The sequence below is a fragment of the Ochrobactrum sp. RH2CCR150 genome, assembly GCA_014138095.1.
GTDB lineage: Bacteria > Pseudomonadota > Alphaproteobacteria > Rhizobiales > Rhizobiaceae > Brucella > Brucella gambitense.
The window spans coordinates 453396-511066 of record JACGXE010000003.1; the positions used below are offsets into that span (position 1 = coordinate 453396).

Sequence of the window (57671 nt, forward strand, 5' to 3'; positions counted from 1 at the left end):
GTCACGGCAATATCGAGACGGCGGTTTCCGCTATCCGACGCGGTGCTTACGACTTTATCGAAAAGCCCTTCAAGGCAGATCGATTGATCCTCGTTGCCGAGCGCGCGTTGGAAACCTCCAAGCTGAAACGCGAAGTTTCCAATCTGCGCAAGCGTTCCGGCGAAAGTATGGAGCTGATCGGCGCATCGCTGGCCATGAGCCAGTTGAAACAGACCATTGAGCGCGTCGCGCCTACCAACAGCCGTATCATGATCACTGGCCCTTCGGGTGCTGGTAAGGAACTAGCGGCCCGTGCCATTCACGCGCAATCGACCCGCGCCAACGGACCTTTTGTCACCGTGAACGCTGCGACGATCACGCCGGAGCGCATGGAGATCGAGCTTTTCGGCACGGAAATGGATGGTGGCGAGCGCAAGGTCGGGGCTCTGGAAGAAGCGCATGGCGGCATTCTCTATCTCGACGAAGTCGCCGATATGCCGCGCGAAACGCAAAATAAGATTCTGCGCGTACTGGTTGATCAACAGTTTGAGCGCGTCGGCGGCACCAAGCGCGTCAAGGTTGATGTGCGCATCATTTCGTCAACGGCACAGAATCTGGAAGGGATGATTGCCGAAGGCACATTCCGTGAAGACCTGTTCCATCGCCTGTCGGTTGTGCCGGTGCAGGTTCCGCCGCTCGCAGCGCGTCGCGAAGACATTCCGTCGCTTGTCGAATATTTCATGACCCAGATCGCCGGGCAGGCAGGCATCAAACCACGCAAGATCGGTGCCGATGCCATGGCCGTGCTTCAGGCCCATAGCTGGCCGGGCAATATTCGTCAGCTTCGCAACAATGTGGAACGCCTGATGATTCTGGCCCGCGGTGACGATGCCGATGCACCGGTGACGGCTGATCTTCTGCCTGCCGAAATCGGGGACACGCTGCCGCGTGCGCCAACGGAATCAGACCAGCACATCATGGCTCTGCCGCTGCGTGAAGCGCGCGAGCGTTTCGAAAAGGAATATCTGATCGCTCAGATCAACCGTTTTGGTGGCAATATTTCGCGCACTGCGGAATTTGTCGGCATGGAACGCTCCGCTCTTCATCGTAAATTGAAATCACTCGGCGTATAAGCACCTGGTGATTTTACAAGCGGAGCAGCCATGCGGGTGATCGTATGCGGAGCGGGGCAGGTCGGCTATGGCATAGCCGAGCGACTGGCCGCCGAGGAAAACGACGTTTCCGTCATCGATACGTCGGCGCGTCACATCGAAATCGTGCGTGACACGCTGGATGTGCGCGGATTCGTCGGTCATGGCTCGCAGCCGGACGTATTGGCTGCCGCTGGCGCAGACGAAGCGGACATGATTATCGCCGTTACGCTGTCTGACGAAGTGAACATGGTCGCCTGTCAGGTCGCGCATTCGGTGTTCAACGTGCCAACGAAGATTGCGCGCATCCGCGCCCAGTCTTATCTACAGGCCGAATATCAGGACCTGTTTCTCCGCGAAAACCTGCCGATCGATGTGATCATTTCGCCCGAGCTGGAAGTGGGCGAGGTGGTGCTGCGCCGTATCGCCTTGCAGGGCGCGACGGATGTTTTGCGCTTCGCAGATGATCGCGTCATCGGTCTTGCCATCGAATGTCTTGAAGAATGCCCGGTCATCAACACACCGCTGAAGCAATTGACCGATCTGTTTCCCGATCTGGCGGCAACGGTGGTGGGCGTGGTGCGCAATGAAAACCTGTTCATTCCGCGCTCGTCCGATGAGCTGAATGCAGGCGACCTCGCTTATGTGGTCACCACCCGCGAGCAGGTGCGCCGCACGTTGTCACTGTTCGGACATGAAAAGCCGGAAGCGCGCCGCATCGTTATCGCGGGCGGTGGCAATATTGGGCTTTATGTCGCCAAGGCTATCGAAGACCGGAAATGGCAGACCCGTGTGAAGATGATCGAAAGCGATCATGAGCGCGCTTTCGCAATTGCCGATCAGTTGAAGCGGACCATGGTACTGCATGGTAGCGCGCTGGATCAGGCTTTGCTGCAAGAGGCCGATATTCAGGATGCCGATCTGATGGTGGCGCTCACCAATCAGGATCAGGTGAATATTCTATCCAGCATCATGGCGAAACGCCTTGGCTGCAAAAGCAATATGGCCTTGCTCAACACGGTCGCCTATCAGGATTTCACCCACATGGTGGGGATCGACGCCTATATCAATCCGAAGGCGGTAACCGTTTCCAAAATTCTCCAGCATGTGCGTCGCGGCCGCATCCGTGCAGTCTACAGCGTCTATCGCGACATGGCGGAAATCATTGAAGCTGAAGCGCTGGAAACATCGTCGCTCGTCGGCGCGCCGTTGCGTGATCTCGATCTGCCGGTCGGCTTGCGAATCGGCGCAATCTACCGGGACGGGCAGGTGATCCGCCCCAATGGCGATGTTCGCATCAAGCCGAAGGACCGGGTGGTGATTTTCGCCACGGCAGAAGCCGTCAAACATGTGGAACAGATGTTCCGCGTCAGCCTCGAATTCTTTTAATCGTAGAAATCTGATATAGTTAATTAAGTATGAGTGATATAAACCTCCAAGTTTTATTTCTTGGGGGCTTTTTATGGACATTTGTACCTTTTGGTACGGACCTCGCTTACGTGAAGTCGATCAGATTTGTCTGGCGTCGATGGTCATGACGGGTCAGCGCGTGAAACTTTTTGCATACGCGCCAATTGAAAATGTACCCGCTGGCGTGGAATTGCATGACGCCAACACGATCTTGCCTGAACTCGCTTTCAAACGGCTTGATCCTGGCTATCCGGCCTTTCGTTCGTCACGCACCATTGTCCAGTTTAGCGATATTTTCCGTATCATGTTGATGAAGCACCGGCAGGGCGTGTGGCTCGACACCGATGTGTTTCTCGCGAAACAGTTCCATCCCGATCCGGCGAAGCCCTATCTTGCGCGCGAAAACAAATATCGGGTGGGCGTATCAGCGCTTTATTTCCCGCATGATCATCCGATCATTGGCGAGTTCGAAGCCTATATGTCCGCGACCTATCCTCTGCCGCGATGGCTGGGATTGCGACGCGGTCGATTACGGCCACTCTATTACCGGACGATTGGCAAGGAAGTCACACCTGCCTCCATCGGGATCACGGTATTCGGCAATGACGGTATTTCGCGGCTCGCCCGCAAATACGGGATTTTCAAGAACGCGGCACCGCGTGAGAATTTCTACTATTGGGTCGGCAAGGATGCGACCCGTATCTACGATCCAGCCTACGGTCTGGAGCCACTCAACCATCCGGACTTTATAGGCTTCCATGTCCATAAAAAACACAAGGCTGTTGTTTCATTACAACCCGGCAGTTTTTACATGTGGATGAGGGATCAGGTGAAACCATTGCCCGAAAGTAATGATAATATTGAGCTTTCCAAGGCAAGCTGATCACGCTGCGCTAACGTTGCTACCAATATTTGACACGTGTTCAACAAAATTGTCGGTTGCGCAAAGATTCCCATCCTGTTAACCGAAAGCTGAGGGCGAAGCAGTTGTCTTTCCACAGCAATTGCAGTTCCGTACTGGGGTCTGGCGTTCCGGTGCTTGATTTATGCAAATGCGCATGCTCGTCTACAGCACTTCCCGCAAAAGTGTGAAACGGTTTTGCGTTAGGAAATGCGACAAGGAATAACGGCATTTCCAGCAAAAGTCTGAAACGGTTTTGCTGGTCCAGAAATGCATGAAAACAAATAGATAGAGCGGGTTCACCGCTTTCACGTATCGCGAACAGGCTGCTGATCGATTAAAGGAATAAAAACAATGGCTGAACGATCGCAAAATCTTCAAGACCTTTTTCTGAACTCCGTACGCAAACAGAAGATCTCCCTGACGATTTTTCTGATCAATGGCGTAAAACTGACCGGTATTGTGACGTCTTTCGACAATTTCTGCGTGCTGCTGCGCCGCGATGGTCATTCGCAGCTTGTTTATAAGCACGCAATTTCGACGATCATGCCGAGCCAGCCGGTTCAGATGTTCGAAGGTGAGGAAGCCTGACGCTTTCCGAATTCCATTCGGGTGTAGCGGCTTCGTCCATCGATGTCGCGTCGCCCTGATGTATTGTTAGGCGATTATTCCGGGTTCCAGCCATGGGACTCGGATACAATTGCTTTAACGCCCGGGGCGTCTTCTATTTGAAACACGCATAGCGGCGACCTATTTGTGCTTGATGATGGAGCGCAATGTCTCTGCTCTCCCCGGAGAATATTTATTTGTCCAAATTCAAGGATAAAAACGCGTCGTCTTTCGACGCGCATAAAGACGATGCAAACAAGGGCTACGGCCTTTCCGAACAAGAACCGACCAGAGCTGCCGTTGTCGTTCCCATTTTGCCGGAGCGCTATAATGCCAACGGTTCAGGCGAAGAAGGTGCACGCACGCAGTTTCAGCGCTCCAGTGAAGCGCGCTTGGAAGAAGCTGTCGGTCTGGCGCGCGCTATCGATCTTGAAATCATTCATGCCGAGGTCGCGGTCATTGCCAATCCGCGACCCGCAACTTTGCTTGGCGCGGGCAAGGTCGAAGCCATTGCCGATACGGTCAAGGAAAACGACATCGGGCTGGTTATTGTCGATCATGCTCTGACGCCGGTACAACAGCGTAATCTCGAAAAGGAATGGAACGTCAAGGTCATCGACCGCACGGGCCTGATTCTTGAGATTTTCGGCGAGCGCGCACGTACCAAGGAAGGTGCGTTGCAGGTCGAACTGGCGCATCTGAATTATCAGAAGGGCCGTCTGGTTCGCAGCTGGACCCACCTGGAGCGTCAGCGCGGTGGTGGCGGCTTCCTTGGCGGTCCGGGTGAAACCCAGATCGAAGCCGACCGTCGGCTGTTGCAGGACAAGATTCTGAAGATCAAGCGTGAACTTGAAACAGTTGTTCGCACACGCACGCTGCATCGCCAGAAGCGGCGCAAGGTGCCGCATCCGATTGTTGCGCTTGTCGGCTATACCAATGCCGGTAAATCGACGCTGTTCAACCGCATGACCGGTGCCGAAGTACTGGCCGAAGATATGCTCTTCGCCACGCTTGATCCGACACTGCGCCGCATTCGTCTGCCTCATGGCGAGACGGTGATCCTGTCCGATACGGTGGGCTTCATTTCCAATCTGCCGCACCATCTGGTGGCAGCCTTCCGCGCCACGCTGGAAGAAGTGGTGGAGGCCGATCTCATTTTGCACGTGCGCGATATTTCCGACCCGGATAATGCCGCGCAGGCAGAAGATGTCGAGAATATCCTTGCTGGTCTCGGTATCGAGCCGCAGGATCGCAAGCGCGTCGTGGAAATCTGGAACAAGATTGACAATCTCGACGAGAGCGGCCGCGAGGCGGCATTGCGTCTGGCCGCTGCCGGTGGTGATGAAGGCCGCCCGATACCCCTGTCAGCCATCACAGGCGAGGGCGTTGATCGCTTGCTTAGTCTGATCGAAACACGGATAGCGGGCGTGCTTGGCGCTATCGATATCGTTCTTTCGCCTTTCGAACTGCACATACTGAACTGGATCTACGAGCACGGCAGTGAAGTGCAGCGCGAAGACCGGGAAGACGGTTCGGTTCGGGTCAAGGCGCGTCTCACGGAAGTGGCGCGCCGGACGCTCGACGACAAGCGCGGCATCAAGCCGGAGAAGCCGGAAAACGACTGGGATTAGTCATGATTCCGTGAGGGACCGAGCACCACTTGCGGAACAGGGGCGCAACGCCCTATGTATGGTAGTCCGACGATTCAAATCCACTCAATTCGCATCATTACATCCAGAGGCCCATAATGAGAGATCCGATTGAAACCGTCATGAACCTCGTGCCGATGGTGGTCGAGCAGACCAACCGTGGCGAGCGGGCCTATGATATTTTCTCGCGCCTTCTGAAAGAGCGCATCATCTTCGTCAACGGACCGGTCGAAGACGGCATGTCGATGCTGGTTTGCGCGCAGCTTCTGTTCCTTGAAGCCGAGAATCCGAAAAAAGAGATCAACATGTACATCAACTCGCCGGGTGGCGTGGTGACGTCCGGCATGGCGATCTACGACACGATGCAGTTCATCCGTCCGCCGGTATCCACGCTCTGCATGGGGCAGGCCGCATCGATGGGCTCACTGCTTCTGACGGCAGGTGCAACCGGCCAGCGTTATGCGCTGCCAAATGCCCGCATCATGGTTCACCAGCCTTCGGGCGGCTTCCAGGGTCAGGCGTCCGATATCGAACGTCATGCGCAGGACATCATCAAGATGAAGCGCCGTCTGAACGAAGTTTATGTGAAGCACACGGGCCGCGACTACGAAACCATCGAACGCACGCTCGACCGCGATCATTTCATGACCGCCCAGGAAGCGCTCGAATTCGGTCTCATCGACAAGGTCGTTGAAGCACGCGATGTGAGCGCCGACGAATCGAAGTGAGCCTGAATCCGGCTCGCTTCCAATTTTTGGCCCCTTTTGCCACAAAAGGGGCTCAATTCTTGGACCAACGTGAAGGTTAACGCGCCGCGTTAAGCATCTGTTGGGCATCAAGGCGCTAAAGTTGGTCAGATCAGGCCGAATCTTTGCCGGGAACTTATTTTTTGTTTGTTCGAAGGTTCAGGTTCTGCAAAAGTCACTGAAAGACTCCTTCGGTCGGGGAGTCTGCGGTGAACGGAAACCTAGAGACTACAGGGACAGTGCGTATCAACTGTCATTGTGACCGGTAGAAGGAGTGTTTTTCCTTCTTTACTGGGTCCGAACCGGAAGAAACGATCGGAATGAACAGCCCAAGGTTCGTTTCGGTTTATTGAAAGGAAACTGCAATGAGCAAAGTCAGCAACAGCGGCGGCGATTCCAAGAATACGCTTTATTGCTCGTTCTGCGGCAAAAGCCAGCATGAAGTGCGCAAGCTGATTGCAGGCCCGACCGTTTTCATCTGCGACGAATGCGTCGAACTCTGCATGGATATTATCCGCGAGGAAAACAAATCCTCGATGGTGAAGTCCCGCGAGGGCGTGCCTACGCCGCAGGAAATCATGGCCGTTCTTGACGACTACGTCATCGGCCAGAAGGATGCCAAGCGCGTTCTGTCGGTCGCGGTGCACAATCACTACAAGCGTCTCGCGCATCAGTCGAAGAGCAACGATATCGAACTGGCGAAGTCGAATATTCTTCTCGTCGGTCCGACCGGCTGCGGCAAGACCTATCTTGCCCAGACGCTCGCTCGCATCATCGATGTGCCATTCACCATGGCCGACGCGACGACACTCACGGAAGCCGGTTATGTCGGTGAAGACGTTGAAAACATCATCCTGAAACTGCTTCAGGCTGCTGATTACAACGTCGAGCGCGCGCAGCGCGGCATCGTCTATATCGACGAAGTGGACAAGATCAGCCGCAAGTCCGACAACCCGTCCATCACGCGCGATGTATCGGGTGAAGGCGTGCAGCAGGCGCTTCTCAAGATCATGGAAGGTACTGTCGCATCGGTTCCTCCGCAGGGTGGTCGCAAGCATCCGCAGCAGGAGTTCCTGCAGGTGGATACGACGAACATCCTGTTCATCTGTGGCGGTGCTTTTGCCGGTCTCGACAAGATCATCTCCGCACGTGGCGAGAAGACCTCCATCGGCTTCGGCGCAACGGTCCGCTCCGTTGACGAGCGTCGTATCGGTGCGGTGTTCCGCGAGCTGGAACCGGAAGATCTGCTGAAATTCGGTCTCATTCCGGAATTCGTTGGTCGTCTGCCAGTTATCGCAACGCTCGAAGACCTCGACGTTGATGCACTGGTTCAGATCCTGACCGAGCCGAAGAACGCGCTCGTGAAGCAGTATCAGCGCCTGTTCGATATGGAAAATGTCGAGCTGGTGTTCCACGACGACGCTCTGCGCGCCATTGCCAACAAGGCAGTTGAACGCAAGACGGGTGCTCGTGGTCTGCGCTCGATCATGGAAAAGATCCTGCTCGACACGATGTTCGAATTGCCGACACTGGAAGGTGTTCGCGAAGTCGTGATCTCCGGTGATGTTGTGGATGGCAGTGCCCGTCCTCTGTACATCTATGCGGAACGCCAGGACGAGAAGGGCAACGTTTCGGCTTAAGAGATTGAAAATATCCTCAAAAGGCCGCGAAAGCGGCCTTTTTTGTTGCCAGTCTGACAATTCGCCTTAGTGTTATAGGCTTATTGCTCTTGTATCGGGGCATATCTAAAGCGGCATATTGTGCAAATTGCCGGGACGGCGCAGGATAGTTAACGATTCTATGAAAGCCGCCCCGATACTGGCTATTGAATTGCTGGGCTTGGCTCTCCAAGTATGAACCGAAGCACGCTGTGCGACCTGCCTCATGATGAAAGGGGGCGTCGGCGTGGCAGTCGGGTCGAAAGGCCTGAGAAAGGACTTGAGTTATGACGGGTATTGAAGACAAGACCCCGATGGGTGGAGCAGAAGCGGGCGGTGCAGACGGGCTTTATGCCGTTCTTCCGTTGCGCGATATTGTGGTCTTCCCGCACATGATCGTTCCGCTTTTTGTCGGACGCGAAAAGTCTATTCGCGCTCTGGAAGAAGTGATGGGCGTCGACAAGCAGATATTGCTTGCGACCCAGAAGAACGCCGCCGATGACGATCCGGCGCCAGACGCGATTTACGAAATTGGCACGATTGCCAATGTGCTTCAGCTTTTGAAGCTGCCGGACGGCACCGTAAAGGTACTGGTCGAGGGCACAGCGCGCGCCAAGATTTCCAAGTTTACGGATCGCGAAGACTATCACGAAGCTTATGCTGCGGCTTTGCCGGAGCCCGAAGAAGATGCCGTCGAGATTGAGGCACTAGCCCGTTCGGTGGTTTCCGACTTCGAAAACTACGTCAAGCTGAACAAGAAGATTTCGCCGGAAGTGGTTGGCGCTGCCAGCCAGATCGACGATTATTCCAAGCTTGCCGATACGGTTGCTTCGCATCTCGCGATCAAGATTCCTGAAAAGCAGGAAATGCTGTCCATTCTCTCGGTGCGTGAGCGTCTTGAGAAGGCTCTTTCCTTCATGGAAGCCGAAATTTCGGTTCTGCAGGTTGAGAAGCGCATCCGCTCGCGCGTCAAGCGCCAGATGGAGAAGACGCAGCGCGAATATTATCTCAATGAGCAGATGAAGGCGATTCAGAAGGAGCTTGGTGACGGCGAGGATGGTCGCGATGAAGCGGCTGAATTGGAAGAACGCATCAACAAGACAAAGCTTTCCAAGGAAGCGCGTGAAAAGGCCCAGGCTGAGCTGAAGAAGCTCCGCACCATGAGCCCGATGTCTGCCGAAGCGACAGTTGTGCGCAACTATCTCGACTGGTTGCTTTCCATTCCGTGGGGCAAGAAGTCGAAGGTCAAGCAGGACCTGAATTTTGCGGAAGAAGTGCTCAACAATGATCACTTCGGTCTCGATAAGGTCAAGGAACGCATTGTCGAATATCTCGCGGTGCAAGCTCGTTCGACCAAGATCAAGGGCCCGATCATCTGCCTCGTTGGACCTCCCGGCGTCGGCAAGACCTCGCTTGCTCGCTCCATCGCCAAGGCAACTGGTCGTGAATATGTGCGTATGTCGCTTGGCGGCGTGCGCGACGAAGCTGAAATCCGCGGTCACCGCCGCACCTATATCGGCTCGATGCCCGGCAAGGTCATCCAGTCGATGAAGAAAGCGAAGAAGTCCAATCCGCTCTTCCTGCTCGATGAAATCGACAAGATGGGTCAGGATTTCCGCGGTGATCCGTCGTCGGCGATGCTTGAGGTGCTGGATCCGGAACAGAATGCAACCTTCATGGATCATTACCTTGAGGTTGAGTACGACCTGTCCAACGTCATGTTCGTGACGACCGCTAATACGCTGAACATCCCCGGTCCGTTGCTGGATCGTATGGAGATCATCCGTATCGCCGGTTACACCGAGGATGAAAAGCTGGAAATCGCCAAGCGGCACCTGCTGCCGAAGGCCATCAAGGATCATGCATTGCAGCCGAAGGAGTTCTCGCTCACGGACGATGCACTGCGCAATGTGATCCGCCTCTACACCCGGGAAGCCGGTGTGCGTAGCCTTGAGCGCGAGATGATGACTCTCGCCCGTAAGGCCGTCACCGAAATCCTGAAGACGAAGAAGAAGTCGGTGAAGATTACCGACAAGAATCTCTCCGACTATCTGGGTGTGGAGCGTTTCCGCTTTGGTCAGATCGACGGCGAAGATCAGGTCGGTGTTGTTACCGGCTTGGCATGGACGGAAGTTGGCGGCGAATTGCTGACTATCGAAGGTGTCATGATGCCCGGCAAGGGTCGCATGACCGTCACGGGTAACCTGCGTGACGTGATGAAGGAATCGATTTCCGCTGCGGCATCCTATGTCCGCTCGCGGGCCGTTGATTTCGGCATCGAGCCTCCGCTGTTCGACAAGCGTGACATCCACGTCCATGTACCGGAAGGTGCGACGCCGAAGGACGGTCCGTCCGCCGGTATCGCCATGGTCACGACCATCGTTTCCGTGCTGACCGGCATTCCGGTTCGTAAGGATATCGCGATGACCGGTGAAGTGACGCTGCGCGGTCGGGTTCTGCCGATTGGCGGCCTGAAGGAAAAGCTTCTCGCGGCTCTGCGCGGTGGCATCAAGAAGGTTCTGATCCCGGAAGAAAACGCCAAGGATCTGGCGGAGATTCCGGACAATGTGAAGAATAATCTTGAGATCGTTCCGGTGTCTCGCGTTGGTGAAGTTCTGAAGCACGCACTCGTGCGTCAGCCCGAACCGATCGAGTGGACGGAGCCCGAAGCACCTGCAAATGTGGCCGCTGTTGACGATGAAGCAGGCGCTACAACAGCGCATTGACAGTCGATAAGACGACCAACAAACGAAATGCCGGGCCAAAAGCCCGGCATTTCTGTGTTTAACCCCAGAAAACCGGGCTTTTTTGCCATTGACAGGCTTGGTTTGGCGAGCGTTTCGAATAAACTCCGCCCAATCCGGTCACGTTATCCGTTCCGGTAGGTAAAGAAAGGAAATGCCAATGAACAAGAACGAATTGGTTGCCGCAGTCGCGGAAAAGGGCGGTTTGACGAAGGCTGATGCCGGTACGGCTGTTGACGCTGTGCTCGCTGCTGTCACCGGCGCACTGAAGGCTGGTGAAGAAGTCCGCCTGCCAGGCTTCGGCGTTTTCTCCGTTTCGCACCGTGCAGCTTCGACCGGCCGCAATCCGTCGACCGGCAAGGAAGTTGCTATTCCGGCTCGCAACGTGCCGAAGTTCTCGGCCGGCAAGGGCCTGAAGGATGCCGTAAACGGCTAATGCATGATCTCGGAAAGCCGATAGGCTTTTCGAAGCATTTATGTTTGAAGGCAAGATTTCGGTCGCTGCGGTATAACGCGAGCGGCTGTCGAGAAGGCCCGGTTCGTCCGGGCTTTTTTCGTTTTTGCGGACAGGGTTGCTTGGTTGCCTTCGCATCCGTCGGGAATCCGAGATGTGCTACTATGAGTTGATGAGCGCTCGTTGTCACAGCGAACGCCTTATTTGATATCCATCTGGAGCACCGCCCTTGCAGATCGATAAAAATGATGAAGCTATCTTATATGAAGAGTTTCAACGCACTCATGCTGGTGGCTTGATTACGCCTGCGTCGCAAGACGTTCCTAACGTTGACTTCTCCAGCGATGGCACAGCCCGTGAGTGTCGAATATGGGAAGGTTATCTTGATGCGAGCTGTCTGCTTCTTAAGACAGTCGTAGATGAATGGCCTCGCACGAACAATCTCATCTTTCCAGCTTTGTTTAATCTTCGTCACGCTATCGAGGTCGCTCTGAAGTGGCATATTAAGTATGCCGGAGGCACCGTTCCCAAACGAGCTGGACATGACCTCCGCATCTTGATGGATACTTTTTGCAGTGTCGCTGCTGAATTAGACGATGAAGACAGCTGTATCGCGCCTGAAAACTTCTTAAGATGTATTGGGGAGATAGCTTCTCTCGATCCCCGCGGCATAACATTTCGCTATTCGTCCGAGCATGACGGCTCACCAATCAGGATAACGTCTGAGGTTTGGGATATCCGTGCGTTGTATTTTGCGGTCTCGGATTTCGGCGTCGTTTTGGATGATCTTTCAAATAGGATCGAGCGTAGTTGGCTTAAATCTGATCGGAAAGACCGAAATTTGGAAACTTCCGTGTCAGAGGATTTATGAAAAAAGCCGGGCGCTTGGACCCGGCTTTTTATTTATCACGTCTGTCGAGCCGCGCTTATTCCGCAGCCTCAGAACTCCGCTTGGGGCGTCGCTCCAGCAGTTCCTTGAGGAAATGGCCGGTATAAGAGCGCTTTTCCTTCACGATGTCTTCCGGGCGTCCTACAGCAACGATCTCACCGCCGCCGTCACCACCTTCTGGGCCGAGGTCGATCACCCAGTCGGCAGTCTTGATGACTTCGAGATTGTGTTCGATCACCACAACGGTATTACCCTGTTCGACCAGCTCATGCAGCACTTCGAGTAGCTTCGCCACATCGTGGAAATGCAGGCCTGTGGTCGGCTCATCAAGGATATAGAGCGTGCGTCCGGTGGCGCGGCGCGACAATTCCTTGGCAAGTTTCACACGCTGCGCTTCACCGCCTGAAAGCGTCGTTGCCTGCTGCCCGACCTTGATGTAACCAAGGCCAACCTTGACCAGCGTTTCCAGCTTGTCGCGCACGGCGGGCACGGCGGAGAAGAATTCCGCGCCTTCTTCAACAGTCATATCCAGCACATCAGCGATGGACTTACCCTTGAACAGCACTTCCAGCGTTTCACGGTTGTAGCGTTTGCCGTGGCAGACGTCACAGGTCACATACACGTCCGGCAGGAAGTGCATTTCGATCTTGATAACACCGTCGCCCTGACAGGCTTCACAACGTCCGCCCTTCACATTGAAGGAGAAGCGACCCGGCTGATAACCGCGCGCCTTGGCTTCGGGCAGGCCGGCGAACCAGTCGCGGATCGGCGTGAAAGCGCCGGTATAGGTCGCCGGATTGGAGCGCGGCGTGCGTCCAATCGGCGACTGGTCGATATCGATCACCTTGTCGAGGAACTCCAGTCCCTCAATGCGGTCGTGTTCCGCCGGATGCTCGCGTGAACCCATGATCCGGCGCGATGCAGCCTTGAACAGCGTTTCGATCAGGAAGGTGGACTTGCCGCCGCCTGAAACGCCCGTCACAGCCGTAAAAGTGCCAAGCGGAATATCTGCCGATACATTTTTCAAATTGTTGCCACGTGCGCCGACAACACGAATACGCTTGGTCTTGGAAATCTTGCGACGTTCCGACGGAACAGCGACTTCCATAACGCCCGACAGATATTTGCCGGTCAGCGAATTGGTATTCGACATCACGTCTTTCGGCGTGCCCTGTGCAATCACCTTGCCGCCGTGGACACCGGCTGCCGGGCCGATATCGACCACATAGTCGGCCGTCAGGATGGCGTCTTCATCATGCTCCACCACGATAACCGTATTGCCGAGATCGCGCAGATGGCGAAGCGTGTCCAGCAGGCGGGCATTGTCGCGCTGATGCAGGCCGATGGACGGCTCGTCCAGCACGTAGAGAACACCGGTCAGACCGGAGCCGATCTGAGAGGCGAGGCGGATACGCTGGCTTTCGCCACCGGAAAGCGTGCCGGAATTGCGCGCCAAAGTCAGATAATCGAGGCCGACATCATTGAGGAACTGCAGGCGCTCGCGGATTTCCTTGAGGATGCGCGCTGCAATTTCCCGTTGCTTATCATTAAAGCTGCCATCGACGTCGCGGAACCAGGCATCCGCCTTGCGGATGGACATTTCAGTGATTTCGCCGATGTGCTTCATGCCGATTTTCACGGCAAGCGCTTCCGGCTTCAGGCGATAACCATTGCAAGCCGGGCAGGGCGTCGAAGACATGAAGCGTTCAATCTCTTCACGCGACCAGGCGGAATCGGTTTCCTTCCAGCGACGTTCTAGGTTTGGAATGACGCCTTCGAAAGGTTTGGTGGTCTGATAAGAGCGCAGGCCGTCGTCATATTGGAAGGTAATCTCCTTGCCGTCCGTGCCATGAAGAATGGCGCGTTGCGCTTCCTTGGGCAGATCTGACCAGCGGGTGCCTATCTTGAAGCCATAGGCCTTGCCCAGCGCTTCCAGTGTCTGATTGTAATAAGGCGAGGACGACCGTGCCCATGGAGCAATCGCTCCGTCTTTCAGCGCAGCGCTTTCATCGGGAACAATCAGGTTCGGATCGATGGCTTGCTGCGTACCAAGACCGTCGCAGGTCGGGCAGGCGCCGAATGGATTGTTGAACGAGAAAAGCCGCGGCTCGATTTCCGGAATGGTGAAGCCGGAAACAGGGCAGGCGAATTTTTCCGAGAACAGCACACGTTCGTGGGTCTCGTTGGCCGACTTGTTGGCCGCACCACCTTCCGCCGTTTCTTCCGGTGGAAGCGGCTTGTCTGCAAATTCTGCGATAGCCAGACCTTCGGCGAGTTTCAGACAGGTTTCGAGGCTGTCTGCAAGGCGCGAGGTGAGGTCAGGGCGCACGACGACGCGGTCTACCACCACATCGATATCGTGCTTGTATTTCTTGTCCAGTGCCGGAACATCGGCAATCTCATAGAACGTGCCGTCAACCTTGACGCGCTGAAAGCCCTTCTTGAGAAGCTCCGCCAGTTCCTTCTTGTACTCGCCCTTACGCCCGCGCACGATCGGCGCCAGAATGTACAGACGCGTGCCTTCTTCCAATGCAATGATGCGGTCCACCATCTGGCTGACGGTCTGGCTTTCGATGGGGAGGCCAGTCGCTGGCGAATAGGGCACGCCGACACGCGCGAAAAGAAGGCGCATATAGTCGTAGATTTCTGTGACCGTGCCGACCGTCGAGCGCGGATTGCGGCTGGTCGTTTTCTGTTCGATGGAAATGGCGGGCGACAGACCGTCGATCTGGTCCACATCCGGCTTCTGCATCATTTCCAGAAACTGGCGCGCATAGGCCGAGAGGCTTTCCACGTAGCGGCGCTGGCCTTCCGCATAAATAGTGTCGAAGGCAAGCGATGACTTGCCCGAACCGGAAAGGCCCGTCATGACGATCAGCTTGTCGCGTGGCAAATCCAGATCGACATTTTTAAGATTGTGCTCGCGCGCGCCACGTATGGAAATGAATTTCTGATCGCTCATTCCGCGTCCTGCCTGCTTCGTGATGCCATGGATAGACTGGCTTCGGCACTGATGCTGCCGCGCCAATCCCGTAATATGGGGCGACGCCCTCCAAAGAAGAAGGGGTTAGGTCATCCTAATTTGCGCTCTTGTAGCACCGGAACAAATATCGAACAACCAGCCTTCTGATAGGCGATACGAAATGTGAACGCAAGAGCGTTGACTGTCACTCCTGACAGGTGCACACTTTGGTTACTCGCTGCTAGCGGAGAGGTATTGCGGAGGGATGACGCAATATCGGCAAGAGGTTCGCAGGAAGCGGGAAAATCCGGTAGGGAGGTAAAGGAGCATGAGTCCACCTGACTACACTGCGTAGCTTTCACACAGATGAAAGCACAGTCGATCTTGGTCGCGGATGCATTTTTTCGCAAGGAACCATGCATCGTTGATAAGAAGTTCGATTGCCGACAATTTATATATGCGCGGAAAACGAATGGCCGCGCGCCTTCGAATTCCGAAAGATTTTGTCGACGAATTAATGCCGACATATGAGCTTTGCTCAAACCCCAAGCCCCGCGCGCCAAAGAAACAGTGAGCGGCGGGGCTTTTCCTTGTGGAATGATGGTTGAGAGTTGCGCGGATGTGGCGGGAGCCAGCGAGTGGCTTTGTAGCTCAGAAATCCACGCAAATTCATCCATGCAGTTCTCTGAAAATTGGGAGAGGCGCAGTTTTTGATGATGCAAAAGCTTGCATTTTGAACAAAACAAGAACATAAACTCTGTGGACATTGGCATTTCGCTGTACTGGAATTGAGCGCTCCACGCGTCAGTCCTGTAAGGTAAATGAATGAGTTTCAGGTGATGGCGCAATTCATGCGCCTGATCCTTCTTTTGGTAAGCGCTCTTGTCGGGGTTAAGAATATCCGAAGAGACGCGAATGAGACCCGGAGTGGATTTTCGATGGCTGGTAGCGTCAATAAGGTCATTCTGGTCGGCAATCTCGGTGCCGATCCGGAAATTCGTCGTCTGAACTCAGGCGATGTGGTTGCCAATCTGCGTATTGCGACATCGGAAAGCTGGCGTGATCGTCAGTCCGGCGAGCGCAAGGACCGCACCGAATGGCACAGCGTTGTCATTTTCAACGAGAACCTTGCCAAGGTCGCAGAACAATATCTGAAGAAGGGCGCCAAGGTTTATATCGAAGGTGCGCTCCAGACCCGTAAGTGGCAGGATCAGAACGGCAACGACCGTTATTCGACGGAAGTTGTGCTGCAGAAGTTCCGCGGTGAGCTTCAGATGCTCGACAGCCGTGGCGAGGGCGGCGATCAGGGCCGTTCGTTTGACCGTGGCAGCGGCGGCGGACGCAACCAGATGTCGGATTATTCCGGTGGCGGCGGTGATTTCGGTTCGTCCGGCCCGTCTTCTTCGGGCGGCGGCGGTGGCGGCGGTTTTTCCCGCGATCTCGACGACGAAATTCCGTTCTGATGATCCGTTGGCTTGCCCGTGAGAAATATATTAGTGCGGCATTTTCATTGAGATTGAATAGCTGATGCAATTGGTTTCGGCCTCCAGATCACACATGTGAACTGGAGGCCGAAATATATAGTAAGTTTGGGTGTGTAAAATAGCGTTGCCGTACTCAGTCACCATCTACAGAATATAATGACATGGGTATTTTTCGACTGTTTTCGTGCGTGCACCTAGGATTCGCTGGCCTTTAATTACCCCAAAACTAAGAGGGCAACAAAAAGCGACCTCTAATTTTGGATTGATTGCAAAAAAATATAATATTACATTAATAAGAATTTAAGTTTACTAATAAAGTATTGTAAGCTAATTTTATAGAATTTATAATAGAAGTATTAAGGTGTAAATTGTCCATGTTAGATATGCATCCGGAACTTGTCTTTCTAAGAAATATATTGCTGGCTCAACGTTTGAATGAATATGGTTTTCTTTTCCAGCCGGATAACACAATTGCTTCAGATGGCGGGATTTTTTCATTAAGAAACACCGAGAATCTAGGAAATAATGTAAAAAAGATCCATATTACCAAATGTAATGATCATAGAGTAATTTCGAACTATTGGTATCCTTACGTACACGGTGCGGCTGGTTCTATTTCTGTTCCCAAGAATATTCCTGATGGGACATTGATTTTAACTGGTGGCATGAATGGATGCGCTCTGCATGTAGAAGATGGGGGAGATCATTACGTATTCTTTCATGATCTGAATGGGAGATACTGCAAGCGTGGGTTAAAAACTATATGCAGGGTAGAATACAGAGATTATGCTGGGAGAATTGGGATTTCAGGTATTGGTCATGGTGTTCATATGGCACAATGCAAGTATGGAACGGAAAAAACACAGCGGACGTATACAGAAAATAGTAATATTTGCTTAAAAGTAAATGGTACTATTAACGTATACTCGTCAGGCGTCATATCGTATGATGAAGGAGACCATAGACGTCGAATTCATCATCCATACCAATCGTCATTATTCCAGATTATTACTAGCTTTCGGTGAGTTATACAGTGTTTGATTTTGATAGGTCGCTGGTTTTGCGTGTGGCAGCGATCTATGAATCGGACGTGCTATGAATTGTATCAAAACAATATTCCCTGGCAGGTATTTTACCCAATGTCTTTGGGATATGTCTCGATTGAAAACTCCATGCGGTCTGCGGAAAAGCGCGTCAGCGAATACTGGATCGGGTGACCATCTGTATCGACATTGATCGCACGTGCCATTAGCACAATGGCTCCGGGCGAGAGTTTCAGATGTTTCAGATCATCTGAATCGGCATGTTGGGCCGAAATGGTTGTCGACTTGCGGAAATAATCCTCAATCCCGGCTTTCCGGAGCGCCCAGGTGATGGACCCGTTTTCAGCATAGTCGGCGGCAAAATCGGGAAAACGCGCGGCATTCACCCAATGCGTCGCGCGCGATACCGGACGTCCATCTGCACTGTGTGCCGTTTCAAGTTTCGTGACTTCGCTGCCGACAGCAATGCCCAAGGCGTCCGCTATGTCAGCAGTTGCCGCTTCGGTATCACTGCTGAGCAATATGCCTTTGACTTCGCTTGCCTGCGTACCCAGCGATTGAGAAATACGGGTGCGTTGCCCGATCTGATAGGTCAGACGCTTGGCATTGGCAACGAATGTGCCGCGGCCCTGTTCAGCGCGGAGAACGCCTTCCTGTGTCAATGCGGCGATGGCGCTTCGTACCGTATGCCGGTTGACACCGAAGCGATCTGCCAGTTCCATCTCGGCAGGCATGCGTGCACCGGACTGAAGTTTTCCGGCCATGATGTCGCCGCGTATCTCATCGGCAATCTGCCGCCAGATGGCCACACCGCTGTTTCGTTCAATTCGTTTGGTCTTTGTCATCAACTGTCATCGTCCTGTCATTGGCAGGGAGTATTAATTCTGTTATTGTATGGTTGTCTAGATAAATAGACAAATATGCGAAGCAAGTCAACAGGATTGAAACAGGGCGGAAAAGCTCATGCAAACGACAGAGCCCAAGGCAGGCAATGGCACTGCCGCCGGTGGGATCCACGCCTCGGCCAGCAATGACAGATCCGGAAACGGCACGGCGCTTGATGCGATGCAGGCTGCACGTCAGGCCAGCATGGCAACACTTGCGCAGGCGAGCGGCGAAGAGCTGAAAGCTTTCTGGCTGGAATGGTCGGACAAGCCCGATTTTGAAATTCTCCGTGGTCCGGAAACCGGACTGGTGATGCTGCGCGGCCGTATTGGCGGCGGCGGTGCGCCGTTCAATGTCGGCGAGGCGACGGTGACACGCGCAACGGTGCGTCTGGCCGATGGTTCGGTCGGGCATTCCTATGCGCTTGGTCGTGATCAGGACAAGGCGCGGCTGGCCGCTCTGTTCGATGCGCTCTGGATCGACGAAGAGCGACGCGACGCGGTGGAGCGTCAGATCCTCGACGTCTTGCGCAACCGGCTGGCGCAGGCCGATGCAAAGCAGCGTAGCGAAGCCGCTGCCACGAAAGTTGATTTCTTCACCATGGTCCGGGGAGACAATTGATGCTTCATTCTTCACCCCATTCTTCTCCGGCCTTTGAAGGCGGTCTCGCCAATCCGGTCACGGACGCCCAATCGGCCTTTCATGCGGTCATGCATGCGATGGCGAATCCGGGCCGCGTTTACGCTTTGGCGCGTGCAGCCACGCCGCCTCAACCATTGACGCCGGAACTGGGCGTCATTGCCGCCACCTTGCTCGACCATGACGCCACCGTCTGGTGCGACCGCGCCATTGCAGCCAATGCAGACGCCACAGCCTGGCTAACCTTTCAGACCGGCGCGCCGCAGGTGGACGGCTCGGCTTCCGCGCAATTCGCACTGGTTACCGATGCTTCGCTGTTGCCAGCATTGGCAGAATTCTCGCAAGGGCTGCCTGAGTTTCCAGACCGCTCGACGACGGTGGTTCTGGCGGTCAAGTCCTTTGAAAGCGGGCAGGGCCTTGTTCTGAAAGGCCCCGGCATCGACGGTGAGCGGGAAGTTCACATCGATGGTCTTCCGCAGAACTTCGTTGCGCAATGGCGTGACAACGGTACGCAATTTCCACTTGGCGTCGATCTGGTTCTGGTGAGCGACGGTGCTGTCATCGCATTTCCGCGCACCACGCGCATAACCAAACTGGAGGGCTGAACATGTATGTTGCCGTAAAGGGTGGCGAAACAGCCATCCGTAACGCCCACCGGCTTCTCGATGATCGCCGCCGTGGTGATCGTGCGGTGCCTGCACTGCGTCTGGATCAGATTGTCGAACAGCTTGCGCTGGCCGTTGATCGCGTAATGGCAGAAGGTTCGCTCTATGATCGCGAGCTGGCCGCACTTGCCGTGCGCCAATCGCGAGGCGATCTGATCGAGGCAATATTCCTCGTGCGTGCTTATCGCACTACATTGCCGCGTTTTGGCTATTCGCGCCCGATGGAAACCGGGCAGATGCTGATCGAGCGACGCATCTCCGCGACCTATAAGGATCTTCCGGGCGGCCAGCTGCTTGGTCCGACCTTCGATTACACCCACCGTCTTCTCGATCCTGATCTGGCGGGAGATGTTACGGTACCGGAGCCTGAAGCGCGCGAAACCGAGAAGGAAGAGACGCCTCGCGTCACCGATATTCTCGGTGTGAACGGCATGATCGAAGACGATGGCTCTCTGCCGGAAGGCCACGAGCCGGGCGACCTGACACGCGAGCCGTGGACATTCCCGATGGAACGCGATCTGCGCTTGCAGGCGCTGGCGCGGGGCGATGAAGGCTTCCTTCTCGCACTCGGCTATTCCACCCAGCGCGGCTATGGCAACACCCATCCCTTCGTCGGAGAAATTCGCATTGGCGAAGTGGAGGTCGAATTCGACGTGCCGGAACTGGGCTTTGCCGTCTCGCTAGGCCGGGTGCAATTGACCGAATGCCAGATGATCAACCAGTTCAAGGGCTCGGCAAAGCAGCCGCCGCAATTCACACGCGGCTATGGTCTGGTGTTCGGCCAGAGTGAGCGCAAGGCCATGTCCATGTCGCTCTGCGACCGCGCCTTGCGGGTTCGCGAATTCGATACTGATGTGACCGCGCCTGCACAGGACGAGGAATTTGTCATTTCCCACTCCGACAATGTGCAGTCGACTGGCTTCGTTGAGCATCTGAAACTGCCGCATTACGTCGATTTTCAGGCTGAACTCGAACTCATCCGCAGCATGCGTGCAGAATATGAGAAAACGCAGAGCGAGGCTGAAGGCACAGTGGACGGTCAAGCGAAGGAGGCCGCAGAATGAGCGATCTGGCCAATTACAATTTCGCCTATCTGGACGAACAGACCAAGCGAATGATCCGCCGCGCCATACTGAAGGCCATTGCGGTGCCCGGTTATCAGGTGCCTTTTGCCAGCCGCGAAATGCCGATGCCTTATGGCTGGGGCACGGGTGGCGTGCAGGTGACGGCCTCTATTCTTGGGCCGGATGATGTGCTGAAGGTTATCGATCAGGGTGCTGACGACACCACCAATGCTGTTTCGATCCGGGCGTTTTTCCAGAAGACCGCCGATGTGGCTGTGACGACCAGCACCGGCGAGGCGACGATCATCCAGACGCGCCACCGTATACCGGAATATCCGCTGACCGAAGGGCAGGTGATTGTCTATCAGGTGCCGATCCCGGAACCGCTGCGCTTTCTGGAACCCCGCGAAACGGAAACGCGCAAGATGCACGCGCTCGCCGAATATGGTCTCATGCATGTGAAGCTCTATGAGGATATTGCGCGTCACGGCCAGATCGCCAAAACCTATGATTATCCGGTGATGATCGAAGGACGCTACGTGATGGCTCCATCTCCGACGCCGAAATTCGACAATCCGAAAATGCATATGTCGCCTGCCTTGCAGCTGTTCGGCGCGGGTCGCGAAAAGCGCATCTATGCGGTTCCGCCATACACGCAGGTCGTGAGCCTCGATTTCGAGGATCATCCGTTCGAAGTGCAGAAGTTCAAGGAACCTTGTGCACTCTGCGGTGCAAGGGGCGTTTATCTGGACGAAGTCGTGCTGGATGATCGCGGTGGCTCGATGTTCGTGTGCTCGGACACCGACTATTGCGAAGACCGTCAGGCAAAAGGCCATTTCGGTCATCTGGCCGCCAATAACGAGGCTGCAGCCAAGGAAACGGTAAGATGAGTGACGAACCTCTGCTGAGAGTGAACAGCCTTTCGAAGTTCTATGGCAGCCGTCGTGGCTGCGAGGATATCTCCTTCAATCTTTGGCCCGGTGAAGTTCTGGCAATCGTTGGTGAATCCGGCTCGGGCAAGACGACGCTGCTCAACAGCCTTGCAACCCGGCTAGAACCGACATCCGGAACTGTTGAATACCGGATGCGCGATGGCGAATTCCGCGATCTGTACAAGATCGGTGAGGCCGAGCGCCGTTTCCTGATGCGCACCGATTGGGGTTTTGTCCACCAGAACCCCGCTGACGGATTGCGCATGACGGTTTCGGCTGGGGCCAATGTCGGCGAGCGCCTCATGGCCGTGGGTGAACGCCACTATGGCAACATCCGCTCCACGGCGACTGAGTGGCTTGGCCGCGTGGAAATCGCATCTGACCGTATCGACGACCAGCCGCGCGCCTTTTCCGGCGGTATGCGTCAGCGTTTGCAGATCGCTCGCAATCTCGTCACCGCACCGCGACTGGTATTCATGGACGAGCCGACCGGCGGTCTCGACGTTTCGGTGCAGGCGCGCCTGCTCGACCTGTTGCGCGGGCTGGTCAACGATCTGGGGCTTTCAGTCATCATCGTGACGCATGATTTGGCCGTAGCGCGGCTTCTGTCGCACCGCATCATGGTCATGAAAGACGGTCATATTGTCGAGCAAGGGCTGACAGATCGCGTGCTGGATGACCCTCAAGCGCCTTATACGCAGTTGCTCGTATCGTCGATCTTGCAGGTATAGATCAATTAAAACAGATATTTATCGCATGGTTTTGCCAAATTGGCGGAACTTCATGCGTGAGGTGAAAAATGTCTATGTTGCAAACATCCGCTTCGCAATCCATGCCACCACTGGTCGTATCCGGCGTAACCAAGACCTTCACCATGCATTTGCAGGGCGGCATTGAACTGCCCGTCGTGCATGGCGTGAATTTTGAACTCAATGCCGGTGAATGTGCCGTGCTGGGCGGTCCATCAGGTGCAGGCAAAAGCTCGATCCTGAAGATGGTCTACGGCAATTATGCGGTGAATGGCGGCTCCATCCTGATCCGTCATGCGGATCGCGCCGTCGATCTGGCCAAGGCTGATCCCCGCGAAGTGCTTGGCGTTCGTCGTGACACCATTGGCTATGTCAGCCAGTTTCTGCGCACACTGCCGCGTGTAGCGGCGATTGATGTCGTCGCCGAGCCGTTGATTGCTCGCGGTGCCGACCACAACATGGCGCTGGACCGCGCCCGGGAATTGTTAGCCAAGCTCAACCTGCCGGAACGTCTCTGGGCGCTTCCGCCTGCAACCTTTTCCGGCGGTGAACAGCAGCGCGTCAACATTGCTCGCGGTTTCATCACCGATCATCCGGTGTTGCTGCTGGACGAACCAACGGCTTCGCTCGATGCGAAAAACCGTGCGGTTGTGGTCGATCTGATCAAGACCAAAAAGGCCGAAGGCGTTGCCATGCTCGGCATTTTCCACGACGAAGATGTGCGTGAGGAAGTGGCAGACCGCATCATCGACGTGACTGCCTTTTCTCCGAGGGCAGTTGCATGACGAAGCTCTCGGTCGAACCACTGGTTCATGAAACGGCAGATGTCAGCGGCAGCAGGCTTGGCCGCTACACGGAAGTCGGCGCACGCAGCCGCCTGTCGGAAACGGTGCTGGAGGACTATTCCTATCTCGGCATCGATTGCGAAATCTGGTGTGCGGAAATCGGCAAATTCTCCAACATTGCCAGTCATGTGCGCATCAACGCCACCAATCATCCGACATGGCGACCGACCCTGCATCATTTCACCTATCGCGCAGGCGATTACTGGCCGGATGCGGAGAATGAAACCGAGTTCTTCGATTGGCGTCGTGGCAATGCGGTGAAGATCGGCCATGACACATGGCTCGGTCACGGCTCGACCATTCTGCCGGGCGTTACCGTGGGCAATGGTGCGGTGATCGGCGCTGGCGCAGTCGTCAGCAAGGATGTTGCACCTTACACGATTGTCGGCGGTGTACCGGCGCGTCTTATCCGTGAGCGCTTTGACGCTGCGACCGGCAATCGTCTCGACCGGCTGGCCTGGTGGGACTGGAGCCATGAACGCCTGCGCGGCGCGCTCGATGACTTCCGCGCGCTCGATATCGAAACTTTTCTCTCGAAATATGAAACTGCCGCCAATACCGAGGCGGTCATGAAAGAGCTTTCTCATGGCGAATGAAATCGTTCTCAAAAATGCACGTATCGTGCTTGCCGACGAGGTCGTTTCCGGCTCCATCCTGATCCGCGACGGCAAGATCGCCGCCATTGATCAGGGCAACGTGAATGGCGGCGAGGATATGGATGGCGATTATGTCATTCCCGGCCTGATCGAACTCCATACCGACCAGCTGGAATCGCATTATGCGCCGCGCCCCAAGGTGCGCTGGAACGTGGATGCCGCCGTTCAGGCCCACGACGCGCAGGTTGCCGCATCGGGCATCACCACTGTCTTCGATGCGATGCGGGTCGGTTCCGATTATGATCGCGACTTCGTCGGCAAAGATATGCGTCTGCTGGCCGATGCGATTGAAAGCGGTGTGCGCGAAAACCGTCTGCGCGCCGACCATTTCCTGCATCTGCGTTGCGAAGTTTCGGCAGCGGACTGCCTTGAAGGCTTTGCGCTGTTTGAAAACGACGATCGGGTGAAGCTTGCTTCGCTGATGGATCATGCGCCGGGGCAGCGCCAGTTTGCGGAGGTCGAAACCTACCGCACCTATTATATGCGCAAGCTGAAACTCAACGACGAAGAGTTTCGTTTGCATTGCGAAAGGCGCATGGCGGACTCGGACGCCTATTCGGCCAAGCATCGCCGGGCGATTGCCGATCTGGCGGGTGCGCGTGGCATCGTGCTGGCAAGCCATGATGACGCCACAAGCGCCCATGTCGATGAATCGCTCGATCACGGCGTCCGGATTGCCGAGTTTCCGACCACACTGGAAGCGGCTTCGGCTTCGAAGGGCGCAGGCCTGTCCATCCTGATGGGCGCGCCGAATATCGTGCGCGGCGGTTCGCATTCCGGCAATATTGCCGCCCGTGATCTGGTGGATAATGGCAGCCTGGACATTCTGTCGTCGGATTATATCCCGTTCAGCCTGATCCAGTCGGCCTTCGGGCTTGCTTCCGGCGAGCGCCCGATTGGGCTTCCCGAAGCCATCCGCCTCGTCAGCAAGAACCCCGCCGATGCAATGCGTATGGATGATCGTGGCGAAATTGCTGTCGGCAAGCGCGCCGATCTGGTACGAGCCCGCACGAGAAGTGCAATTCCGGTGGTACGCACTGTCTGGCGTGAAGGCGAGCGGGTGCTCTGATGCGTATGGAGAATATTCAGCCGAAAGGCTGTTTCGTTGCCGTTGTCGGCCCCAGCGGGGCCGGCAAGGATACGATCATGGATGGCGCGCGCATTGCCCTTGCAGGCGATGCGCGATTTCACTTTGTGCGCCGCACCGTCACGCGCCCGCAAATGCCGGGAACTGAAGATCACGACAGTCTGGATGAAGCAGCTTTTGCAAAAGCCGCAGGCGAGGGTGCCTTTGCGCTGCATTGGCGTGCTCATGGCCTCGATTATGGTCTGCCAAAGTCGCTCGATACGCTCATTGATGGCGGAACAGTGGTGATTGCCAACCTCTCACGCCGCGTTCTGGACGACATGCGCAAGCTCTATCCATCGCGTTCAGTGGTTGTGATCAGTGCCCGTCCGGAGGTTCTGGCTGAGCGGCTGGCAGCGCGCGGACGAGAGAGCAGAGAAGAGATCGCCTTGCGCCTTTCGCGCGAAGTAAGCTTCGACAACGGGGCTGGCGATGTTGTCATAATAGACAATTCCGGCGATGTCGTTGAATCCACTGATGCATTCATTCGTCACCTGATGGAAATTCAAGGAAAAACAATAGTTTAAATAATGGACTTCGAGTGACGTGTAAATTTACACAAACGTCACGATGCTTTCATTGCAGTGTCATGGAAGCAATTCAGAGTGAGCATGAATGGAGATGAATTCATGCTTCAACTGAAAAACGTAACGCGCCGCTATAATGACAAGGTGGCGGTTTCGGGGGTTGACCTCGAGATCGAACCCGGCACGTTTGTGGGAATTATCGGGCGTTCGGGCGCGGGTAAATCGACGCTTCTGCGTATGATCAACCGCCTCGTCGAACCGTCCGAAGGAACCATTCATTGGGACGGGCGCGACGTGACCGGGCTGAAAGGCTCCGGACTTCGCGATTGGCGCGCGCAATGCGCTATGATTTTTCAGCATTTCAATCTGGTCGATCGTCTCGATGTTCTGACCAATGTGCTGATGGGGCGTCTCAATTACGTTTCGACCCCAAAGTCGCTCTTGCGTATCTGGAGCGATGAAGAACGCCTGATCGCACTGTCCGCCTTGCAGCAGTTCGATATCGCCCATCTGGCCGCTCACCGCGCCGATGAGCTGTCCGGTGGCCAGCAGCAGCGCGTGGCGATTGCCCGAGCACTGGTTCAGCAGCCACGCATTATCCTCGCCGATGAACCGATCGCCTCACTCGATCCGCGTAATACCCGCAGCGTCATGGACGCCTTGCGCCGCATCAACCGCGAATATGGCATTACGGTTCTCTGCAATCTGCATTCACTCGATATCGCGCGCAGCTACTGCGACCGCCTGGTCGGCATGTCTGCTGGCAAGGTTGTGTTCCGCGGCACGCCATCGATGCTGACCGATATGGCATCGCGCGACCTTTACGGCATGGAAGCCGCCGACGTTGTCGATAGTGACGACACGGTTGATGCGATGCCTGCACCGGTTCCGCAGTCGGCTGAAGCCGCTCTGCGCCAGATTTCCGCCTGAGCAACTAACGCTCCGGAAAAAAACTCGCTCCAAACTCAGGATTAACAGGAGAGACTTATGCTTAACCGTAGAACTTTTCTGGCGGCTGTTGCGCTCACCGCTACGATGACCTTCCATGCTCAGGCTGCTGACTGGAGCAAAGATTATCCGGAACTCGTTCTGGGCGTCATTCCGTCTGAAAATGCTTCGACCACCAGTGATCGCTATGCAGCCCTGACCGCCTATCTCGGCAAGGAGCTCGGCACCAAGGTTACGCTGCGCGTTGCAAACGACTACGCCGCCGTTATCGAAGGCCAGCGCGCTGGCAATATCCAGATCGCTTTTTACGGCCCGGCCTCCTATGCACGCGCCGTCATGACCGGCGTTGAAACCACACCGCTCGTCAATCAGCGTCACGACACCGGCGTTAACGGCTATTATTCGGTCGTTTATGTGCGCTCCAACAGCCCGTACCAGAAAATGGAAGACCTGAAGGGCAAGAGCATCGCGCTCGTCGACCCGAACTCCACCTCGGGCAACAATGCGCCACGCTACTTCCTGAACCGCGATGGCTATAGCGTTGATACGTTCTTCGGTAAGAACTTCTTTGCTGGCAGCCATGAAAATGCCGTTCTGGCGCTTGCTCAGGGAACCGCTGACGCTGCCGCCAATTCCTGGAACTCGGAAGACGATTCCAACCTGACCCGCATGATCAGCCGTGGCGTTCTCAAGGATGCAGACGGCAAGGCGCTGACCAAGGAAGATTTCCGTATCGTCTTCAAGTCGGACTTCCTGCCGGAAGGCCCGTTTTCTGTGCTCAACTCTCTGCCTGACCAGCTCAAGGCTGACATCAAGCAGGCTTTCCTCGACATGCCAAAGAAGGACAAGGCTGGCTTTGACGCCCTTTCCGACGGCAAGGACCAGGAATTCGTGGCAACCGAAGCCAAGGAATATGAGCCGATCATCGAGATGCTGAAGTTCAACGACAAGGCACGCAAGTCCTAATCCGTAGAACAATCGAAATGCCCGAAGCCGCAAAAGCTTCGGGCATTTTTGTTAGGGAATCTCGCATGACGATATCCTCTCTCGACGGCAGCGGCTCCAAGGACCTGCTCGCCGAGTATCGCAGGGAAGTCGGGAAACGACGCCTTTACGGTATCGGTTTCCTCTTCATCCTGGTCGTTATCGCCATAGCTGCCTCTGTTGTTGCCGATGTTCGGCTGGGCACACTGGTTGAAAATCTCTATCGTTTTACAAGTTATCTCGGCCGCATTCTCCCGGACCTGACCATTGCCAATTTCGGGGGCGATATCGCCGCGTGGTACTGGAATATCGGCGGTTGGCTCAAGATGCTCTTTGAGACGCTGCTGATCGCCTATCTTGCGACGCTGATCGGCGCGACGATTGCTTTTGCCGCATCGTTTGCAGCTTCTTCGAATATGGCGCCCAATTCGACGGTGCGCTTCATCGTTCGCCGCGGACTGGAACTGCTGCGGACCGTTCCTGAAATCGTCTTCGCCCTGCTGTTCGTCATTGCTTTCGGTCTGGGACCGATGGCCGGTGTGCTGGCTCTGATGCTTCACACCACGGGCGCACTTGGCAAACTTTTCTCGGAAGTGGTCGAAAACATCGATATGCGACCGGTGGAAGGCATTCGCGCTTCGGGCGGATCCGGCCTTCAGGTCATCCGTTTTGCCGTGCTGCCTCAGGTCGCCGCCAATTTCGCCTCTTACGGGCTGCTGCGCTTTGAAATCAATGTGCGTGGTGCTTCCGTCATGGGCTTTGTCGGGGCAGGCGGCATCGGTCAGGAACTGCTCACTTCCATCCGGCAATTCTACTACAGCGATGTCAGCGCCATCCTGTTGCTGATCATCGTGACGATCTTTGTCATCGATCTCTTCACGCAGCGTGTTCGTCACGCTCTTCTGGGTCGTATAGGTTGAAGGAGAGCTTAACATGACTGATATTGCACAAAGCCTCTCCCGCGATGCCCATGCGCATGAAAAGGAATTGCGCGCGGAATATGCCTCGCTCTTTGGAAACGGGCGTGTCTGGCGCAATTTGACGATAATCAGCCTGCTGCTGGTCGCTTCGTTGTGGTTTGCCTTCTACTGGCTCGATTTCTCGTTTCTGAGGATCATGAACGGGCTTGGGCGGTTGGGCGACTTCGCACTCATGATGCTGCCTCCCGCATCCAATGGCCGTTTCAGTCTTTATCTCTGGTCTATGCTGGAAACGCTCGCGATTGCCTATCTGGGCACATTGTTGGCGGCAATTCTCGCCTTTCCGTTCGGCTTTCTGGCGGCGAAGAACATCATCCCGAATGTGTTCCTGCATTTCGGCATACGCCGCTTTCTCGATACCATCCGTGGCGTCGATACGCTGATCTGGGCCTTGATCTGGGTGTCTGTGGTGGGTCTTGGACCCTTCGCCGGTATTCTGGCTATTGCCTGTTCCGATTTTGGCGCTTTCGGCAAGCTTTTCTCGGAAGCCATTGAAGGCGCGGACAAGAAGCCGGTCGAAGGCGTGCTGTCATCCGGCGGCAACCGCCTGCACGGCTATCGTTTCGGCGTGCTGCCGCAGGTTCTGCCGTTGATCGGCAGTCAGGTGCTCTATTTTTTCGAATCCAACACGCGCTCGGCAACGATTATCGGTATTGTCGGGGCAGGCGGCATCGGCGCGCATCTGGCGGAACAGATCAAGGTTCTGAACCTTCAGGACGTTTCGTTCCTGATTATCATGATCCTGATTGCGGTTGCGGTTATCGACTGGTTCTCGTCCAAGCTGCGCCACGCCATGATCGGCAAGAAGGCGCAGAAATCGGCCTAACCACTGATAAGCGTCTTGATGCCGTCGGCGACGAACTGCACGGCAAGTGCTGCCAGAATGACACCCAGCAAGCGGGTAAGAATGGATCGACCGGTTTCGCCAAGAAACCGGTCGACGCGTTCAGCGAGCAGAAGCACGACATAGGTAATGAGCAGGCAGATGAAGATCACGCCAACGAGGGCCGCACGCGGGCCGATGCCGTGGAAGGAGTTCGATGTCAGCACGATAGCCGAAATCGCGCCAGGGCCCGCAATAAGCGGAATTGCGAGCGGGAAGGCGGCAATGTTGCGGATATGATCCTTGGTGATGGCGACTTCGGCGCTCTTTTCCTTACGCTCCGTCCGCTTTTCGAAGATCATTTCAAATGCGATCCAGAACAGAAGCAAACCACCGGCAACGCGGAATGCGCCGATGGAAATGCCGAACATGCCAAGAATTTGCACGCCCGCCACGGCAAACAGCGCCATGACGATGAAGCCGATGATGGAAGCCCGCAGCGCGACCTGACCGCGATGACTGCGATCCATACCCGGTGTGAGCGCCAGAAACAGCGGCGCCAGACCGGGCGGGTCTATTGTGACGAGAAGGGTGACGAAAGCGCTGAAAACAGTGTCGTAAAAACCCATGCTGCTCGCGCCCCTCTTTTTGATCGGCCGTGATCGAACTCTAGAGCATTTCCAGCAACAGTGTGAAGCTGTTTCGCGATTGGAAATGCATGAAAACAAATAGATAGAGCGGTTTTGACGATTCCGTCAAAACTGGAGCCGCCCCAGACAATGGAGACGCATTGGTTGATGCAAAGCGCCGGATCGGGCAACAAGCTTGCGCCATGTTTATGTGAATATCTTATAAGCCATTGATTTATAACAGCGATTTAACCCGCCGAAACGGTCTCGAAATTGGCGTTTTGCGCTGCTTTCCTTTATAAAGAGACTTTATCGATTCTGTTGAGAAAGATATCTGAATAGTGTCAGATCAAACCCCTCCACCCGGTTCCGACGATATGAATGGCGGCCCGAGCGGTATTGAGCCGATTTCCATTATTGAGGAAATGCAGCGCTCATATCTCGATTACGCAATGAGCGTTATCGTGAGCCGCGCTCTGCCTGATGTGCGCGACGGCCTGAAGCCTGTCCATCGTCGTATCCTTCATGCCATGAACGAGATGAATCTCGCCTATAATCGCCCCTACCGTAAATCGGCAGGTGTGATCGGTGAGGTCATGGGTAAGTATCACCCGCATGGCGACTCTTCGATTTACGACGCCCTCGTGCGTATGGCGCAGGACTTTTCCATGCGCGATCCGCTTGTCGACGGGCAGGGCAATTTCGGCTCCATCGACGGCGATCCACCGGCGGCGATGCGTTATACCGAGTGCCGTCTGGAAAAGCTCACCGAAGCTCTCTTGTCGGACATCGACAAGGATACGGTCAATTTTCAGGACAATTACGACGGTCGCGAACGTGAGCCGGTGGTTATGCCGGCGCGTTTCCCGAACCTGCTCGTCAATGGGTCTGGTGGTATCGCGGTCGGTATGGCGACCAATATTCCGCCGCACAACCTTGGCGAAGTCATCGATGGCTGCATCGCGTTGATTAACAATCCGGCTATCGAGCTGGAAGAGATCATGGAAATTATACCCGGTCCGGATTTTCCGACGGGTGGTATTATTCTTGGACGCGCTGGCATCAATTCGGCCTATACGACGGGTCGCGGCTCAGTGATCATGCGCGGACGCGCTGCAATCGAACCGATGCGCGGCGACCGCGAAGCCATTATCATCACCGAGATTCCGTATCAGGTGAATAAGGCTTCGATGATCGAGAAAATGGCCGAGCTGGTGCGCGACAAGCGTATCGAAGGCATTTCCGATCTGCGCGACGAATCTGATCGCGAAGGCTATCGCGTTGTGGTCGAGTTGAAGCGTGACGCCGTAGCCGACGTCGTGCTGAACCAGCTCTATCGTTATACGCCGTTGCAGACCTCTTTCGGTTGCAACATGGTTGCGTTGAACGGTGGCAAGCCCGAACAGCTGACACTGCTCGATATGCTGCGCGCCTTCGTGGCCTTCCGTGAGGAAGTTGTCACGCGCCGCACCAAGTTCCTGCTCAACAAGGCGCGTGACCGCGCGCATGTGTTGGTTGGTCTGGCGATTGCTGTTGCCAATATCGATGAAGTGATCGCACTGATCCGTCGCGCGCCCGATCCAACAACGGCGCGTGAGCAGTTGATGGAACGTCGCTGGCCTGCTGTCGACGTTGCGCCGTTGATCCGCCTGATCGACGATCCGCGTCACCGCATCAATGACGACAACACCTACAACCTCTCCGAAGAACAGGCTCGCGCCATTCTCGATCTGCGTCTGCAGCGCCTAACCGCGCTTGGTCGCGATGAAGTGGCCGACGAACTGAACAAGATCGGTGAGGAAATTCGCGATTATCTCGACATTCTCAGCTCGCGCCTGCGCGTGATGACGATTGTCACAGACGAAATGATCGCAGTTCGTGACGAGTTCGCCACGCCGCGCCGCACCGAATTCGGTCTTGGTGGCGCGGAAATGGACGATGAAGACCTCATTGCCCGCGAAGATATGGTCGTCACCGTCAGCCATGCTGGTTATATCAAGCGTGTGCCACTGGCGACCTATCGTGCACAGCGTCGCGGCGGCAAGGGCCGTTCCGGCATGGCGACGAAGGACGAAGATTTCGTCACGCGCCTGTTTGTCGCCAATACGCATACGCCGGTACTGTTCTTCTCTTCACGTGGCATTGTCTACAAGGAGAAGGTCTGGCGTCTGCCGGTCGGCAATCCGCAATCACGCGGCAAGGCGCTCATCAACATGCTGCCATTGCAGCAGGGTGAGCGTATTACGACCATCATGCCGTTGCCGGAGGATGAAGATTCCTGGGCAAATCTGGACGTCATGTTCTCGACGACGCGCGGTACGGTTCGCCGTAACAAGCTGTCGGACTTCGTTCAGGTCAACCGCAACGGCAAGATCGCCATGAAGCTCGAGGATGAGGGGGATGAAATCCTCTCCGTCGATACCTGTACGGAATTCGATGACGTGCTTCTGACCTGTGCTGGCGGCCAGTGTATCCGCTTCCCGGTAACCGATGTGCGCGTCTTCGCAGGTCGCAATTCCATCGGCGTGCGCGGCATCAATCTGGCGGATGGCGACAAGGTCATCTCCATGGCTATCCTCCACCATGTCGATGCTGATGCTTCGCAGCGTTCTGCCTATCTCAAGCGTTCGATTGCCGAACGTCGCGCGCAGGGTGCAGACGACGCTGATGATATCGTTGTTGTCGGTGAAGAAGTCGGTACGGACGCCGAGCTTTCCGAAGACCGGTATCAGGAACTGAAGGCTCGCGAACAGACCGTGCTGACGGTTAGCGAATATGGCTACGGCAAGCGTTCCTCGTCTTACGAGTTCCGTGTTTCGGGCCGTGGCGGCAAGGGTATCCGAGCAACAGATACGTCGAAGACCGACGAAATCGGCAAGCTCGTCTCGCTGTTCCCGGTCGAAGCGAGCGACCAGATCCTGCTCGTCTCCGATGGCGGACAGCTTATTCGTGTGCCGGTCGACGGTATTCGTCTAGCAGGCCGTTCGACCAAGGGCGTGACGATCTTCAATACGGCTGACGGGGAAAAGGTCGTCTCCGTCGAGCGCATTTCCGAAACGGAAAGCGACGAAGAAGGCAGCAATGGTGACGTCGAGGGTGGCGAATCCGCTCCCGAAGGCGAAGCCCCAACGGCGACCGAAGAATAAGGCGAACTGGCCGGGCGCATTCGTCCGGTTAGAGCATTTCCAGCAAAAGTGCGTAGCGGTTTTGCGCAGGATAATGCGTAAAAACGAATGGATAGAGCGGTTCCACGATTCCGTTTTAACCGAAACCGCTCTAGGGCAAGCACAACGAAAAAGGCCGATGGTTTTACCATCGGCCTTTTTCAGATGCCAAGACTGGAGGAATTGGCGATCTTCTAACCAGATCACGTCTATGAGACGGCGATAAGATGCTGATATTTAAGTTATTCAGTGCGAGATATTTAGAAGATTAGCGTAACGGCGATGTGTTCTTCTGGCGCTTTATCTCAAGCCGATAAGGCGAGACTTCAGGCCAAAAAGATGCGGATTATCGCGAACGCATATTCCGGATGCTGTTGAGGTCGAATGCCACCTGACGCACGCGCTGGCGTTTGGCTTCGTTCTCCTCAAGGAGCAGTATGATTGCCGATGCGGCCATTGCGACCATCATGGATAATGCCAGAAGAAAGATCATCATCGTCATATCCTTTCAGCATACATACGCTTCAGAAACGAAAAGGTTGCACCAAACTTGCGCCTATTCTGGTAAATCGGTTGTGAACTTGCTGTGAAAACCGCGTTCACAACGCGTTCAATTGGTTTCTTGGTTTCTATTTTCTTATCGCTGTGGTTCTTGTTGAAAATCCTGTCAGAAAAGGCTAGCTGGAAGAAATGACAATCGCGATATATGCGGGCTCCTTCGACCCGGTGACAAACGGCCATATGGATGTCCTGAAAGGCGCTCTGCGCCTTGCCGATGAGGTTATTGTCGCCATTGGCGTGCATCCCGGCAAGAAACCGCTGTTCAGTTTTGACGAGCGCGTAGAGCTGATCGGCCAGAGCGCGAAAGCTGTTCTTGCCAGCGATGCGGCCCGCATTTCCGTTATCTCCTTTGATGGACTGGTGATCGACTCAGCGCGCAAGCATAAGGCGCAGCTGATGGTGCGCGGCCTGCGCGACGGCACCGATCTTGATTATGAAATGCAGATGGCGGGGATGAACGGCACCATGGCGCCGGAATTGCAGACCGTTTTCCTGCCAGCCGATCCCGCCGTGCGCACGATTACCGCCACATTGGTTCGCCAGATTGCGTCGATGGGAGGCGATATCAAGCCTTTCGTACCGGCTGTTGTTGCCGCTGCCCTTGAAGCAAAATTCAAATCCTGAGGTTTGGGAGTTTTTCGATCATGAAATTTATTCGTTCGGCGCTCGCCGCTGCCGCGATCCTGACACTGTCTCAAGGCGTGATGGCCTCCGTCGCCAATGCGGCGGACACGCTCGTTCTGCAGCTCAAGGACGGCGATGTCGCGATCCAGCTGCGTCCCGACCTCGCGCCGAAGCATGTGGCCCAGATCGAAAAGCTGGTCAGCGACGGCGCCTATGACGGCGTTGCCTTCCACCGCGTCATTCCGGGATTCATGGCCCAGACTGGCGATGTCCAGTACGGCAATATGGACAAGGGCTTCAACGCTCAGAGCGTTGGCACCGGCGGCTCCAAATATCCGGACATCAAGGCTGAGTTCTCGAAGGAACCTTTCGTGCGCGGCACGGTTGGTATGGCGCGCAGCCAGAGCCCGAATTCCGCTAACTCGCAGTTCTTCATCATGTTCGATGACGGCGCATTCCTGAACGGCCAGTACACTGTGGTCGGCAAGGTTGTCAGCGGCATGGAAGCCGTGGACAAGATAAAGAAGGGCAGCGAATCCGATAACGGATCCGTGGAAAACCCGGACAAGATCGTCAAGGCGACCATTCAGAAATAACTATCCAATACAACGCGTCTTATTGAACGCATTGAAACAGGAGAGGCCAAATGGCTTACAAAGACCCCGAAAACACGCTCGTTCTCGAAACCACCAAGGGCAATGTCGTGCTCGAACTCTATCCGGACCTGGCACCGAGCCACGTTGAGCGCATCAAGGAACTGGCACGCGAAGGCGCTTATGACGGCGTTGTGTTCCATCGCGTGATCGACGGCTTCATGGCGCAGACCGGCGACGTGAAGTTCGGCAAGTCGGGCGGCGCAGATTTCAATGGCTCGCGCGCTGGCATGGGCGGTTCCGACAAGCCGGACCTGAAGGCTGAGTTCTCCAACACCCAGCACAAGCGCGGCACGGCTTCGATGGCACGCAGCCAGAACCCGAATTCGGCCAACTCGCAGTTCTTCATCTGCTTCACCGACGCTCCTTGGCTCGACCGCCAGTACACCGTCTGGGGTCAGGTCATCGAAGGCATGGACAATGTCGACACGATCAAACGCGGCGAGCCGGTCACCGATCCGGACAAGATCGTAACTGCGCGTATCGCAGCCGACATCTGATCGATTATTTCCAATGAAAATTGCGGCTCCGGTTCATGCCGGGGCCGCAGCTATGTACGAGGCCCATCATGCGTGTTGATCTTTTTGATTTCGATCTGCCGGAAGAGCGTATCGCTTTGCGCCCAGCAGAGCCCCGTGACCATGCGAAGCTTTTGCGCGTTGTTCCGGGACAGCCTTTCGAGGATCGCCACGTCTATGATCTGCCCGATCTTCTGCAGCCGGGTGATGCGCTTGTATTCAATGATACCAAGGTGATACCGGCGCAACTTGAAGGTATGCGCGAGCGCGATGGCAATATCAGCCAAGTCAGCGCAACCTTGCATATGCGTATGGGGCCTGATCGCTGGGCGGCGTTTCTGCGTCCGGCCAAGCGCGTCAAGGAAGGCGACCGTATCCGCTTCGGCCATTCCGGTTCAAGCTGCTTCCTCGGAACACTCGACGCAACCGTTGCCGAGAAAGGCGACGCAGGCGAGGCGCTTTTGGTGTTCGACCTGTCCAGCGCGATGCTCGACGAGGCCATCGCCGCAGTCGGACATATTCCGCTTCCACCCTATATCGCTTCGAAGCGCGCGGAAGACGACCGCGACCGCAGCGACTATCAAACTGTTTATGCCCGTGAGGAAGGCGCTGTCGCAGCTCCGACCGCCGGGCTTCATTTCACGCCCGACCTTCTGGAAAAGATCAAGGCCAAGGGTATTGAAGAGCATTTCGTGACATTGCATGTCGGGGCGGGGACTTTCCTGCCCGTCAAGGCCGATGACACAAACGATCACAAGATGCATTCCGAGATCGGTTATGTTTCGCAAAAGACCGCCGATGCGCTGAATGCGGTGCATGCGCGCGGCGGCCGCGTTGTCTGTGTCGGCACGACGTCGCTGCGGCTCATTGAAAGTGCAGCCGGTGAAGATGGCATCATCCGTCCGTGGTCCGGTCCGACCGACATTTTCATCACGCCGGGCTATAAATTCCGCGCTGTCGACATGCTGATGACCAATTTCCATCTGCCGCGTTCGACGCTGTTCATGTTGGTTTCCGCGTTCAGTGGCCTAGACACGATGCGCGCCGCCTATGAACGGGCCATTGAAACCGGCTATCGCTTCTATTCCTATGGCGACGGCAGCTTGCTTGAACGCGCTTGACATATTAGACAACGGCCATGACCAGCGAAAATTTTGAATTCAAAGTCCTCGCCCGCGACGGCGCGGCCCGTCAGGGTGAAATTTCCATGCCGCGCGGCGTGGTGCGCACGCCTGCCTTCATGCCTGTCGGCACAGCCGGAACCGTCAAAGCCATGTATATGGATCAGGTGAAGGAGCTCGGCGCGGATATCATCCTCGGCAATACCTATCATCTCATGCTGCGCCCCGGTGCGGAGCGCGTTGCCCGCCTCGGCGGATTGCACGAATTTGGCGGCTGGAAAGGCCCGATCCTGACCGATTCCGGCGGCTTTCAGGTCATGTCTCTGGCGCAGCTGCGCAAGCTGGACGAGAAGGGCGTAACCTTCCGCTCGCATATTGACGGCAAAGCCTATGAGATGACGCCGGAGCGTTCCATCGAAATTCAGGGCTTGCTGGATAGCGATATCCAGATGCAGCTCGATGAATGCGTAGCGCTGCCTTCGCCGGAAAAGAACACCGAACGCGCAATGGAGCTTTCACTCCGCTGGGCCGAACGCTGCAAGGTGGCCTTTGGCGACCAGCCCGGCAAAGCCATGTTCGGCATTGTGCAGGGCGGCGATAATGCCCGCCTGCGCGAACGTTCCGCAGAAGCGCTGAAAGCCATGGACCTCAAGGGCTATTCGGTCGGTGGTCTTGCTGTCGGTGAACCGCAGGACGTCATGCTGGATATGCTGCAAGTGGTTTGCCCGATCCTGCCAGCTGAAAAGCCGCGCTATCTGATGGGCGTCGGCACGCCAGACGATATTCTGAAATCAGTTGCGCGCGGCATCGACATGTTCGATTGCGTAATGCCGACCCGCGCAGGGCGTCATGGTCTGGCCTTCACACGTTTTGGCAAGGTCAATCTGCGCAATGCACGCCATGCCGACGATCACCGTCCGCTCGATCCGGAATCCGATTGCCCGGCTTCGCGCGACTACAGCCGCGCCTATCTGCATCATCTGGTGAAATCCGGGGAGGCACTGGGCGCAATGCTGCTGACCTGGAACAATCTGGCCTATTACCAGTATCTGATGAAGGGCATCCGCGCAGCGATTGCTGATGGTCGCTTCAACGATTTTGCCGCTGAAACCACCGCAGGGTGGGAGCGGGGAGACATCCCGGCTCTGTGATTCGCAAACTGCTAAAATAAAGGGGCGCTGAGCGCCCTTTTTTCTTAAATACTGTCAGTTTTCTGTCAGCATGTTTTCCAAACGGCAGAGAACGGCACGCTGTTCTTCATCCGTTACAATCTCGCATTCCATCAATTTAGAACACTCAAGTCCGGCCACGGCCAGATAGACGATCAGCGCCGTATCAGGGTCGGTCGTATCCTTGATCATGCGGTCGAGAAACGTCCGGTGATACTGGCGAACGGGCACCATGAAACCCGGATCTTCGGCAAGTGCGGCAAGAACACCGCATGCTGGCGGTTCATCATCGGCCTGAACGCGATAAACATCGAGAAAAGCCCGCGCAACGCGGTTTTTATCGCCGGACTGAAGCGTTTCCTGAACCTCCATCGCCCGTTCGTGTTCTTTCATATATTCTTCGACAACGCCTTCGAGCAGCTTTGCCTTGGTCGGAAAAGAATAAAGCAATCCACCCTTCGACAGCCCGGCACGGGCCGCAACGGCGTCGAGTGAAATGTGCGCTGGCCCCACTTCCCGGGCAAGTTCCACGGCCGCGCGTAAAATACGCTCGCGCGAAGAGACCTTCTTTTTAGCTAACAACTTCGACGGGTCTCCTGACAGTTCATGAGTTGACAATACCGTCCAGACGGTACAGTTATTCGCTCCGCTAATTCAAGTAAAATACGCGCGACCTTTGTGTGATTGCGAAAGGGTGCGCTCAACGTCCCCCCTCGACGCTTTTTAACAGCGTTCAGGGCACCACCCGGAGTACAACCGCAATGATAAAGCGCCTAATTCTGGCAATCGTGTTCCTGGTGATCGTCGTCGGGGGGCTTGTTGGCTTCAATCTGTTCAGATCGAAGGCCATCAAGGACTTTTTCGCTACCATGCAGCAGCCAGCGCAGACGGTTTCCACCACCACGGTCGAGCCGGGCACATGGCAGCCGGGTGTTGAAGCCATCGGCACGGCCCACGCGCTGAACGGCGTTGACCTGACGGTTCAGCTCGACGGCATCGTGCAGAAGATCAACTTCACCTCCAATCAGGACGTGAAGGAAGGCGACGTACTGCTTCAGCTGGAAGACAGCATCCAGAAGGCTGACCTTGTTGCCGCCGAAGCGCAGGCTGTTCTTGCCCAGCAGAACCTGAAGCGCGCCGACACGCTGCGCACACGCGGCGTGGGTGCTGTTTCCAACGTCGATACCACGGCATCGGTTGCTAATGCTGCGGAAGCGGCAGTTGAGAAGATGCGTGCAACGCTGGCACAGAAGACCGTGAAAGCGCCGTTCTCCGGCGTTATCGGTATCGCCAAGGTCGATATCGGTCAGTATCTGACGCCCGGCACGGTGATCGCCACCTTGCAGGACACCAACATGATGCGCATCGACTTCACGGTGCCGGAACAGTCGCTGACCTCGATCAAGCTCGGCCAGACCGTCAAGGTCGGCTCAACCGCTGACAAACTCGATTTCACCGGCACGATTGTTGGTATTGATCCGAAGATCGACCCGACCACGCGCCTTGTTTCGGTGCGCGCCGAGGTCAAGAACCCGGATCACAAGCTGACACCTGGCCAGTTCGTGCAGGTTCGCGTTGAACTGCCGGAAGAAAGCAATGTGTTTGCCATTGCACAGACGTCCATCGTGTCGAGCCTTTACGGCGACTATGTCTATGCCGTTCGTCCCGAAAAGAAGGCAGAAGACGGCAAGGCCAATGCAGAAGCAGCAAAGCCTGCCGAAGAAGCCAAGACGCCTGCTGCCGATGCAAAGCCCGCAGACGGCGAAAAGCTGGTCGCACAGCAAGTCTTCGTCAAGCTTGGCCGTCGCTATAACGGCGTGGTGGAAATCACCAGCGGTCTCAATGCTGGCGACGTCATCATCACCGCTGGACAGAACAGGCTTTCGCCCGGCGTTCCGGTGAACATCGACAATGCGGTTAACCCGGCCAATCCGGCTGACAAGAAATAGGCGAACCGATGAGTTTTTCAGACATTTTCATCCGGCGACCCGTTCTTGCAACGGTGGTCGCTCTCATGATCATTCTCCTCGGCCTTCAGGGTATCGCGCAGCTTTCCGTGCGCGAATATCCGAAGGTTGACGAAACGGTCATCACCATCACCACCAACTATGCTGGTGCAAGCGCTGAACTCATTCAGGGCTTCATCACCGCACCTATCGCTGAATCGGTCGCAACGACCGAAAATATCGACTATGTGACGTCGTCCAGCCGCCCATCGTCGAGCACGGTGACAGTGCAGATGAAGCTCGGCGCTAATCCGGATGCTGCGCTGACGGAAGTCATCGCCAAGGTCAATCAGGTTCGCGGCGATCTGCCGGACGAATCCGATGATCCGATTATCGTCAAGGGAACGGGCCAAAGCTTCGCAACCATGTATCTGGCTGCGCAGAACCCGAACATGACGAGCGAGCAGATCACCGAATATCTGGAACGCGTCATCCAGCCGCGCATGTCCACCATTCAGGGCGTCGCCAAGGCTGAAATCCTCGGCGGTCAGGTCTATTCGATGCGCGTCTGGCTCGATCCGATCCAGCTGGCGGCGCGTCAGATAACGGCACCGGAAGTGCTGGCCGCAATCAATGCGTCCAACTTCCTGTCCGCACCGGGCACGACGAAGAACGAATATGTTGCGTCTTCGATCACGCTGAAATCGACGCTGCAAACGCCTGAAGCCTTTGGCGCAATGCCGATCAAGACTTCGGGTGACGAAATCGTGCGTCTGCGCGATGTGGCGAAGGTGGAACTGGCGGCCAAGAGCACCGACACCATCGTGTCGTTCAATGGCTCGGCTGGTACATTCCTCGGCGTCTACCCGACACCAGCAGCAAACCCGATCGACATGGCGGCTGCCGTCAACAAGGAACTGCCATCGATCCAGAACTCGCTGCCGGAAGGCATGTCGCTCGTTCTCGTCTATGACGCGACCGAACAGATCAGCTCGTCGATCAAGGAAGTCTTCACGACCATCGGCGAAGCTGTGGCCATCGTTATTCTGGTCATCATCGTCTTCCTTGGTTCGTTCCGTTCGGTTTTGATCCCGATTGTAACCATTCCGATTTCGCTGATCGGCGTGTGCTTCTTCCTGTTCGCACTCGGTTTCTCGATCAATCTTCTCTCGCTGCTCGCCATGGTTCTGGCTATCGGCCTCGTGGTCGATGACGCGATCGTCGTTCTGGAGAATATTCACCGCCATATCGAAGAGGGTCTGCGTCCAATGGATGCCGCCTTCAAGGGTATGAAGGAAATCACCGGCTCGATCATCGCCATGACGATCACGCTGGCTGCCGTGTTCGCTCCGCTCGGTTTCACCGGCGGCCTGACCGGCGCACTGTTCCGCGAATTCGCCTTCACGCTGGCGGGTGCCGTTATCATTTCCGGTGTAGCGGCTTTGACCATCTCGCCGATGATGTGCTCGCGTATGCTTAAGCACGGCGAGGCAACGCGGTTCCAGAAGTTCATCGACCGCACCTTCTCGCGCGTGGAAAAGTGGTATCACCGTCGCGTCACGAACTCGCTGAACTATCGCGGTATCACGCTGATGATCGTCATAGCGCTGATGGGCCTGACGGGCTTCCTGTTCATGAACACGTCGAGCGAACTGGCTCCTGAAGAAGATTCGGGCGCGCTGTTCTCGATGTTCCAGGCTCCGCAATATGCGACTTCGGCCTATACCAACCTTTATGCCGAACAGATCGATGAACTGACGAAAGATCTGCCAGAACAGAAGACCCGATTCCAGATCGTCGGCATGGATGGCGGCACGACCTCGGGTATCGCACTCTGGGTGCTGAGCGACTGGAACGACCGTACCCGTTCGCAGAAGCAGATTCAGGAAGACCTGACAAATCGTCTGAACAAGGTGGCTGGTGTGCAGGCCTTCGTCTTCGCTCCGCCTTCGCTTCCAGGCACCGGCGGCGGCCTGCCGATCTCGATTGCCTTGCAGTCGACCGGCCCGGCGGACACGGTTTTCGCACTGGCCGAAGAGATCAAGAACGAAGCGCAGGCTTCGGGACAGTTCATCATCGTGCAGAACTCGCTTTCCTTCAACGCACCGGAAACGACGATCACCATCGACCGCGACCGTGCAGCAACGCTTGGCGTGCAGGTCAGCGATATCGGTGCAACGCTTGGTCTTCTGACTGGCGGCGCGTCGGTTGCCAAGTTTGACCGCGATTCGAACAGCTATGACATCATCACTCAGGTGCCGGATGCCTATCGCTCGAATCCCGAGAAGCTCGGTGAGTTCTATGTTCGCAGCGTTTCGGGCTCGATGATCCCGCTGTCGTCGGTCATCACGATCACACAGAACGCATCGCCTGCCGCAATCGAGCAGTTCAACCAGCTCAATTCGGCAACGATCTCCGCGCTGCCTCTGCCGGGCGTGACCACGGGCCAAGGCCTGCAAACGCTTGTCGATCTGACCAAGGCCAAGATGCCGGAAGGCTTCTTCCTTGATTATTCCGGCCAGTCGCGTCTGGAAGTAGAGCAGGGCAACACGATCCTGATCGCCTTCGGTCTTGCCGTTGTCGTCATCTATCTGGTTCTCGCTGCGCAGTTCGAAAGCTTCCGCGATCCGTTCATCATCATGATGTCGGTGCCGCTTTCGATCTTCGGCGCTATCGTGCCGCTCAATATCGGTCTCGGCACGCTGAACATCTACACGCAGGTTGGTCTCATCACCCTTGTCGGGTTGATTACCAAGCACGGCATTCTGATGGTGGAATTCGCCAATCAGCAGCGCCGTCTGCACGGACTTTCGCGTCGCGATGCTATCATCGCCGCCGCTGAAACCCGTCTGCGTCCGATCCTGATGACCACTGCGGCCATGGCGCTTGGCGTTGTTCCGCTGATCATCGCAACAGGTGCCGGTGCCGCCGCCCGTTATTCAATGGGTCTGGTGATTTTCACCGGTATTGTGATCGGCACGATGTTCACGCTGTTCGTGGTGCCGATGTTCTACACCTTCATCGCAAAGAAGGACGTGGAAGGCGAGTATGTGGTTAAGCCGGAAGAGGGGCATGATTCAGCCCCGGCACAGCCGCACTAATATTGTCTGATCACTCTTAGTTGCTTTGAATTAAGTATAGGGCGCCCTATTTCTAGGGTGCCCTATTTCTTTGCGGTCGTTGTAACCGCAGTACTCAATCCCATATGAGCCAGTATGATACCTTTATCCGTACTCGATCTTTCGCCCGTTCCCGATAACAGCGATGCCGGTCAGTCTCTGCGCAACACGCTTGAGCTTGCACAGCATGCGGAGAAACTTGGCTTTCATCGCTATTGGCTGGCTGAACATCACAATATGCCAGGCATCGCCAGCGCGGCCACGTCTGTCGTGATCGGCTATGTCGCCAATGGCACTTCGACAATCCGCGTCGGCGCAGGCGGCATCATGCTGCCGAACCATTCGCCGCTAGTGATTGCTGAACAGTTTGGCACGCTGGCCTCGCTCTTTCCAGGCCGTATCGACCTCGGGCTTGGCCGCGCACCGGGAACCGACCAGATCACGGCCCATGCGCTGCGCCGCAATCTCGATGGCGATGCCAGCGCATTCCCGCAGGACGTGGTTGAACTGCTCAACTATTTCAAACCAGCCGAACCCGCCCAGCGCGTTCGCGCCGTTCCGGGCGAGGGGCTTGAGGTTCCGGTCTGGATTCTCGGCTCAAGCCTGTTCGGCGCGCAACTGGCTGCCATGCTGGGTCTGCCTTACGCCTTCGCATCGCATTTTGCGCCAGCGGAAATGGAACGCGCCATCGCGCTTTATCGCGAGCGTTTCGAGCCGTCGGAATATATGCAGAAGCCTTATGTGATGCTTGGCCTCAATGTCATCGCCGCGGATACAGACGAAGAGGCGCATTATCTCTTCACTTCGCAATTGCAGGCTTTCGTGAACCTGCGGAGCGGTCGTCCGGGCAAGCTTCCGGCACCGGTAGAAGGTTACATGGAACAGCTCGACCCGCCAGCGCAAGCGCTTGTCCGTCAGATGCTGTCATGCCGCGTCGTCGGTGGGCCAGAAACGGTGGCAAAGGGCATTCAGGCTTTTGCTGAAAGCACCGGCGCTGATGAACTGATGATCACTGGCATGATTCATGATCACAAGAAGCGCCTGCGCTCCTATGAGATTGTCAGCAACTCGATTGCGTGAGGATCGAATTCGCGATTGACTTCACCCAGAAGCCAATCGCGAAACGCATTCACCGCAGGCGTGTTGGTGCGCGCCTTCGGTGTGACGAAATAATAGCTGCTCGGGCTTTTGACCGTGTGCGGATAGGCCACCACGAGTTGCCCGCTATCAATTTCCGACCGGGTCAGAAAAAGCGGCATGAGGGCGACACCCAAGCCCGCAATACAAGCTTGGGAAACATTGGAAAACTGTTCAAACCGCATGCCGCCCGGCGCTGGCACGGTAATGTCGAGGCTACGGAACCAGTGATCCCACGCGCCCGGTCGCGAAGCCATATTGAACAGTGGCAGCCGCAGAAGATCGGAGGGCGCTGACACCGGGTTCTCCCTCAGAAAAGCCGGGCTGCACACCGGCGCAACCGTCTCATCCATCAGAAACACGCAATCCGCATTGGGCCAGTCAGGCTGACCGATGTGAATGGCCGCGTCCAGACCTTCGCGGTCGAAATCAAATTGACCAATGCGGGTTGCGAAATTCAGAATAATATCCGGATATTGGGCCACAAAACGCGGAATGCGCGGAATGAGCCAGCGTGTGCCGAATGTCGGCAGAAAAGCGAGGTTTAGTGTCTTGCCGCGCATCTGTGACATCACCTGAAGCGAAGCAGCACGAATGGCCGAAAGGGCAGGCGCAACGGCATTGAAATAAGCGCGCCCCGCATCCGACAGCACGACATGGCGGCTCGTGCGATCGAAAAGCGCTGTTCCAAGCTGTTCTTCAAGTGCTGCAATCTGGCGGCTGACAGCCCCTTGCGTCAGCGCCAGTTCTTCGGCCGCCGCTGAAAAGCTTGCAAGCCGCGCAACAGCGTCGAATGCTGCAAGCGCACTGGTCGATGGGAGGAGCCGTCGCGAGAGTGTTGTCATCGATCTATTACTAAATGGAATAGATCGATGAGTAAACATCGTTTGCAGCATAACGCCCTGCGGTTCATAGTCCGGTCAATTCTGAAATGAGGAGAATTCATAATGTCGCGTACGGTCTTTAACTGGGAAGATCCCTTTCTGCTCGACGAACAGCTGACTGAAGACGAGCGCATGATCCGCGACTCCGCAAAGGCGTTTGCGAGCGATGTTCTGCTGCCGCGTGTGGAAAAGGCCTATCTCGACGAAACCACTGATCCGGAACTGTTCCGCCTGATGGGCCAATCGGGTCTGCTTGGTGTTACGCTGCCGGAAGAATACGGCGCGGCCAATGCCGGTTATGTTGCCTATGGTCTCGTGGCCCGCGAAGTCGAGCGCGTTGATTCCGGCTATCGTTCGATGATGAGCGTGCAGTCCTCGCTCGTCATGTACCCGATTTATGCCTATGGCTCTGACGAGCAGCGCAAGAAGTATCTGCCGGGTCTCGTCTCGGGCGAGCTGATCGGCTGCTTCGGCCTGACCGAGCCGGATGCCGGGTCCGACCCTGCAGGCATGAAGACCCGCGCCGAGAAGATTGACGGCGGCTATCGCCTGACCGGCTCCAAGATGTGGATCTCGAATTCGCCAATCGCCGACGTTTTCGTGGTGTGGGCCAAGTCCGCAGCCCATGACAATGCCATCCGCGGTTTCGTGCTTGAAAAGGGCATGAAAGGCCTTTCCGCTCCGAAGATCGGCGGCAAGCTGTCGCTGCGCGCATCAATCACCGGCGAAATCGTCATGGACGGCGTGGAAGTGTCGGAAGACGCCCTGCTGCCAAACGTATCGGGCCTCAAGGGTCCGTTCGGTTGCCTCAACCGTGCCCGCTACGGCATTTCCTGGGGTGTGCTGGGTGCCGCCGAAGATTGCTGGTTCCGTGCGCGTCAATACGGCCTCGACCGCAAGCAGTTCGACAAGCCGCTGGCTGGCACGCAGCTTTACCAGAAGAAGCTTGCCGACATGCAGACCGAAATCACGCTCGGCCTTCAGGCATCGCTGCGCGTCGGCCGCCTGTTCGACGAAGGCAAGATGGCTCCGGAAATGATCTCCATCGTCAAGCGCAACAATTGCGGCAAGGCGCTCGATATTGCCCGCCAGGCGCGCGACATGCACGGCGGCAACGGTATCCAGATCGAGTACCACGTGATGCGTCACGCGCAGAACCTCGAAACTGTGAATACCTATGAAGGCACCCATGACGTTCATGCGCTGATCCTCGGACGCGCGCAGACCGGCATTCAGGCTTTCTTCTGAAAATAGCCGCCAGCAATGTCCTCCCAAGGCCCGCTCGCTTTCTGCGGGCGGGCTTTTCCGCTTTTGTAAGGTATCCGAAATGCAGAACACACCGCTTGATGGTCTCAAAGTGGTCGAGCTGGCCCGCATTCTGGCCGGTCCGTGGGTCGGTCAGACGCTCTCCGATCTGGGCGCGGACGTTATCAAGGTCGAAAGCCCGGAAGGCGACGATACACGCAAATGGGGCCCTCCGTTCATTGAAGTCGAAGGCGAGAAGTCGGCTGCCTATTTCCATGCTTGCAATCGTGGCAAACGCTCGATTACGGCTGATTTCCGAACGGAAGAGGGGCAGGAGCTGGTGCGTCGCCTCGCGGCCGATGCAGATATTGTCATCGAGAATTTCAAGCTCGGCGGCCTCGATAAATACGGCCTCGACTATGAAAGCCTCAAGGCGGTCAATCCGCGCCTGATCTACTGCTCCATCACCGGATTCGGACAGGACGGTCCCTATGCCGAGCGGGCAGGCTATGATTTCATGATCCAGGGCATGGGCGGCATCATGGATCTGACCGGCGAGCCGGATCGAGAGCCGCAGAAGATCGGTGTGGCCTTTGCAGACATCTTTACGGGCCTTTACAGCGTAATTGCCATCCAGTCGGCGCTCATCATGCGCCAGCGCACCGGCAAGGGACAGCACATCGATATGGCGCTGTTCGACTGCATGTCGGCGGTCCTCGCCAATCAGGCCATGAACTATCTGGCCTCCGGCGTATCGCCGAAGCGCATGGGCAATGCGCATCCCAATATCGCGCCATACCAGACGCTGCCAGTCTCTGACGGCTATTTCATCATCGCCTGCGGCAATGACGGCCAGTTCGGCCGTCTGGTCGGCCTGCTGGACCTTGCAGAGCTTGCGGGCGATGAACGCTTTGCAACCAACGCTGCCCGCGTCGCGAACCGAACGGCGCTAACAGAGCTTCTGGAAGAGCGCACCCGCCAGTGGACCCGTGACGACCTTCTGGCGAGACTGGAGAAGATTGGCGTTCCGGCAGGACCGATCAATTCGGTTGCCGACGTCTTCGCTGATCCGCAATTCATTGCACGCGGGATGAAGATCGACCCGCAAGGCGTGCCGGGATTGCGCACGCCAATCCGCTTTTCTGATGCGGAGCTTAAAATCGACCATCGCTCGCCCAATCTGGGAGAGCACAGCGAAATGGTTCGATCGGAACTGGACAAGGCATGAATCAAAAACCCCGCTTAGGCGGGGTTTTTCTTTGCAGATATGCTGTTGGTTCAGTCTTCCACGGCAACCATGACGTCCGACGCCTTGACGACGGCATAGGCCGTGCCACCCACAGCAAGACGCAGCTCGTCAACAGCCTCATTGGTGATGGAAGAGGTGACGATCACGCCATTGCCGATATCGATACGCACATGCGCCGTCGTGGCGCCCTTGGTGACGTCTACGATCTTGCCCTTAAGCCTGTTACGCGCACTGATCTTCATGCAATCCTCCATGAGTTTGTTCAGGTCTGGAAACTAGCACAGACATCTATGTCAGAGAGGGAGAATATCGAGGGCCGAAGCTGAAACTGTTTATAGCAGGGCTTGGAAAAACAAAAACGCCCCAGAGGGCGTTTGCTTAAAATCTAACGATTTCAAATCTCTAAAGAGAGAATGGTGCGGTCGAGAAGACTCGAACTTCCACGGGTTGCCCCACAGCGACCTCAACGCTGCGCGTCTACCAATTCCGCCACGACCGCCCGTGGTAGAAGCCGAATTGCTCCGGCGAGTGGGCATTTAGCAAATCACCTTGGGGTGCACAAGCCCCATCTGCATCATCAGCCAATCTTTTTCGAAAAGAATGTGAAAAACCGTAGCGCATTCATTCCCTCAAACACTGGAAACCCTTATTTTGCAGGCTTTTTCAAAGACTTCCTGCAAATACTGCTTTTTCAAAAAATCTTCACAAGGCCCGCCATTCAGAGAATGAAAACGCCTAACCAACGCAGAAAGCCCATGGAATCGCGAATGCCGATTCCAGAAGATTCGCAAAATAGCGGAAAAATTACCCTGCTATGCCCTGAAGACGTCGGATATCCTCCAGACGCTTGATCGTTTCGACGTAACCGGCATCGATTGCCTCAGCGGCGCGGTGAAAATCCGCAAGCCCGATCTGGCCGACAACTGGCATCAGGGATAAGTCCGGCGGATCACCCGCCATACGAGCGCGCGAAATTCGGTCCTGAATGATGTTGAAGGCATCCATCATCACACCGGTGATTCCCAGACGTGCTTCCTTCTCGCCATGAACAGCGCCGGGAAGGCTTTCCTGACGCATCTGGGCGTGTTTGATGACCGCAGCGCGGCCATACTGATCATAATGGAGATTGACCGCCAGAACGAGCCGCTGCTCATAAGCGCGGCACACGGATACTGGCACAGGATTAACGAGCGCACCATCGACCAGCACGCGCTCATCCCACCGCACAGGCTCAAATACGCCGGGCAGGGCATAGGAAGCCCGCATGGCGTCAACCAGCGGCCCGGACGACAGCCATATCTCATGGCCGGTACGTAATTCCGTACAGACCGCCACGAAGGGTCGGGTGAGTTCCTCTATACGCAGGCCGTCGAGATGTTCGCGCAGGCGCCCATCGAGCTTCATGCCGCCAAAAAGGCCGCTGCCCCGAAATGTGATGTCGAGGAGATTGAACATGCGACGGCGGGTCAGACTACGGGCGAATTCTTCCAGTTCGTCGAGTTTGCCCGCCAGGTAACAACCACCGACGAGTGCGCCAATGGATGTACCGGCGATCATTTCGATCTTGATGTCAGCCTCGTCAAGCGCGCGCAATACGCCAATATGCGACCAGCCGCGCGCGGCGCCGCCGCCAAGCGCCAGCGCGATCTTGCGCGGTTCACGCTTGATCTCGGGCTTCTCAATGACTTCCTGAGCAGGCGCTTCGACGTCTATGCTGACAGTCCTGCGCCGTACCCCCCAGTTAAGCATCACCTTGGACACCTCATCGTTTCGATCAGATTAGCGAAACATGGTATCCAAAGAATAAATGCTGCAAATTGATGACGCGAGGCTTATTCGCATCATCACATCGTTTTGAAAGCGATCAATGATCGTGATCGCAGCCGCCGCCATTTTCGATTTTCAGTGTGGTTTCGCCATCTTCACTGACAACCTGACGGTAGAAGCACGAGCGGCGTCCGGTGTGGCAGGTTGGGCCGTCACCAGCGACGCGAACCTTCAGCCACAGAGCGTCCTGATCGCAATCGGTGCGCAGTTCGATCACGCTTTGCAGATTGCCGGAGGTTTCACCCTTCTTCCAGAGCGTGTTGCGCGAGCGCGACCAATAATGCGCGATCCCTGTATCCAGCGTCAGGCGAAGCGCTTCCGCATTCATATGAGCAACCATCAAAAGCACGCCATCACGTTCGTCGGTGACAACTGCCGTGATGAGGCCGGAAGCATCGAAGCGCGGCATGAATACCGCTCCTTCTTCAATCGTCTTTTTATTGGATGGCTGAGCAGGGAAGGTCGTCATTGTCTCACCTGAAATGGATAAAAGGCACGCGCCATAAGCAACGTGCCTTGAAATAGCTGAAAAACATGGGGTGTGCATACCCGAAAAGCCGAAGCCTTTCGGGATTATGCATTATTTGCTGCGCGACAGGGTCATGAAACGCACCTGTTCATCCACCTTGACCTTCATCTCTCCGGTGAAGGTGGTGGTGATGGTGGTCGAACCCTGCTTGCGGATGCCGCGCATGGCCATACACATATGCTCAGCCTCGATCATCACGGCAACGCCACGCGGCTTCAGAATATTCTGAATGCTGTCAGCGATCTGCGCCGTGATGCTTTCCTGCGTCTGCAGGCGATGCGCGAAAATATCGACTACGCGGGCGATTTTCGACAGGCCCACAACCTTGTGGTCAGGAAGATAGGCGACATGCGCCTTGCCGATGATCGGAACCATATGGTGTTCGCAATGCGAGAAGAAGGAAATGTCCTTCACCAGCACCATGTCGTTATAACCGGCAACTTCCTCGAACACGGTGCCAAGCACTTCTTCAGGGCTCTCCGCGTAACCGGAAAAAAGCTCCTTATAGGCTTTGGCGACACGCTTTGGCGTATCCAGAAGGCCTTCGCGTTCCGGATCATCGCCAGCCCACAGCAGAAGCGTGCGAACTGCAGCTTCGGCGTCGGCCTGCGTCGGCTTACCGTGCAACGGGGTAACATTTGCCTGCTTCTTTGAAGGCAGACCGGATTCGTCATCTTCTTTGAGGATGCGCGCGTCCATCAGTATTCTCCAGTAGTCTCCTTCATGGAGGAGACGAGTTAAACGGACAATACAACGATACGCTTTGCGAGCGGGCGATGTATTGATCCGGTGGCGTAAGCTCACCGGACAGGTTTCATGCCTTCACCATGGCACTGTGCTAAAACATGATACCTAAAAACACAAAGGCTTTTCGTATGTTATCATGTCCTAAACCAGACTCTTAGAACGTTGAATAATAGTTTCAAGTCCAACGTTCCGACGCCATTAAAAGCGCAGGCATTACTTGCCTAATATATAGGGAGTAAATTGCAACTTCAAACTGATATCAGAAAACATTTTTTTGTTTTTTCTCTGACTGGTATCAAGGCTTTGAAATTCGTATCATTTTGGCGCAATGAAAGCGACAGAGGCAGGATTCGAAAAACAACCGTATCTTGCGGAACCTGACGCGTTTAGAATTTGAAGTTCCTGGCTGCTGGCACCATGTTAAGGACATGGAGCTTCAGACCCAGCGCGCCAGGCAGAAGGCTTACGCATATGATCGACGACATCTACAACAAACGCATCCTGGAATTTGCGGGCAATATGGAGCGTATCGGTCGGCTCGCCGAGCCGGATGCCGTCGCCACCATGCATTCCAAGCTGTGCGGCTCGACGGTCACCGTCTATCTCAAGATGACGGACGGTGTGGTGACCGATTTTGCACATGAGGTGAAAGCCTGTGCCTTGGGGCAGGCATCTTCCTCGGTCATGGCGCGCAACGTCATCGGCGCGACGGCAGAGGAACTGAAGGCCGTCCGCGATGCGATATATGCCATGCTCAAGGAAAACGGTCCCTCACCGGAAGGACGATTCGAAGACCTGAAATATTTCGAGCCGGTGCGCGAATACAGGGCCCGCCATGCATCAACGCTTTTGACGTTTGACGCGGTTGTCGATTGCATTCGCCAGATCGAAGACAAAGCCAAGGCTGCCTGACCCAATGTGCGCCTGTGGCAAAGACCACACGACTGAAACGCCGCCTCAAACAAAGCGATACAGCCGTAATTTCACCGATCAGTGGCGCAAAACGCCGGGGAGGGTGTTTGGCACGGCGTTGGTCCGATTCTATCAGCTGACACTATCGTCGCTGATTGGAAATTCCTGCCGCCATATGCCGACCTGTTCCGAATACGCCTATGAGGCGATCGCCCGCCATGGCCTATGGAGCGGCGGCTGGATGGGGCTGTTCCGAGTCATGCGCTGCGGCCCGTTCGGCACCCATGGTTTCGACCCCGTGCCGCGCGAATTGCCGGGCGAGCTGAAATGGTATTTGCCCTGGCGTTATTGGCGCTGCTCGGCCCCTCATCACTAGAGCGGTTCCAGTTAAAGCAGAATCGTGGAACCGCTCTATCTAATTGTTTTTTCGCATTATCCCGCGCAAAACTGCTACGCACTTTTGCTGGAAATGCTCCAAATACCCGCATTTTTTGCACGATGCTTAGAATTCATTAACGATATCAATGTTTCTTAGGGAATAAGAATTGAGGCATCGTTATGGTCTTTTTCAGGCCGCAATTTGCCTGCACATCCAGCTAGCAATTCCATATCCGCGAGCCATCATGCTGACATCGTCGTCCCGTATCGCACGTTTCGTTGCTTCTGTAGCGTTTGGAGCTACCGTTTTTTGCGGTTCCGCAGCAATGGCGAAGCCCTCATGGGTCGTGTTCGACGCGGACAGCAACCGGATTCTCGGTCAGGACGATGCCAATTTCCAGCGCGCGCCGGCATCGCTCGCCAAGATGATGACGCTCTACATCACCTTCGAAGCACTGAAGACCGGTCGTCTCCATTGGGATGACCAGATGCCCATTTCGAAGAATGCGGCTGCCAAGGTTCGCATGAAGCTCTGGCTCAAGCCGGACCAGACCATTTCCGTGCGCGACACCGTCAATGCAATGATCATCATTTCGGCCAATGATGCGGCGACCGTCATGGGCGAATATATCGGCGGATCTGAAGCGGGATTCGGTCGTCTGATGACGCAGCGTGCGCGCCAGATCGGCATGAAGAGCACCTTCTTCGTCAATCCTTCGGGACTGACGGCCAATATGACCCAGCTCACCACCGCGCGTGACATGGCGGTGCTTGGCATGGCGCTGCGCCGCGACTTTCCAGACCAGTATGCGCTGTTTTCCCAACGCTCCTTCACCTATCGGGGCCGGGTTTATAACGGGCACAACAATCTGATGTACCGCTATGGTGGCGTCGATGGCATCAAGACCGGTTATACGAACGTCTCCGGCTACAATCTCGTTTCGTCCGCCATTATCGGCGGCAAGCATCTTGTTGGTGTGGTTCTTGGCGCCGGTTCGGCAGGCGAGCGCGACGGCCAGATGGCCAAGCTTTTGACCCGTTATGGCAATGCCAGCGGTGAGGGGACGGCAGTGGCAATGGCAAAGCCTGCCGCGATTGCATCGTCTCCGAAAGAAACCCCGAAGAAAGATTCGGTTGCAGATCTTATCGATGATTCCCAGATTGAGCAGGGCGATGGCGGCTATCTCGTGGCGTCGGCTGGTGCGGCTTGGCGAATCCAACTTGCCGCTACACCGACCCGCGCTGGAGCTGCCGAACTTCAGGAAAAACTGCGCCCCGCAGTGGAAAAGGTTGCCCATGGCCTGAAGGGCGAGATTTCGCCGGACGGCAAGCGCCGCAAGGTCTATCGCGTCTGGTTCGGCGGCTTCAAGGATTCCGCTTCCGCTGAAAAGGCCTGCGCCAAACTGAAGAAGCAGCGTATCGATTGCTTGCCGATCAAGGGCTGACATCCCATTTACGGATTGCTTTAAACATCCCGACAAATAGCCCTGTCGGGATGTCGTGCTTTACTGGCCCGACAAAAAATATTAGAAGCCTCACAATACTGACAACGCATGATCATGAACCACCCGCAATCGTTGGCGGGACTGGATAAGGACGAATAGAATGTCGAATACCGTTTCCATGCAATTCCCCGATGGTTCCGTACGGGACTATGATGCATCGACCACCGGTGCTGCACTCGCGGAATCAATCTCCAAATCTCTCGCAAAAAAGGCAGTGGCCTATGCCGTCGACGGCACCGTGCGCGATCTTTCCGATCCGCTTGGCGCTTCCGGCAAGATCGAGATTCTCACCCGCGAAGACCCGCGCGCGCTCGAACTGATCCGTCACGATACGGCGCACGTTCTGGCGGAAGCCGTTCAGGAGCTTTTCCCGGGTACACAGGTTACAATTGGCCCCGTCATCGAAAACGGCTTCTATTACGACTTTGCGCGTAATGAACCGTTTACCCCGGACGATCTGCCGGTGATCGAAAAGAAGATGCGCGAGATCATTCAGCGCAACAAGGCGTTCACCAAGGAAATCTGGTCGCGCGACAAGGCCAAGCAGGTTTTTGCCGATAAGGGTGAAGCCTATAAGGTCGAACTCGTCGATGCGATTCCGGAAGGTCAGGACCTCAAGATCTATTATCAGGGTGACTGGTTCGATCTTTGCCGTGGTCCGCACATGGCTTCCACCGGCCAGATCGGCAATTCCTTCAAGCTGATGAAGGTTGCCGGTGCTTACTGGCGCGGTGATTCCAACAATCCGATGCTGACCCGTATCTACGGTACGGCATTTGCCAACGACAACGACCTTCAGGCCTATCTGCATATGCTTGAAGAGGCTGAAAAGCGCGATCATCGTCGTCTTGGCCGTGAAATGGACCTCTTCCACTTCCAGGAAGAAGGCCCGGGTGTCGTGTTCTGGCACGCCAAGGGCTGGAAAATGTTCCAGAATCTGGTGAGCTACATGCGCCGTCGCCTCGACAGCCACGGCTATCAGGAAGTCAACGCGCCACAGGTGCTCGACAAGTCGCTCTGGGAGACCTCCGGTCACTGGGGCTGGTATCGCGACAACATGTTCAAGGTAACGGTTGCCGGTGACGATACCGACGACGACCGCGTCTTTGCGCTGAAGCCGATGAACTGCCCGGGCCACGTGCAGATTTTCAAGCACGGCCTCAAGTCGTATCGCGATCTGCCGATCAAGCTTGCCGAGTTTGGCAATGTGCACCGGTATGAACCGTCGGGCGCTCTGCATGGCCTGATGCGCGTGCGCGGCTTTACGCAGGACGATGCGCACATCTTCTGCACCGAAGATCAGATGGCTGCGGAATGCCTGCGCATCAACGATCTCATTCTGTCGGTCTATAAAGATTTTGGCTTTGAAGGGATCACGATCAAGCTCTCGACCCGCCCTGAAAAGCGCGTCGGTTCGGACGAACTTTGGGATCGCGCTGAAAGCGTGATGATGACAGTGCTTGAAGAAATTCAGGCACAGTCGAACGATATCAAGACCGGCATTCTGCCGGGCGAGGGTGCGTTCTACGGACCAAAGTTCGAATATACGCTGAAGGACGCCATCGGTCGCGAATGGCAGTGCGGTACCACACAGGTCGATTTCAACCTGCCGGAGCGTTTTGGTGCGTTCTACATCGACAACGAATCGGAAAAGCGTCAGCCAGTTATGATCCATCGCGCCATCTGCGGCTCGATGGAGCGTTTCCTCGGCATTCTGATCGAAAACTTTGCCGGTCACATGCCGCTCTGGTTCGCGCCGGTTCAGGTCGTGGTGACGACGATCACTTCGGACGCTGACGATTATGCCATCGAAACAGCTGCCAAGTTGAAGGCTGCCGGTCTGCAGGTTGTCACAGATCTGCGTAACGAGAAGATCAACTACAAGGTTCGCGAACACTCGCTCCAGAAGGTTCCGGTCATTCTCGTCTGCGGCAAGCGTGAAGCGGAAGAGCAGACGGTCAACATGCGCCGCTTCGGCTCTCGCGATCAGGAAGCGATGACGCGCGATGAGGCAATTGCCCGTTTGACTGAAGAGGCAACCCCTCCGGATCTGATCCGCCTCAAGAATGGCGGCAGATAACAAGGGCCTCGCTCCAAACAAAAAGACCGCGCCTTGGCGCGGTCTTTTCTATTGCTGGGTAATTAATCATCTCAGTCGAGGCTGTCGTCAGATGCCTCAAATTCCTTATTGGCAATGACTTCGACTTCCTCATTTTTTCCAGAAGAAACCTTGAAGTCCCGCTGATAGATGCGGTCCTTGTTTTTCGCCACAGCAACATAATCGCCTTCGATCAGAACCAGCGAAGAATAGGCGCCAACGCTTTCACGCACCACATCGCCCGAAGCATTGAGAACCGACCATGATGTGTCGGCCAGTGCTTCACCGCCATGTTCGCGTACCAGCTTCAGCGTCAATTCCGCAGCGCGATGCTCAATCGTCGCTTCGGTGAGTTTGCCTGCCTCGACCCGAATATCGGCGCGGATAATGGCATTGGCCGAACCATAGTTCGAGACGACGTGGTAGGTGCCACTGTTGAGCCGGATAATGGCATTCGGCTTCACGTCCGGTACAATCAGCGAGCGTTCGCTGTTGTCTTCGTCGGCATAGATCGAGAATCGCAGCAGATCGTCATTGATCTTGCCTTTGTCGGGCAGAACGGCACTCAGCTTCATTCCGCCCGCATCGAGCATCATCAGTTCGTGCCGGGCATTGTTGCCAAGTGTGATGCGCTTGGTGGCGCCTGCACGCCCGTAAGCCACGTGAACGAGGTAACTACCCTCCGGCAGATTGAATGCGGCGCTGCCACCCTGTGCGCTGGCGATCAGCGGCAATTGCCCGTCTGGCCCGACATTGGGTGAAAAAACACGCCAGACCAGTCCCGTCGGAATGTCGCTGCCATCGTCTATCAGACGCGCTTTCAAATCCAGCTCGGTGGTTTTCATCAACGGATTGTTTTCCGGGCTCGTCGGCGACGCATAGGGGCTGAGCGTCGGCAGGTCGAGCGCGGGTTCAGGAAGGTTCAAACCGCCGCTTGCCTCGGCTGCAGGGTCAAGGCCCTGCGCCCATGCAGGCGCACCCGACATCCCGGCCAGCAGCGCAACAGCAAGCCATTCGCCGCGAAGATATCGTGATGTTTGAACGCAAGGCAGAAGTTTGAAAACCGACATAGCTTTTTTGAGCCCATGCGGGTGTCGAATTCAAGGCCAAATCGTTTCTGACACCGGCATTTTTTAGCCTTCGCCGTGCTGCGGTTTCTCCGAGTTTTGACTTTACACCGCCGTTGCAACGGGCGAGAAGAGGCGGCCCTCTCAAAAGAAGAGTGGCAATTCAGGTTTTAGCAAGTTCCAGTCGTGAGGTTTTCCGTGGCGCACCCGGTGTTCGATTTTCTAGCTCAGCGTAGTTCCACGCCGATTTCCGCAATTGGCGCTCCAGCACCAGAAGGCGAAGAACTGGCTGAACTGCTTAAAGTCGCAGCCCGCGTGCCTGATCATGGCCGTTTGACGCCCTGGCGCTTCATCCTCTACCGCGGTGACGCTCGCAAGCGGGTAGGGGAGTTTCTGGCCAAGCGCGCCGAAGAACGCGAAGGCCCACTACCGGAAGGCCGCAAAGAACAGGAATTGACCCGCTTCGCGCGTGCTCCGCTCGTCATCGGCATTGTGTCTTCGCCGGTGGCGCATGAGCGCATCCCGGAATGGGAGCAGTTTTTGTCGGCTGGCGCTGTGGCGATGAACTTCTGTATAGCTGCCAATGCGCTTGGTTATGCAACCAACTGGATTAGCAACTGGTATGCGGACGATGCACCGTCGCGCGCATATCTCGGTTTTGCCCCCAATGAACGCGTGGCTGGTTTCGTTCACATCGGCACCGCGGAAAACAAGATGCCGGAACGTCCCCGTGCGGATATGGACAAGATCGTTTCCGATTATTCCGGCCCGTGGGTGGAATAAGACAGAGCTTTAAAACTTTTTCCTAAGGCAAGGAAATAACGATGTTTTACGAGCCGAAAGAAGGGCATCCGCTGCCCCACAATCCCTTCAAGGCAATTGTCGCACCGCGTCCGATCGGCTGGATTGGTACGTGCTCGAAGGACGGAGCGGTCAATCTGGCTCCGTATTCTTTCTTCAACGCGATCTGCGATACGCCGCCGATGGTGATGTTTTCATCCAGCGGCATCAAGGACAGCGTGACTTTCATCGAGGAAACGGGTGAGTTCACGACCAATCTGGTGAGCGATCATCTCAAGACGCATAT

At 55.8% G+C, this 57671-nt stretch carries 53 protein-coding genes, 1 tRNA gene and 1 pseudogene (2 of these 55 cut by a window edge); 42 read left to right on the top strand and 13 right to left on the bottom strand.

Going from position 1 to position 57671, the window contains the following annotated elements:
- The 10 genes from FHW03_RS09675 to FHW03_RS09720 all read left to right on the top strand — a co-directional run.
- A protein-coding gene (locus FHW03_RS09675; RefSeq protein WP_182520419.1) for a sigma-54 dependent transcriptional regulator crosses the window boundary here: on the top strand, window positions 1-1112 show its 3' portion. Its footprint begins 250 nt before the window's first position; the window shows 1112 of its 1362 coding nt (coding positions 251-1362); its start codon lies off the left edge, out of view; its stop codon occupies window positions 1110-1112.
- Window positions 1113-1142: 30 nt separating this feature from the next.
- Window positions 1143-2519 carry a Trk system potassium transporter TrkA gene (gene trkA, locus FHW03_RS09680; RefSeq protein WP_182520420.1) on the top strand — a complete coding sequence of 459 codons (1377 nt, stop codon included), beginning with the start codon at window positions 1143-1145 and terminating at the stop codon, window positions 2517-2519.
- Window positions 2520-2592: 73 nt separating this feature from the next.
- Window positions 2593-3423, top strand: coding sequence for a hypothetical protein (locus FHW03_RS09685; RefSeq protein WP_182520421.1), 831 nt, complete (start codon window positions 2593-2595; stop codon window positions 3421-3423).
- A 372-nt stretch (window positions 3424-3795) separates the two neighbouring features.
- Window positions 3796-4032: an RNA chaperone Hfq gene (gene hfq / locus FHW03_RS09690; RefSeq protein ID WP_002964239.1), complete on the top strand. Its 237-nt coding sequence runs from the start codon at window positions 3796-3798 to the stop codon at window positions 4030-4032.
- A 215-nt stretch (window positions 4033-4247) separates the two neighbouring features.
- Window positions 4248-5681 (top strand): GTPase HflX, encoded by a 1434-nt coding sequence (hflX, locus tag FHW03_RS09695; RefSeq protein ID WP_377514509.1) that lies wholly within the window; start codon window positions 4248-4250, stop codon window positions 5679-5681.
- A gap of 116 nt (window positions 5682-5797) precedes the next feature.
- The gene (clpP, locus tag FHW03_RS09700) at window positions 5798-6427 is read left to right on the top strand and encodes an ATP-dependent Clp endopeptidase proteolytic subunit ClpP (RefSeq protein ID WP_078338597.1); all 630 of its coding nucleotides are present in this window, start codon (window positions 5798-5800) and stop codon (window positions 6425-6427) included.
- A 383-nt stretch (window positions 6428-6810) separates the two neighbouring features.
- Window positions 6811-8085: an ATP-dependent Clp protease ATP-binding subunit ClpX gene (gene clpX / locus FHW03_RS09705; protein WP_078338598.1), complete on the top strand. Its 1275-nt coding sequence runs from the start codon at window positions 6811-6813 to the stop codon at window positions 8083-8085.
- A gap of 305 nt (window positions 8086-8390) precedes the next feature.
- The gene (gene lon, locus FHW03_RS09710) at window positions 8391-10829 is read left to right on the top strand and encodes an endopeptidase La (RefSeq protein ID WP_182520423.1); all 2439 of its coding nucleotides are present in this window, start codon (window positions 8391-8393) and stop codon (window positions 10827-10829) included.
- 178 nt (window positions 10830-11007) lie between these two features.
- Window positions 11008-11283, top strand: a complete 276-nt coding sequence (locus FHW03_RS09715) for an HU family DNA-binding protein (protein WP_006470422.1) — start codon at window positions 11008-11010, stop codon at window positions 11281-11283.
- 247 nt (window positions 11284-11530) lie between these two features.
- Entirely contained in the window at window positions 11531-12172 is a 642-nt protein-coding gene (locus FHW03_RS09720; protein ID WP_182520424.1) for a hypothetical protein, read from the top strand.
- A 55-nt stretch (window positions 12173-12227) separates the two neighbouring features.
- Here FHW03_RS09720 and uvrA read toward each other — a convergent pair whose 3' ends face one another.
- Window positions 12228-15152: an excinuclease ABC subunit UvrA gene (gene uvrA / locus FHW03_RS09725; RefSeq protein WP_182520425.1), complete on the bottom strand. Its 2925-nt coding sequence runs from the start codon at window positions 15150-15152 to the stop codon at window positions 12228-12230.
- Between the two features lie 110 nt (window positions 15153-15262).
- A pseudogene (locus FHW03_RS26050) lies at window positions 15263-15459 on the bottom strand (hypothetical protein).
- Between the two features lie 631 nt (window positions 15460-16090).
- Here FHW03_RS26050 and ssb point away from each other — a divergent pair.
- Together ssb and FHW03_RS09740 are read left to right on the top strand one after the other, a co-directional pair.
- Window positions 16091-16615: a single-stranded DNA-binding protein gene (ssb, locus tag FHW03_RS09735; RefSeq protein WP_109368961.1), complete on the top strand. Its 525-nt coding sequence runs from the start codon at window positions 16091-16093 to the stop codon at window positions 16613-16615.
- 395 nt (window positions 16616-17010) lie between these two features.
- Complete coding sequence (locus tag FHW03_RS09740; RefSeq protein ID WP_182520426.1) at window positions 17011-17661, top strand: hypothetical protein; 651 nt, start codon at window positions 17011-17013, stop codon at window positions 17659-17661.
- A gap of 107 nt (window positions 17662-17768) precedes the next feature.
- Here the strand turns inward: FHW03_RS09740 and phnF are convergent, their stop codons facing one another.
- Window positions 17769-18527, bottom strand: a complete 759-nt coding sequence (phnF, locus tag FHW03_RS09745; RefSeq protein WP_182520427.1) for a phosphonate metabolism transcriptional regulator PhnF — start codon at window positions 18525-18527, stop codon at window positions 17769-17771.
- Window positions 18528-18744: 217 nt separating this feature from the next.
- Here phnF and phnG point away from each other — a divergent pair, with 217 nt between their 5' ends.
- The 13 genes from phnG to phnE (FHW03_RS09810) all read left to right on the top strand — a co-directional run bounded on the left by phnG (window position 18745) and on the right by phnE (FHW03_RS09810) (window position 29505).
- Window positions 18745-19185, top strand: a complete 441-nt coding sequence (gene phnG, locus FHW03_RS09750; RefSeq protein ID WP_182520489.1) for a phosphonate C-P lyase system protein PhnG — start codon at window positions 18745-18747, stop codon at window positions 19183-19185.
- Window positions 19185-19808 carry a phosphonate C-P lyase system protein PhnH gene (gene phnH / locus FHW03_RS09755; protein WP_182520428.1) on the top strand — a complete coding sequence of 208 codons (624 nt, stop codon included), beginning with the start codon at window positions 19185-19187 and terminating at the stop codon, window positions 19806-19808. The genes phnG and phnH overlap by 1 nt, the downstream gene beginning before the upstream one ends.
- A gap of 2 nt (window positions 19809-19810) precedes the next feature.
- Window positions 19811-20932, top strand: coding sequence for a carbon-phosphorus lyase complex subunit PhnI (locus tag FHW03_RS09760; protein ID WP_182520429.1), 1122 nt, complete (start codon window positions 19811-19813; stop codon window positions 20930-20932).
- A complete protein-coding gene (locus tag FHW03_RS09765; protein ID WP_078338606.1) occupies window positions 20929-21822 on the top strand; it encodes an alpha-D-ribose 1-methylphosphonate 5-phosphate C-P-lyase PhnJ in 894 nt (297 codons plus the stop codon). Before FHW03_RS09760 ends, FHW03_RS09765 begins: the two co-directional genes overlap by 4 nt.
- The gene (gene phnK, locus FHW03_RS09770) at window positions 21819-22595 is read left to right on the top strand and encodes a phosphonate C-P lyase system protein PhnK (RefSeq protein ID WP_113533564.1); all 777 of its coding nucleotides are present in this window, start codon (window positions 21819-21821) and stop codon (window positions 22593-22595) included. The genes FHW03_RS09765 and phnK overlap by 4 nt, the downstream gene beginning before the upstream one ends.
- 101 nt (window positions 22596-22696) lie before the next feature.
- A complete protein-coding gene (gene phnL, locus FHW03_RS09775) occupies window positions 22697-23398 on the top strand; it encodes a phosphonate C-P lyase system protein PhnL (protein ID WP_182520490.1) in 702 nt (233 codons plus the stop codon).
- Window positions 23395-24054 carry a DapH/DapD/GlmU-related protein gene (locus FHW03_RS09780; RefSeq protein WP_182520430.1) on the top strand — a complete coding sequence of 220 codons (660 nt, stop codon included), beginning with the start codon at window positions 23395-23397 and terminating at the stop codon, window positions 24052-24054. Before phnL ends, FHW03_RS09780 begins: the two co-directional genes overlap by 4 nt.
- Window positions 24044-25183, top strand: a complete 1140-nt coding sequence (locus tag FHW03_RS09785) for an alpha-D-ribose 1-methylphosphonate 5-triphosphate diphosphatase (RefSeq protein ID WP_182520431.1) — start codon at window positions 24044-24046, stop codon at window positions 25181-25183. Before FHW03_RS09780 ends, FHW03_RS09785 begins: the two co-directional genes overlap by 11 nt.
- Before the next feature lie 5 nt (window positions 25184-25188).
- Window positions 25189-25767 carry a phosphonate metabolism protein/1,5-bisphosphokinase (PRPP-forming) PhnN gene (phnN, locus tag FHW03_RS09790; RefSeq protein WP_182520491.1) on the top strand — a complete coding sequence of 193 codons (579 nt, stop codon included), beginning with the start codon at window positions 25189-25191 and terminating at the stop codon, window positions 25765-25767.
- A 102-nt stretch (window positions 25768-25869) separates the two neighbouring features.
- Entirely contained in the window at window positions 25870-26697 is an 828-nt protein-coding gene (gene phnC, locus FHW03_RS09795; RefSeq protein ID WP_182520432.1) for a phosphonate ABC transporter ATP-binding protein, read from the top strand.
- Between the two features lie 57 nt (window positions 26698-26754).
- Window positions 26755-27681, top strand: a complete 927-nt coding sequence (gene phnD / locus FHW03_RS09800; protein WP_182520433.1) for a phosphonate ABC transporter substrate-binding protein — start codon at window positions 26755-26757, stop codon at window positions 27679-27681.
- A gap of 65 nt (window positions 27682-27746) precedes the next feature.
- Complete coding sequence (phnE, locus tag FHW03_RS09805) at window positions 27747-28619, top strand: phosphonate ABC transporter, permease protein PhnE (protein ID WP_182520434.1); 873 nt, start codon at window positions 27747-27749, stop codon at window positions 28617-28619.
- Between the two features lie 13 nt (window positions 28620-28632).
- Window positions 28633-29505, top strand: a complete 873-nt coding sequence (gene phnE, locus FHW03_RS09810; RefSeq protein WP_182520435.1) for a phosphonate ABC transporter, permease protein PhnE — start codon at window positions 28633-28635, stop codon at window positions 29503-29505.
- Here phnE (FHW03_RS09810) and FHW03_RS09815 read toward each other — a convergent pair.
- Window positions 29502-30131 (bottom strand): MarC family protein, encoded by a 630-nt coding sequence (locus tag FHW03_RS09815; RefSeq protein ID WP_078338612.1) that lies wholly within the window; start codon window positions 30129-30131, stop codon window positions 29502-29504. The two genes, phnE (FHW03_RS09810) and FHW03_RS09815, sit on opposite strands and share 4 nt — an antisense overlap.
- Window positions 30132-30508: 377 nt before the next feature.
- On the opposite strand from FHW03_RS09815, the gene gyrA reads away from it, so the two are divergent.
- On the top strand, window positions 30509-33277 hold the full coding sequence (gene gyrA / locus FHW03_RS09820; RefSeq protein WP_182520492.1) for a DNA gyrase subunit A: 2769 nt from the start codon (window positions 30509-30511) through the stop codon (window positions 33275-33277).
- Window positions 33278-33641: 364 nt separating this feature from the next.
- Here gyrA and FHW03_RS09825 read toward each other — a convergent pair whose 3' ends face one another.
- Window positions 33642-33791 carry a hypothetical protein gene (locus FHW03_RS09825; RefSeq protein WP_171058747.1) on the bottom strand — a complete coding sequence of 50 codons (150 nt, stop codon included), beginning with the start codon at window positions 33789-33791 and terminating at the stop codon, window positions 33642-33644.
- Window positions 33792-33985: 194 nt separating this feature from the next.
- Here FHW03_RS09825 and coaD point away from each other — a divergent pair, with 194 nt between their 5' ends.
- The 5 genes from coaD (at window position 33986) to tgt (ending at window position 37923) form a co-directional block, all read left to right on the top strand.
- Window positions 33986-34480 (top strand): pantetheine-phosphate adenylyltransferase, encoded by a 495-nt coding sequence (gene coaD / locus FHW03_RS09830; protein WP_182520436.1) that lies wholly within the window; start codon window positions 33986-33988, stop codon window positions 34478-34480.
- 20 nt (window positions 34481-34500) lie between these two features.
- Window positions 34501-35076, top strand: coding sequence for a peptidylprolyl isomerase (locus tag FHW03_RS09835; RefSeq protein ID WP_182520437.1), 576 nt, complete (start codon window positions 34501-34503; stop codon window positions 35074-35076).
- A 50-nt stretch (window positions 35077-35126) separates the two neighbouring features.
- Complete coding sequence (locus tag FHW03_RS09840) at window positions 35127-35633, top strand: peptidylprolyl isomerase (protein ID WP_182520438.1); 507 nt, start codon at window positions 35127-35129, stop codon at window positions 35631-35633.
- Between the two features lie 68 nt (window positions 35634-35701).
- Window positions 35702-36772, top strand: coding sequence for a tRNA preQ1(34) S-adenosylmethionine ribosyltransferase-isomerase QueA (gene queA, locus FHW03_RS09845; RefSeq protein WP_182520439.1), 1071 nt, complete (start codon window positions 35702-35704; stop codon window positions 36770-36772).
- 17 nt (window positions 36773-36789) lie between these two features.
- Window positions 36790-37923: a tRNA guanosine(34) transglycosylase Tgt gene (tgt, locus tag FHW03_RS09850; RefSeq protein WP_182520440.1), complete on the top strand. Its 1134-nt coding sequence runs from the start codon at window positions 36790-36792 to the stop codon at window positions 37921-37923.
- A 54-nt stretch (window positions 37924-37977) separates the two neighbouring features.
- Here the strand turns inward: tgt and FHW03_RS09855 are convergent, their stop codons facing one another.
- Entirely contained in the window at window positions 37978-38523 is a 546-nt protein-coding gene (locus FHW03_RS09855) for a TetR/AcrR family transcriptional regulator (protein ID WP_182520441.1), read from the bottom strand.
- Window positions 38524-38702: 179 nt separating this feature from the next.
- On the opposite strand from FHW03_RS09855, the gene FHW03_RS09860 reads away from it, so the two are divergent.
- The 3 genes from FHW03_RS09860 (at window position 38703) to FHW03_RS09870 (ending at window position 44086) form a co-directional block, all read left to right on the top strand.
- The gene (locus FHW03_RS09860; protein WP_182520442.1) at window positions 38703-39890 is read left to right on the top strand and encodes an efflux RND transporter periplasmic adaptor subunit; all 1188 of its coding nucleotides are present in this window, start codon (window positions 38703-38705) and stop codon (window positions 39888-39890) included.
- 8 nt (window positions 39891-39898) lie between these two features.
- Window positions 39899-42988: an efflux RND transporter permease subunit gene (locus FHW03_RS09865; RefSeq protein WP_182520443.1), complete on the top strand. Its 3090-nt coding sequence runs from the start codon at window positions 39899-39901 to the stop codon at window positions 42986-42988.
- A gap of 114 nt (window positions 42989-43102) precedes the next feature.
- Window positions 43103-44086 carry an LLM class flavin-dependent oxidoreductase gene (locus FHW03_RS09870; RefSeq protein WP_121536190.1) on the top strand — a complete coding sequence of 328 codons (984 nt, stop codon included), beginning with the start codon at window positions 43103-43105 and terminating at the stop codon, window positions 44084-44086.
- On the opposite strand, the gene FHW03_RS09875 is transcribed toward FHW03_RS09870, so the two are convergent.
- Window positions 44056-44988 carry a LysR family transcriptional regulator gene (locus tag FHW03_RS09875; protein WP_182520444.1) on the bottom strand — a complete coding sequence of 311 codons (933 nt, stop codon included), beginning with the start codon at window positions 44986-44988 and terminating at the stop codon, window positions 44056-44058. The two genes, FHW03_RS09870 and FHW03_RS09875, sit on opposite strands and share 31 nt — an antisense overlap.
- 102 nt (window positions 44989-45090) lie before the next feature.
- Between FHW03_RS09875 and FHW03_RS09880 the strand changes: the two genes are divergently transcribed.
- Entirely contained in the window at window positions 45091-46275 is a 1185-nt protein-coding gene (locus FHW03_RS09880; RefSeq protein WP_182520445.1) for an acyl-CoA dehydrogenase, read from the top strand.
- A 79-nt stretch (window positions 46276-46354) separates the two neighbouring features.
- Entirely contained in the window at window positions 46355-47500 is a 1146-nt protein-coding gene (locus FHW03_RS09885) for a CaiB/BaiF CoA-transferase family protein (RefSeq protein WP_182520446.1), read from the top strand.
- 50 nt (window positions 47501-47550) lie between these two features.
- Here FHW03_RS09885 and FHW03_RS09890 read toward each other — a convergent pair whose 3' ends face one another.
- The 5 genes from FHW03_RS09890 to folE all read right to left on the bottom strand — a co-directional run bounded on the left by FHW03_RS09890 (window position 47551) and on the right by folE (window position 50576).
- Window positions 47551-47763 carry a molybdopterin-binding protein gene (locus tag FHW03_RS09890; RefSeq protein ID WP_078338625.1) on the bottom strand — a complete coding sequence of 71 codons (213 nt, stop codon included), beginning with the start codon at window positions 47761-47763 and terminating at the stop codon, window positions 47551-47553.
- Between the two features lie 172 nt (window positions 47764-47935).
- Window positions 47936-48020: transfer RNA gene (locus FHW03_RS09895), tRNA-Leu, on the bottom strand.
- 305 nt (window positions 48021-48325) lie between these two features.
- Entirely contained in the window at window positions 48326-49273 is a 948-nt protein-coding gene (locus tag FHW03_RS09900; protein ID WP_377514519.1) for a patatin-like phospholipase family protein, read from the bottom strand.
- 112 nt (window positions 49274-49385) lie between these two features.
- Window positions 49386-49817, bottom strand: coding sequence for a phosphoribosyl-AMP cyclohydrolase (gene hisI, locus FHW03_RS09905; RefSeq protein ID WP_182520448.1), 432 nt, complete (start codon window positions 49815-49817; stop codon window positions 49386-49388).
- A gap of 111 nt (window positions 49818-49928) precedes the next feature.
- Window positions 49929-50576, bottom strand: a complete 648-nt coding sequence (folE, locus tag FHW03_RS09910; RefSeq protein ID WP_182520449.1) for a GTP cyclohydrolase I FolE — start codon at window positions 50574-50576, stop codon at window positions 49929-49931.
- A gap of 519 nt (window positions 50577-51095) precedes the next feature.
- Between folE and FHW03_RS09915 the strand changes: the two genes are divergently transcribed.
- The 4 genes from FHW03_RS09915 (at window position 51096) to thrS (ending at window position 55499) form a co-directional block, all read left to right on the top strand.
- Complete coding sequence (locus FHW03_RS09915) at window positions 51096-51536, top strand: iron-sulfur cluster assembly scaffold protein (protein ID WP_182520450.1); 441 nt, start codon at window positions 51096-51098, stop codon at window positions 51534-51536.
- Window positions 51537-51540: 4 nt separating this feature from the next.
- Entirely contained in the window at window positions 51541-51912 is a 372-nt protein-coding gene (yidD, locus tag FHW03_RS09920) for a membrane protein insertion efficiency factor YidD (protein WP_182520451.1), read from the top strand.
- 247 nt (window positions 51913-52159) lie between these two features.
- Window positions 52160-53359, top strand: coding sequence for a D-alanyl-D-alanine carboxypeptidase (locus tag FHW03_RS09930; RefSeq protein ID WP_182520452.1), 1200 nt, complete (start codon window positions 52160-52162; stop codon window positions 53357-53359).
- Between the two features lie 160 nt (window positions 53360-53519).
- The gene (gene thrS, locus FHW03_RS09935; RefSeq protein WP_182520453.1) at window positions 53520-55499 is read left to right on the top strand and encodes a threonine--tRNA ligase; all 1980 of its coding nucleotides are present in this window, start codon (window positions 53520-53522) and stop codon (window positions 55497-55499) included.
- Window positions 55500-55570: 71 nt separating this feature from the next.
- Here thrS and FHW03_RS09940 read toward each other — a convergent pair whose 3' ends face one another.
- Window positions 55571-56587 (bottom strand): hypothetical protein, encoded by a 1017-nt coding sequence (locus FHW03_RS09940; RefSeq protein WP_182520454.1) that lies wholly within the window; start codon window positions 56585-56587, stop codon window positions 55571-55573.
- Between the two features lie 195 nt (window positions 56588-56782).
- On the opposite strand from FHW03_RS09940, the gene FHW03_RS09945 reads away from it, so the two are divergent.
- Together FHW03_RS09945 and FHW03_RS09950 are read left to right on the top strand one after the other, a co-directional pair.
- Window positions 56783-57367, top strand: coding sequence for a nitroreductase (locus tag FHW03_RS09945; RefSeq protein ID WP_182520455.1), 585 nt, complete (start codon window positions 56783-56785; stop codon window positions 57365-57367).
- A 41-nt stretch (window positions 57368-57408) separates the two neighbouring features.
- A protein-coding gene (locus tag FHW03_RS09950; RefSeq protein WP_182520456.1) for a flavin reductase family protein crosses the window boundary here: on the top strand, window positions 57409-57671 show its beginning. 346 nt of this gene lie beyond the right edge of the window; the window shows 263 of its 609 coding nt (coding positions 1-263); the start codon lies at window positions 57409-57411; the stop codon falls past the right edge of the window.

Bases quoted from the DNA above. Each gene is read 5' to 3' on its own strand.
- trkA (WP_182520420.1), top strand. From the start codon at position 1,143: ATGCGGGTGATCGTATGCGGAGCGGGGCAGGTCGGCTATGGCATAGCC.
- FHW03_RS09685 (WP_182520421.1), top strand. From the start codon at position 2,593: ATGGACATTTGTACCTTTTGGTACGGACCTCGCTTACGTGAAGTCGAT.
- hfq (WP_002964239.1), top strand. From the start codon at position 3,796: ATGGCTGAACGATCGCAAAATCTTCAAGACCTTTTTCTGAACTCCGTA.
- clpP (WP_078338597.1), top strand. From the start codon at position 5,798: ATGAGAGATCCGATTGAAACCGTCATGAACCTCGTGCCGATGGTGGTC.
- clpX (WP_078338598.1), top strand. From the start codon at position 6,811: ATGAGCAAAGTCAGCAACAGCGGCGGCGATTCCAAGAATACGCTTTAT.
- lon (WP_182520423.1), top strand. From the start codon at position 8,391: ATGACGGGTATTGAAGACAAGACCCCGATGGGTGGAGCAGAAGCGGGC.
- FHW03_RS09715 (WP_006470422.1), top strand. From the start codon at position 11,008: ATGAACAAGAACGAATTGGTTGCCGCAGTCGCGGAAAAGGGCGGTTTG.
- uvrA (WP_182520425.1), bottom strand. From the start codon at position 15,152: ATGAGCGATCAGAAATTCATTTCCATACGTGGCGCGCGCGAGCACAAT.
- ssb (WP_109368961.1), top strand. From the start codon at position 16,091: ATGGCTGGTAGCGTCAATAAGGTCATTCTGGTCGGCAATCTCGGTGCC.
- FHW03_RS09740 (WP_182520426.1), top strand. From the start codon at position 17,011: ATGTTAGATATGCATCCGGAACTTGTCTTTCTAAGAAATATATTGCTG.
- phnG (WP_182520489.1), top strand. From the start codon at position 18,745: ATGCAGGCTGCACGTCAGGCCAGCATGGCAACACTTGCGCAGGCGAGC.
- phnH (WP_182520428.1), top strand. From the start codon at position 19,185: ATGCTTCATTCTTCACCCCATTCTTCTCCGGCCTTTGAAGGCGGTCTC.
- FHW03_RS09760 (WP_182520429.1), top strand. From the start codon at position 19,811: ATGTATGTTGCCGTAAAGGGTGGCGAAACAGCCATCCGTAACGCCCAC.
- FHW03_RS09765 (WP_078338606.1), top strand. From the start codon at position 20,929: ATGAGCGATCTGGCCAATTACAATTTCGCCTATCTGGACGAACAGACC.
- phnK (WP_113533564.1), top strand. From the start codon at position 21,819: ATGAGTGACGAACCTCTGCTGAGAGTGAACAGCCTTTCGAAGTTCTAT.
- phnL (WP_182520490.1), top strand. From the start codon at position 22,697: ATGCCACCACTGGTCGTATCCGGCGTAACCAAGACCTTCACCATGCAT.
- FHW03_RS09780 (WP_182520430.1), top strand. From the start codon at position 23,395: ATGACGAAGCTCTCGGTCGAACCACTGGTTCATGAAACGGCAGATGTC.
- FHW03_RS09785 (WP_182520431.1), top strand. From the start codon at position 24,044: ATGGCGAATGAAATCGTTCTCAAAAATGCACGTATCGTGCTTGCCGAC.
- phnN (WP_182520491.1), top strand. From the start codon at position 25,189: ATGGAGAATATTCAGCCGAAAGGCTGTTTCGTTGCCGTTGTCGGCCCC.
- phnC (WP_182520432.1), top strand. From the start codon at position 25,870: ATGCTTCAACTGAAAAACGTAACGCGCCGCTATAATGACAAGGTGGCG.
- phnD (WP_182520433.1), top strand. From the start codon at position 26,755: ATGCTTAACCGTAGAACTTTTCTGGCGGCTGTTGCGCTCACCGCTACG.
- phnE (WP_182520434.1), top strand. From the start codon at position 27,747: ATGACGATATCCTCTCTCGACGGCAGCGGCTCCAAGGACCTGCTCGCC.
- phnE (WP_182520435.1), top strand. From the start codon at position 28,633: ATGACTGATATTGCACAAAGCCTCTCCCGCGATGCCCATGCGCATGAA.
- FHW03_RS09815 (WP_078338612.1), bottom strand. From the start codon at position 30,131: ATGGGTTTTTACGACACTGTTTTCAGCGCTTTCGTCACCCTTCTCGTC.
- gyrA (WP_182520492.1), top strand. From the start codon at position 30,509: ATGAATGGCGGCCCGAGCGGTATTGAGCCGATTTCCATTATTGAGGAA.
- FHW03_RS09825 (WP_171058747.1), bottom strand. From the start codon at position 33,791: ATGATGATCTTTCTTCTGGCATTATCCATGATGGTCGCAATGGCCGCA.
- coaD (WP_182520436.1), top strand. From the start codon at position 33,986: ATGACAATCGCGATATATGCGGGCTCCTTCGACCCGGTGACAAACGGC.
- FHW03_RS09835 (WP_182520437.1), top strand. From the start codon at position 34,501: ATGAAATTTATTCGTTCGGCGCTCGCCGCTGCCGCGATCCTGACACTG.
- FHW03_RS09840 (WP_182520438.1), top strand. From the start codon at position 35,127: ATGGCTTACAAAGACCCCGAAAACACGCTCGTTCTCGAAACCACCAAG.
- queA (WP_182520439.1), top strand. From the start codon at position 35,702: ATGCGTGTTGATCTTTTTGATTTCGATCTGCCGGAAGAGCGTATCGCT.
- tgt (WP_182520440.1), top strand. From the start codon at position 36,790: ATGACCAGCGAAAATTTTGAATTCAAAGTCCTCGCCCGCGACGGCGCG.
- FHW03_RS09860 (WP_182520442.1), top strand. From the start codon at position 38,703: ATGATAAAGCGCCTAATTCTGGCAATCGTGTTCCTGGTGATCGTCGTC.
- FHW03_RS09865 (WP_182520443.1), top strand. From the start codon at position 39,899: ATGAGTTTTTCAGACATTTTCATCCGGCGACCCGTTCTTGCAACGGTG.
- FHW03_RS09870 (WP_121536190.1), top strand. From the start codon at position 43,103: ATGATACCTTTATCCGTACTCGATCTTTCGCCCGTTCCCGATAACAGC.
- FHW03_RS09875 (WP_182520444.1), bottom strand. From the start codon at position 44,988: ATGACAACACTCTCGCGACGGCTCCTCCCATCGACCAGTGCGCTTGCA.
- FHW03_RS09880 (WP_182520445.1), top strand. From the start codon at position 45,091: ATGTCGCGTACGGTCTTTAACTGGGAAGATCCCTTTCTGCTCGACGAA.
- FHW03_RS09885 (WP_182520446.1), top strand. From the start codon at position 46,355: ATGCAGAACACACCGCTTGATGGTCTCAAAGTGGTCGAGCTGGCCCGC.
- FHW03_RS09890 (WP_078338625.1), bottom strand. From the start codon at position 47,763: ATGAAGATCAGTGCGCGTAACAGGCTTAAGGGCAAGATCGTAGACGTC.
- hisI (WP_182520448.1), bottom strand. From the start codon at position 49,817: ATGACGACCTTCCCTGCTCAGCCATCCAATAAAAAGACGATTGAAGAA.
- folE (WP_182520449.1), bottom strand. From the start codon at position 50,576: ATGGACGCGCGCATCCTCAAAGAAGATGACGAATCCGGTCTGCCTTCA.
- FHW03_RS09915 (WP_182520450.1), top strand. From the start codon at position 51,096: ATGATCGACGACATCTACAACAAACGCATCCTGGAATTTGCGGGCAAT.
- yidD (WP_182520451.1), top strand. From the start codon at position 51,541: ATGTGCGCCTGTGGCAAAGACCACACGACTGAAACGCCGCCTCAAACA.
- FHW03_RS09930 (WP_182520452.1), top strand. From the start codon at position 52,160: ATGCTGACATCGTCGTCCCGTATCGCACGTTTCGTTGCTTCTGTAGCG.
- thrS (WP_182520453.1), top strand. From the start codon at position 53,520: ATGTCGAATACCGTTTCCATGCAATTCCCCGATGGTTCCGTACGGGAC.
- FHW03_RS09940 (WP_182520454.1), bottom strand. From the start codon at position 56,587: ATGTCGGTTTTCAAACTTCTGCCTTGCGTTCAAACATCACGATATCTT.